Source organism: Ancylobacter sp. VNQ12, from assembly GCF_049445835.1.
In the GTDB taxonomy this organism is placed as follows: domain Bacteria; phylum Pseudomonadota; class Alphaproteobacteria; order Rhizobiales; family Xanthobacteraceae; genus Ancylobacter.
In genome coordinates this window covers 1-57,418 of record NZ_JBMSDU010000014.1, presented here as the reverse complement: position 1 = coordinate 57,418, position 57,418 = coordinate 1, and the positions used below count along the sequence as shown (strand labels likewise).

Genomic DNA, 57,418 nt, shown 5'->3' with positions numbered 1-57,418 from the left:
ATATTTCTGGGTGCTGGAGACGCCCGAGGGTCGGCGCAAGATGACCGTCTCCGGCCGTTTCGATGCCGATGACGGCGACGTGCTGACGGGTTGGGCGCTCGGCGGTGCAGGCATCGCCAACCGCCCGCGCTATGAGGTACGCGAGCATCTTGCCGCCGGAAGCCTGGTCGAGATCCTCCCGGACACGCCACCCATGGGCGCGCAGTTCGGCTGCCTCACCCCCCATCGCGAGTTTCAGGACCCGAAGGTGCGGCTCTTCATCGACTTCGCCGCGCGCGCGCTGAAAGGCGCGTTCTGAACGCGGAAGAGGCCCGGCCGACCGGCCGGACCTCTTTTCGTCTGATGGAGGCACGTGCCGTCAGCCTTCGGGGTAGAGCACGAAGCGGATGACGAACAGCGCGGCGACGACCCAGGTCGCCACATGCACCTCGCGCCCCCGCCCGGTCAGCAGCTTGAGCACGGCATAGCTGACGAAGCCGACGGCGAGGCCGTTGGCGATCGAATAAGTGAACGGCATCATGACGGCGGTGAGCACCGCCGGCACCGTCTCGGTGATGTCGTCCCAGTGCACCTCGGCCAGTTCGCGCACCATGATGGCCGCGACATAGAGCAGGGCGGGCGCGGTCGCCTGTGCCGGCACCGAGCCCGCCAGCGGCGCGAGGAAGGTGGCGAGGAGGAACAGCAGTGCGACGGTTAGGGCGGTCAGGCCGGTGCGTCCGCCCGCCTGCACGCCGGAGGCGCTCTCGATATAGGCGGTGGTCGAGGAGGTGCCGAGCACCGAGCCGGCGACGATGGCGGTCGAATCGGCCATCAGCGCGCGGCTGAGCCCCGGATTGGTGTGGGTCGGCCCCTTGATCAGCAGCCCCGCCCGCTTGGCGACGCCGATCAGCGTGCCGGTGGCGTCGAACACCTCGACCAGCACCATGACCAGCACGACATGCAGCAGCCCGCCATGAAGCGCGCCCATCACGTCGAGCTGCATGAAGGTCGGGGCGATGGAGGGCGGCATCGAGGCGATGCCCTCGAAATGGCTGACACCGAGCAGGATGGAAGCCGCCGTGGTGACGAGGATGCCGATGAGTATGGCCCCCGGCACCTTGCGCACATCGAGCGCGGCGATGACGAAGAAGCCGCCGATGGCCACCAGCGCGCCCGGTGAGGTGAGGTCGCCGATCGTCACCAGAGTGGCCGGACTGGCCACGACGATGCCAGCGCTCTTCAGCGCGATGATGGCGAGGAACAGCCCGATGCCGGCGGCGATGGCGCTGCGCATGGAGGTGGGAATGCCGTCGATCAGCCGGCGGCGCAGTCCCGTGGCCGACAGGAGCAGGAAGACGAGGCCGGAGATCAGCACCGCGCCCAGCGCCTGCTGCCAAGTGTAGCCGAGCTTGGCGACGACGGTGAAGGCGAAGAAGGCGTTCAGTCCCATGCCCGGCGCCATGGCGATCGGCCAGTTCGCCCACAGCGCCATAGTGGCAGAACCAATGGCCGCCGCGAGACATGTCGCCACGAAGACGGCATTCGGATCCATGCCTGTCGTCGCCAGAATCTTCGGATTGACGAAGATGATGTAGGCCATCGTCAGGAATGTCGTACACCCCGCGATGATTTCTATGCGGATACTTGATTTCAGCTCTTTTATGCGGAAAAGTCGGTCGAGCATGGCGTTTCTCCCAGCACATCTTGTTGTTTTTCGATGTGATCTGATGACGCCATGATAGCCGGCGGCCCACCTGCCCGTATCAGCGCAAAATTCTGAGACAGTTTCTGCCGGACGTGGAGAATTGCCGTCCATGCCCGAGCGGCACGCGCAAGAAATACCCCAGACAGGACGGGTGTCGCTGCCCGGGGATCGGAAGGTCCCGGCCTTGGCACGGGACGCTCAGGCCCGCTTCTGGTTGTAGACGTCGAGGCAGACGGCGCCGAGCAGGACGAGGCCCTTGATCACCTGCTGGTAGTCGATGCCGATGCCCAGGATCGACATGCCGTTGTTCATCACGCCCATGATCAGCGCGCCGATCACCGCGCCGCCGACCCGCCCGACCCCGCCATAGGCCGAGGCGCCGCCGATGAAGCAGGCGGCGATCACGTCGAGCTCGAAGCCGAGGCCGGCCTTGGGCGTCGCCGTGTTCAGCCGCGCGGCGAAGATGAGACCCGCCAGCGCCGCCAGCACGCCCATATTGACGAAGGTGAGGAAGGTCAGCCGCTCGGTCTTGATGCCCGACAGCTTGGCCGCCTTCTCATTGCCGCCCACCGCATAGATCTGCCGGCCGATCGTGGTGCGCGTGGTGACGAAGGCATAGAGCGCGATCAGCGCGACCATGATGACGAGCACGTTCGGCAGGCCGCGATGCGAGGCGATGAGATAGGCGAAATAGACGATGACGGCGAACAGCAGCGCATTCTTGGCGAGGAAGAAGCCATAGGGCTCGGTCTCGATGTGATGGGCCTCCTGCCGGGCGCGGCTGCGGAAATTCTGCCAGACCAGCACCATGGCCAGCAGCGCACCGATGGCGAGCGAGGTCGGATAGAGCGCGCCGGCATCCGGCAGCAGTTCGGGAATGAAGCCGGAAGAGAGCTTCTGGAACGCCGGCGGGAAGGGCCCGACCGACTGGCCCGCCAGGATGGCCAGCGCCAGCCCCTTGAACACCAGCATGCCGGCCAGCGTCACGATAAAGGACGGGATCTTGAAATAGGCCACCCAATAGCCCTGCGCCGCACCGATCAGCCCGCCCAGCGCCAGGCAGATGAGCGCCGCCGGAAGATAGGGCACGCCGTAGCGCACCATCAGAACCGCCGCCACGGCGCCGATGAAGCCCGCGACCGATCCGACCGAGAGGTCGATGTGGCCGGTGACGATGACCAGCAGCATGCCCAGCGCCATGATGACGATGTAGCTGTTCTGCAGCACGAGGTTGGTCAGGTTGAGCGGACGCATCAGCGTGCCGTCGGTCACCACCTCGAAGAAGATCATGATGGCGAACAGCGAGATCAGCATCCCGTATTCGCGCAGATTGTTCTTCAGGAAGCCGGCATGCTGCGACTTCTCCTTCAGCGCGGCTTCGCTCATGAAAGTGCCTCCTTGGGGCGCTGTTCTGCCTTGCGCATAATGGCGCGCATGATCTTCTCCTGCGTGGCCTCGGCGGCGGCGAACTCGCCGACGAAGGCGCCCTCGTTCATCACGCAGATGCGGTCGCAGATGCCGATGAGTTCCGGCATCTCGGAGGAGATCACCACCACGCCTTTGCCGGCATCCGCCAGTTCGTTGATGATGCAGTAGATTTCGTACTTCGCGCCGACATCGATGCCGCGCGTCGGCTCGTCGAGGATCAGCACCTTCGGGTCGGTGAACAGCCATTTCGACAGCACCACCTTCTGCTGGTTGCCGCCGGAAAGCTTGCCGGTTTCCTGGAACACGCTGTGGCTGCGAATGCGCATGCGGCCGCGATAGTCCGAGGCGACGCGCAGCTCCTTCAGGTCGTCGATCACCTGCGCCGAGGCGATCGCCGGCAGGTTGGCGAGCGTGACATTCTTGCGGATGTCCTCCGCCAGCAACAGGCCGAGCTGCTTGCGGTCCTCGGTGACATAGGCGAGCCCGGCGTCGATGGCGCGCCGCACGGTGGAGAGGTCGACCTCGTGCCCCTCGATCTCGGCGCGGCCGCCGATCTTCTGCCCCCAGGAGCGGCCGAAGATGCTCATGGCGAATTCGGTGCGCCCGGCGCCCATCAGCCCGGCAATGCCGACGATCTCCCCGCGCCGCACGTTGAAATCGACGTTCTTGATCACCTGCCGGTCGGCGTGCTGGGGATGATAGGCGCTCCAGTCCGTCACCTTGAAGATGGTGTCGCCCGCGGCCACGGATCCGGCCTCGCGCCTGGGGTAGCGGTGCTCGAGATCGCGATCGACCATGCGGCGGATGATGCGGTCTTCCTCCACCGCGCCGTCCTTGCAGTCCAGCGTGTCGACGGTGCGCCCGTCGCGCAGCACGGTGATGCGGTCGGCGACCTTCGAGACCTCGTTCAGCTTGTGCGAGATAAGGATCGAGGCGATGCCCTGCGCCTTGAATTCGAGCAGCAGGTCGAGCAGCGCCGCGCTGTCCTTCTCGGACAGGCTGGCGGTGGGCTCGTCGAGAATGAGCAGGCGCACCTTCTTCGACAGCGCCTTGGCGATTTCCACCAGCTGCTGCTTGCCCACCCCGATATTGGTCACCAGCGTGTCGGGAGCCTCATCGAGCCCCACCTTGGCGAGCAGCTCCTTGGTGCGCCGGTGCACCGCGCCGCGGTCGATGACGCCGAAGCGGCCCGGCGGATTGGCGATGAAGATGTTCTCGGCGATCGACATCAGCGGAATCAGCGCGAGTTCCTGATGGATGATGATGATGCCGAGCTGTTCACTGTCGTTGATGTCGCTGAAGCGGCGCTCCTCGCCGTCGAAGATGATGGCGCCCTCATAGGAACCATGCGGGTAGACCCCGCTCAGCACCTTCATCAGCGTGGATTTGCCCGCGCCATTCTCGCCGACAAGGGCATGGATCTCGCCGGGCTCGACGGTGAAACGCACGTCGCTCAGCGCCTTCACCCCGGTGAAGTGCTTGCTGATGCCCTGCATTTCGAGAAGAGCGTTCATATGTCGCCTTGCCTCTGAACCTGGCCCATCTTTCGCGCAGTTTCGGGACGTCGCCCCGCAACTGCCGAGAGAGCGACCGAACTCCCTCTCCCCGTCGGGGAGAGGGTGGGGTGAGGGGTCTTCGACGCGCCCCAAGCGCTAAAGCCCCTCACCGACCCGCTTCGCGGGCCACCTCTCCCCGACGGGGAGAGGGATTGGGCGCCGATCAGTTGATCTGGCCGGGCTTGTAGTAGCCCGAGCCGATCAGCACCGCTTCCCAGTTGCCCTTGTCGACGACGACCGGCTTCAGCAGGAAGGACGGCACGACCTTCTTGCCGTTGTTGTAGGTCTTGGTGTCGTTGACCGTCGGCTCCTTGCCCGAGAGCGAGGCGTCGACCATGTCGGCGGTCACCTTGGCGAGTTCGCGGGTGTCCTTGAAAATGGTCGAGTACTGCTCGCCGGCGAGGATCGACTTCATCGACGGCACTTCCGCGTCCTGCCCGGTGACAACAGGCATCTTCATGCTGCCCGAGCCGTAGCCGACGCCCTTGAGCGAGGACAGGATGCCGATGGACAGGCCGTCATAGGGCGAGAGCACGCCGTCGAGCTTCTTGTCGGTGTAGTAGGCGCTGAGCAGGTTATCCATGCGCGCCTGGGCGGTGGCGCCGTCCCAGCGCAGGGTCGAGACCTTGTCCATGCCCATCTGGCCGGACGCGATCTTGATCGTGCCGTTGTCGATCAGCGGCTTCAGCACGGAGAGCGCGCCATCATAGAAGAAGTAGGCGTTGTTGTCGTCCGGCGAGCCGCCGAACAGCTCGACATTGAACGGCCCCTTATTGGCGGGATAGCCGAGGCCCTTGAGCAGCGATTCCGCCTGCAGCACGCCGACCTGGAAATTGTCGAAGGTCGCGTAATAGTCGACATTCGGCGTCTCGCGGATCAGCCGGTCATAGGCGATGACCTTGATGCCCTTGTCATGCGCCTGCTTGAGCACGTCGGACAGGGTGGTGCCATCGATGGAGGCGATCACCAGCACCTTGGCGCCCTTGGTCACCATGTTCTCGATCTGCGAGAGCTGGTTGGGAATGTCGTCCTCGGCATATTGCAGGTCGGTGTTGTAGCCGCGCTCCTTCAGCACCTTCACCATGTTGTCGCCGTCGGCGATCCAGCGGGCGGAGGATTTGGTGGGCATGGCGATGCCGACCGTCGCCTTCTGCTGCGCGAGGGCGGGAGGGGCGAAGGCCAGCGCGGCGAGCGCGAGGGCGGAAAGCGTGGTGGCAAGCAGGGTCTTGTTCAGGCGTTTCATGTTGGACTCCCTTAGGGGGTTGAGGGCCGCCTTTGGCGTGCCGGGTTCTTGGCGGACGAGCCGCACCTGGTTTTCCGCGCCCTAGCCTCCGGCGCGCAGTGTCTCCCGCGAGGTTGCGAAGGCCGCGTCATAGGCGGCGATGATCGTGCGCGCCCTGGCCCGCACCTCGCCGGCCGTGGCGCCGGGGCGATACAGGCTGGAGCCGAGCCCGAAGGTGCGGATGCCGGCGCTGGCATAGGCGGCGAACTCGTCCGCGCCGACGCCGCCCACCGCGCCGACCACGGTTCCCGTCGGCAGCACCACCGAAATGGCGCGGATGATCGACGGGCCGAGCAAATTGGCGGGAAAGAACTTCAGCCCCGAGGCCCCGGCCTTCACCGCCGCGAGCGCCTCGGTCGGGGTCAGCACGCCGGGCATGGCGACCATGCCGTGATGGCTCGCGCGGGCGATCACCTCGGGGTCGACATTCGGGCTGACCATGAGCCTTCCGCCGGCGGCGGCGAGCCGGTCGACCTCGGCAACCTCGAGCACGGTACCCGCACCGATGAGCATGCCGGCCGGAGCGAGGCGGGCGGCCGCCTCGATGGAACGGAACGGATCGGGCGAGTTCAGCGGGATCTCGATCGCCTCCAGCCCTTCCTCGATCAGCGTATTGGCGATCGCCTCCACCTCGGGCGGGCAGACCCCGCGCAGGATGGCAATGAGCGGACGCCGCATGGACGGCCATGGGATGCGGTTCGGCGAGGGAGCGTTCATGCGGAAACCCTTTCCAGCCGGAAGGCACTGAGAGCCGCAGCGTGCAGGCCGGCACGCACGCAGTCGTCGGCCTCGCGCGCAACCACGCCCGTGGCACCGGCCAGCGACAGCGCGCGCCGATAGGCCGGTGCGGCCGGGCCCGAGGCGATGAGCGCGACGTTCTCCAGCGTGCCGAGCAGCCGCGCCGCCCCGGCGAGTTCGGCGCCGATCAGCAGGCCGGAAAGCCGCGCCAGCGTGCCCGCCGGATCTTCGCCCACCAGCAGCCAGGAGGCGCGCAGCCGGAACAGCTGGTTGCCCAGCGTCTCCGGCAGGGTGAGGCCGTCGCCGACGCCGCGCGCGAAGGCGGCAGAGTCCGGGTCGACCGCGACCGCGGTGGCGACGGCCGGCGCGATCACCGAGCCGGTCCGCAGCAGCTGGAACAGCTCGCCGGTCATGAAGGTGGCGAAGCGCCTGGCCTCGCCGTTTTCGACCACGACCCATTTGGAATGGGTGCCGGGCAGGCAGGCGAGCCCGTGAAAACCCTCGCGGGCCAGCGGCAGCAGCTGGGTTTCCTCGCCGCGCATCACGTCGTGGCGATCCGCCTCGCGCTGGGCGAGGCCGGGCAGGAGGCGGATGAGCCGGCGCGCGGAAGGCACATGCACCGCCCGCTCGGCAAGGCCGTCCAGCCCGGCGGGGATGTCGACATAGGCGGCCTCGACCCAGCCGCCGCGCGCCCCGACCATGCCGCACATCATCACCGGAATGCCGTCGCCGATGCCCAGCGCGGCGAGATGGCTTTCAAGGACCGCCTCGAAGCCTTCCGTGGCCGCAGCGATCATTCCCTGCGCGCTCCGCCGCTCGCCCCGCACATTGCCGGCGCGGTCGAGCGCCCACAGCCGGAAGCTCGACGTGCCCCAGTCGACGACGACATGCGAAACCCCGCCCATCACAGACCTCCCAGCCTGACGCGCGGCTCGGCGCGGCCGCGTGCGCCGATGTCGAGCAGGAAGGTCTGGCCATGGCCGGGATCGGCCGCGCGCAAGGCGGCGCCCATGCTTTCCCAGGCGGAGGTGACCAGCAGCCGGTCAAAGGCCGGCCCGACGAAGACCGGGCAGCTCGGCTGGCGGGCCGGCACGGCGATGCGGCGCACCAGCGCCCCGGCCGGCGAATAGACGTTGACGCAGCCCCCACCCCAGATGGCGCACCAGATCAGCCCTTCCGCATCCGTCACCGCACCATCGAGCCCGCCGGAGCCTGCATGGCACAGCAGCGCGGTCGGCGGTTCGAGCGGCAGGCCGGTCGCGGGATCGAGCCTGACCCGGTAGAGCCGGTTCTCGACCGTGTCGGCGAAGTAGCCGGTGGCGCCGTCGGGGCTGAAGCAGATGGCGTTCGGGATGGCGAGGCCGGTGAACAGCGGCGTGAGCGTGCCCGCATGGAACGCGTAGATGCGGCCGGCGCCCTTTTCGGCACGGCGACCCATCGTGCTGGTCCAGAAGGTGCCGGATGGATGAACGCGCGCATCGTTGGAGCGGGTGCGGGCGTCCTCGGCCTCGATGGCGACGAGCCGCTCCAGACGGCCGGTGGCGATGTCGCGCAGATGCAGCCCGTCTTCGGCGACGAGCAGCTGGCGCGCATCGTCGACCATGGCAAGCGCGCTCGCCATCACCGGCAGGGCGTGGACGGCGATGCGGCGATCGCCGAGGTGCGCCTCGTGCAGCGTGCCGCCGAGAATGTCGAACCACCAGGCGGTGTCGCTGGCGGCGTCATAGGTCGGGCCCTCGCCGAGATGGCAGCGGGCGGCATCCAGCACCCGCACCGGCACGGTCTCGGGGGCGCGGGTGGCGGGGGTAATGGCCTCAATGGTTGTCACGCGGCATCCCCATGGTCTGGGCAATGCGCTGGTAGCGCACCGCCGGTTCCAGCACCGCGCCGCTCTCCAGCTGGCCGACAAAGGCGCGCTGGATCTCCTGCCAGGGCGTCTGGCTGGGCGGATAGGGGTAGCCGCCGGCGGCGGCGAGGGCCTGCCGCCGCTGTTCGAGCTCTTCCTCGGCAACCAGCATGCTGGCGCTGTTGCGCTTCAGGTCGATGCGCACCCGGTCGCCGGTGCGCAGCAGAGCAAGGCCCCCGCCCACCGCCGCTTCCGGCGAGGCATTGAGGATAGAGGGCGAGCCGGACGTGCCGGACTGGCGCCCGTCGCCGATACAGGGCAGCGCCGCCACGCCCGCCTTGATGAGGTAGTCGGGCGCGCGCATGTTCACCACCTCCGCCGCGCCGGGATAGCCGACCGGGCCGGCACCGCGCATGAACAGGATGGTGGTCTCGTCGATGGCGAGCGCGGGATCGTCGATGCGGGCGTGGTAGTCCTCCGGCCCGTCGAACACCACGGCGCGGCCCTCGAAGGCTTCCGGGTCGTCCGGGTTGGAGAGGTAGCGCGCGCGGAACTCCGCCGAGATGACGCTGGTCTTCATGATGGCGGAGGAGAACAGATTGCCGCGCAGCACGCGGAAGCCGGCCTTCTCCTTCAGCGGCTTGTCATAAGGCCGGATCACCGCTTCGTCGGCGATCGGCGTGCCGCGGCAGTTCTCGCTGATGGTGCGTCCATTGGCGGTCATCGCGCCTTCGGCGATGAGGCCCTGATCGATCAGCTGGCTGACCACGGCCGGCACGCCGCCGGCGTGGTAATAATCCTCCCCGAGATACTCGCCCGCCGGCTGGAGGTTCACCAGCAGCGGCACCTCCTCACCATAGGTCTGCCAGTCGTCGATGGTCAGCTCGACGCCGACATGGCGGGCGAGCGCATTGAGGTGGATGGGGGCGTTGGTCGAGCCGCCAATCGCGGAATTCACCCGAATGGCATTGAGGAAGGCGTCGCGGGTGAGGATGTCGGACGGCTTCAGATCCTCATGCACCATGTCGACGATGCGCAGCCCGGTGCGATAGGCGATCTCCTGCCGGTCGCGATAGGGCGCGGGAATCGCCGCCGAGCCCGGCAGTTGCATGCCGAGCGCCTCGGCCAGCGAGTTCATCGTGGTCGCCGTGCCCATGGTGTTGCAATAGCCGGTGGAGGGCGCGGAGGACGCCACCAGCTTGACGAAGCCGGCCCGGTCGATCTCGCCCTTGGCCAGCAATTCGCGGGCCTTCCACACGATGGTGCCGGAGCCGGTGCGCTCGCCCTTGTACCAGCCGTTCAGCATCGGCCCGACCGAGAGCGCGATGGCGGGAATGTTCACCGTGGCCGCCGCCATGAGACAGGCCGGGGTGGTCTTGTCGCAGCCGATGGTCAGCACCACGCCGTCGAGCGGGTAGCCGTAAAGCGTCTCGACCAGGCCGAGATAGGCAAGGTTGCGGTCGAGCCCGGCAGTGGGGCGCTTGCCGGTCTCCTGGATCGGATGCACCGGGAATTCGATGGCGATGCCGCCGGCCTCGCGAATGCCCTCGCGCACCCGCTTGGCGAGTTCCAGATGATGCCGGTTGCAGGGCGAGAGGTCCGAGCCGGTCTGCGCGATGCCGATGATCGGCCGCCCGCTCTGCAACTCCTCCTGGCTGAGACCGAAATTGAGGTAGCGCTCGATATAGAGCGCGGTCATGTCGATATTGGCCGGGTTGTCGAACCAGGCCCTGGAGCGGAGCGTCCGGTCGGTCTTCGGTGCCTTGCCGTGCATGACGATGCTCTTGGCTTTCAATAGTCGAAGGGAGCAGCGAGCGAGCGCCGGCCGAGCAGGAAGGCATCGGCGACGAGGCTCAGCGGCGCGAGGTCGACATCGCACGCGCCGGCCCCGATCAGTTCGACGAAGTGCCGGTAGATGCCGGCATATTCGGCCTCCTTCGCATCGATCAGCGGCGCGTCGTCATGGAACAGCTTCGCGCCGCCGGCCGACAAGGTGAGGGTGCCCCGGTCGGTCTCGATGGCGATGTCCCAGCTCTGCGGGCCGGTCTGGAGGAAATCCAGCTCGGCGCGGATCGGCAGGCCGCCGGCATCGGCGAGATCCAGCTCGGCGGCGATGGGCGCGTCGCGATTGGCCGGGAAGGCGAGGTGCGCCGAGGTGACGAAGACCGGGCGCGGCAGGATGCGGGTGAGGATCGACAGCGCGTTGATGGCGGGATCGAACACGCCGAGCCCGCCGGGCTCGAAGATCCAGTCCTGTCCGGGATGCCAGACCCGCACATCTTCCTTCCAGATGATCGTCACCGAACGAAGCGCGCACGCGGCGAGGAAGGCGCGGGCGGGCTCGACGGCCGGCGCGAAGCGCGAATGCCAGGTGGCGAACAGCGTCCGCCCGGAAGCCTGCGCCGCTGCGACTAGGGGCCCGATCTCGCTCACCGTGGCGCCGGGCGGCTTTTCCAGCAGCACATGCTTGCCGGCTTCCAGCGCCGCCTGCGCCTGCGCGCGGCGGACCTGCGGCGGGGTGCACAGCGCGACCGCGTCGATCGGTGTGCCGCTCGCCAGCATCTCCTCCAGCGTGGCGAAATGGGCGACGCCGTCCAGCGCCGCATTGCGGCTGGCGATGGCGACGAGTTCGATTCCCGCCGTCTTCGCGATGGCGGGAAGGTGCTGGTCGCGGGCGATCTTGCCGAGGCCGACAATGGCGAGGCGGATGGGGTTCATGAGCGCGGCTCCCGTGGCATGGCCGGTACGCCGTCGACGAGGCGGGGCAGGTTGAGCGGGTTGTCGCCTTGCACGGCGGCCGGCAGCAGCACCTCGGGCAGGTCCTGGTAGCAGACCGGGCGCAGGAAGCGGCGGATGGCGAGCGTGCCGACCGAGGTCGAGCGCGGGTCGGAGGTGGCGGGGAACGGGCCGCCATGCACCATCGCGTGGCACACCTCGACGCCGGTCGGCCAGCCATTGGCGAGGATGCGCCCGGCCTTCTCCTCGAGGATCGGCAGCAGAAGGGCCGCGAGAGCGTGATCGGCGGTGTCCAGATGCAGCGTGGCGGTGAGCTGGCCCTCGACCGCGCGGGCAACGGCGAGCATTTCCTCTTCGCTCGTGCAGGCCACCACCAGCGAGGAGGCACCGAACACTTCATGCGACAGCGCCGGCTCGCTCACGAAAGTGGCGGCGTCGGTGACGAACAGCGCCGGGCGGCAGGCATTGGGCCCGCCCGTCGTGCCGCCGCGTGCCACCTCCTCGGCCGCGCCGCTCGCCTCAATGGCAGCGATGCCCCGCGCATAGGCCTGGGCAATGCCGGGGGTGAGCATGGTGGCGGAGGACGCAGTCTCCAGAGCGGCGCGGGCAGTGGTGAGGAAGCGGTGCAGGTCGTCACCGGCCAACGCGATGACGAGGCCGGGATTGGTGCAGAACTGGCCGGCGCCCATGGTGAGGGAGGCGACGAAGCCGGCGCCGAGCGCTTCCGCCCGCGCCTTGAGCGCGCCGGGCAGCAGGAACACCGGGTTGATGCTGCTCATCTCGGCATAGACCGGGATCGGCACCGGGCGGCTAGTGGCGATGTTCACCAGCGCAAGCCCGCCGGCCCGCGAGCCGGTGAAGCCCACCGCCCTGATGCGCGGGTCCGCCACCAGCGCCGCGCCGAGTTCATGGCTGGTGCCGGTGACGAGCGAGAACACGCCCTCGGGCAGGCCGGCCTGCGCCACCGCCTCGCGGACGGCGCGGCCGACCAGCTCCGACGTGCCGGGATGGGCGGGATGGCCCTTCACCACGACCGGACAGCCGGCGGCGAGCGCGGAGGCGGTGTCGCCGCCCGCGACCGAGAAGGCGAGCGGAAAGTTCGAGGCGCCGAACACCGCCACCGGCCCGATGCCGATATGGCGCAGACGCAGATCCGCGCGCGGCAGCGGCATGCGTTCGGGCAGCGGGGAATCGAGGCGCGGCTCGTCGGCGCCGCCGGAGCGCACCCAGCTGGCGAACAGGCGCAACTGGCCGGTGGTGCGCGCGCGCTCGCCCTGCAGGCGGGCGACGGGCAGGCCGGTTTCCTGCGCGGCACGCTCGACCAACGCGTCGCCGACGGCCTCGATCCGCGCGGCGATGAGGTCGAGGAAGGCGGCGCGGGCCGCGGGCGTGGTGGCGCGATAGACAGGGAAAGCCTCGGCCGCCAGCGCGGCGGCCTGCGCGACCTCCTCGGGCCCGGCCTCGGTGAAGGCGGGCTCGATTGCCGCGCCGCGCGCGGGATCGATGGCACGGAAACTCCGCGCCCCGGTGATATCGCGGGCCCCGATGAGGGCGGCTCCGGTGAGCATGCTCAGCGCCCCCATTTCAGCACGACCGGGTCGAGCCGGCGGGCGATCTCGATGAGGCCGGCGCGGGTGGCCGGGTGCACCGGCGGCAGCGGCGCGCGCAGCGTGTCATGGGCGATCACCCCGCCCTCCTTCATCAGGATCTTGCACGCCGCCAAGCCGGTCTGGCGGTTCTCGTAATTGATCAGCGGCAGCCAGCGCTCATAGGCCGTGATCGCCGCCTCGCGATCACCGGCGACATAGGGGTCGATGATCTGGCGGATGCCGTCGGGATAGCCGCCCCCGGTCATGGCGCCGGTGGCACCGGCGTCGAGATCAGCCATCAGGGTGATCGCCTCCTCGCCATCCCACGGGCCGACGATGTCGTCGCCGCCGGCCTCGATGAGCGCGCGCAGCTTGTTCGCCGCGCCGGGCACCTCGATCTTGAAATAGGCGAGGTGCTCGATCTCCTTCGCCATCTTCGCGAGGAACGGCACGGAGAGCGGCGTGCCGGCGACGGGGGCGTCCTGCACCATGATCGGAATGCCGATGGCGTCCGAGACCGCGCGATAGAAATCGTAGATCGCCGCTTCCGGCACGCGGAAGGTGGCGCCGTGATAGGGCGGCATCACCATCACCATCGCCGCGCCCATCTCCTGCGCCCGGCGGGAGCGCGCGGCGCAGACGAAGGTCGAGAAATGGGTGGTGGTGACGATGACCGGCACCCGGCCGGCGACATGCTCCAGCACCGTCGTCATGACGAGATCGCGCTCGTCATCGGTGAGGACGAACTGCTCGGAGAAATTGGCGAGGATGCACAGGCCGTTGGAGCCGGCGTCGATCATGCAGTCGATGGCGCGCTTCTGGCCCTCGAGGTCGAGCCGGCCCTCGGCGTCAAACACCGTGGGAGCAACCGGGAAGACGCCCTTATAGGGCCGGGCGGCGGAAGTCGTGGTCATCATGCACCCTTAGTGATTGTCGCGGGCGACGGGCGAACCCGAGCGGCCGACCAGGAAGTCGAAATCGGCGCCACGGTCGGCCTGCAACACATGGTCGATGTAAAGCCGCTGGTAGCCGCGCGCGGCGTGCGGTTCCGGCGCCACCCAGGCGGCGCGGCGTGCGGCCAGCTCCTCCTCGCTCACATGCAGGTGCAGCGCGCGGGCGGGCACGTCGAGAGTGATCAGGTCGCCATTCCGCACCAGCGCCAGCGGCCCGCCGGCGGTCGCCTCCGGGGCGACATGCAGCACCACGGTGCCATAGGCGGTGCCGGACATGCGGGCATCGGAAATGCGGATCATGTCGCGCACGCCCTCGCGCAGCAGCTTAGCGGGCAGCGGCATGTTGCCGACCTCGGCCATGCCGGGATAGCCCTTCGGCCCGCAATGCTTCAGCACCATGATGCAGCTGGCGTCGATATCCAGCGCCTCGTCATTCACGCCGTGATGCATCTCCTCGACGCTTTCGAACACCACGGCGCGGCCGGTGTGCTGCAACAGGTGCGGCGAGGCGGCGGAAGGCTTGATGACGGCGCCGTCCGGCGCGAGGTTGCCCCTCAGAATGGCGATGCCGGCATCCGCCTTGAACGGCGCCTCGAAGGAGGTGATGACTTCGGCGTTCCAGTTCGGCGCCTTCTCGACATTCTCCCAGATGCTCCGCCCGTTCACGGTGCGGGCGTCCTTGTGCAGCAGCCCACGCTCGCCGAGCGCGCGCAGCACGGCGGGCAGGCCGCCGGCATAGTAGAAGTCCTCCATCAGGAAGCGGCCGGACGGCATCAGATCGACGAGGCAATGGATGTCGCGGCCGAGCCGGTCGAAATCCGCCAGAGTGAGGTCGACGCCGACGCGGCCGGCAATGGCGAGCAGATGCACCACGGCATTGGTCGAGCCGCCGATCGCCGCCAAGGTACGGACAGCGTTCTCGAACGCTTCGCGGGTGAGGATGTCGGAGGGCTTCAGATCCTCCTGCACCATCTCGACGATGCGCCGCCCGGCCATGCGCGCCAGCAGGTTGCGCCGCGCGTCGACGGCGGGGATGGCGGCATTCTCCGGCAGGCCGAGCCCCAGCGCCTCGACCATCGAGGCCATGGTGGAGGCGGTGCCCATGGTCATGCAGGAACCGGAGGAGCGGTTCATGCCCGCTTCCGCCTCGTGGAATTCCTCCAGCGTCACCTCGCCGGCGCGCAATTGCTCGCTCATCGAGATGATGTTGGTGCCCGAACCGATGATCTGGCCGCGATAGACCCCGCGCAGCTGCGGCCCGCCGGAAACGCCGATCGCCGGCAGGTCGGCCGAGGCCGCCCCCATCAGCAGCGCCGGGGTGGTCTTGTCGCAGCCCATCAAGAGCACCACGCCATCGAGCGGATGGGCGCGGATCGCCTCCTCCACATCCATCGAGGCAAGGTTGCGGAACAACATGGCGGTGGGGCGCATCGTCACCTCGCCGAGCGAGGAGACGGGGAATTCGAGCGGGTAGCCGCCCGCGTCCAGCACGCCGCGCCGGACATGCTCGGCGAGATCGCGGAAATGGATGTTGCAGGGCGTAAGCTCGGACCAGGTGTTGCAGATGCCGATGACTGGGCGCCCGTCGAAACGGTCCTGCGGCTGGCCGGAATTCTTCAGGAACGAGCGATAATAGAAGCCCATCTTGTCCTGACGGCCGAACCAGCTCTGGCTCCGGAGCGCCTTCCTGTCGTCATTGCTCGATCCGTCGTCGCTCATCTGGGCACCCGTTCAGCCTGCCGCGCCATGGCGGCGCAGGCCGTTGAAGATCACATTGGTCATGGCGGCCGCGGCCGCCTCCGCGTCCTTGTCGGCGATGGCCTCGACGATGCGCTCATGCGCGGCCACCGCGATGTCGTGCTCGCGCGCGTCGCCCGGAGCGGAGAGCACGAAGGAGGCACGCAGCGCCGCCTCGATCACCGCGCCAATGGAGCGCATGAAGGGATTGCCGGAGGCGGTGGCGACCGCGACATGCAGCGTAAGGTCGGCCTCCGCGAAGCTGTCCGACGCGCCGGGCTGGTCCTTCATCCGGCCGACGGCCCGGCGCAGGATGGCGAGGTCTTCCTCGGTGCGGCGCTCGGCGGCCAGCGCGGCCGCGCGGGGTTCGACGGCCAGCCTGATCTCGGAGAGGTCGCGCAGGAAGCGCTTGTCGATGCCGGCGTCGAGATGCCAGGCCAGCACGTCCGGGTCGAACATGTTCCAGGCGGCGCGCTCGCGCACCACCGTGCCGACCCGCGCCTTGGTGGAGAGCAGGCCCTTGGCCACCAGCGTCTTCACGCTTTCGCGCAGCACCGGCCGGGAGACGCCGAACAGTAATGTCAGCTCGGCGTCGCCCGGCAGCTTGGCGCCCTCGCCATAGCGCCCGGAAATGATGTCGATGCCGATGGTGCGGGCGATGCCGGCATGGTTCGAATGGGCGCGGCGGGCCGGGATGACGATGATCTGCGAGGCATTCGGCGCGCTCATGGGTGGACTCCGGCCGGGGCGCGCCGCGACCGGCGCGCGAGGTGCAGGGTCAGCTGCTGGAAGGCGATGAACGCGAACAGCAGCAGCCCGGTGGCGATCTTCGCCCACCAGCTCGACAGCGAACCGTCGAAGCTGATGTAGGTCTGGATCAGCCCTTGTATCAGCACGCCGAGGAAGGAGCCGAAGACGAAGCCGTAGCCGCCCGACAGCAGCGTGCCGCCGATCACCACCGCCGCGATGGCGTCGAGCTCGACGCCGACCGCCGAGAGCGAATAGCCCGACGAGGTGTAGAGCGAGAAGACGATGCCGGAGAGCCCGGCGAGCACGCTCGACAGCGTGTAGATCAGCACGGTGGTGCGCGCGACGTTGATGCCCATCAGCGAGGTGGCGGCACGCGAGCCGCCGAGCGCATAGACATTCGCCCCGAAGCGGGTGAGATGCAGCAGCACCATGCCGGCGACCACGACGGCCAGCATGATCATCGCCGGCACGGTGAGCCGGGCGCCGCCATCGAAACGCAAGGCATGGTCGGACAGGTGGGAATAGAGCTCCGCGTTGATCGGGATGGACTCCGTCGACATCAGGAAGCTCAAGCCCCGCGCCAGAAACATGCCGGCCAGCGTGACGATGAAGGAGGGCAGTTCGAAATACTGGATCACCGCCCCCATCGCCGCGCCGAAGCCGGCGCAGAGGACGAGGATGAGCACGAAGGCCGCGAGCGGGGGCACTCCCCAGCGCTCGATGGCCAGCGCCAGGAACACGGTGGTGAAGCCGATCACCGAGCCGACGGAGAGGTCGATGCCGCCGGAGATGATGACGAAGGTCATGCCCACCGCGACGATGCCGAGGAAGGCATTGTCGGTGACGAGGTTCATCACCACCCGCAGCGAGGCGAAATTCGGGTAGACCGCCGAGCACAGGAGGAAGCCGGCAAGGAACACCGCCGTGGTGGCGAGGACCGGCGTCAGGCGGCTGATCGAGCGCATCGCATCCCCCTCACGATTTCCTGCGGCCGAACAGCACGCGCAGGCCCGCAATGTGGCCGCCGAGCCGCGGCGATTGCGCGAGCAGCACGGCGAGCACCACCACGGCCTTCACCACCAGATTGGTCTCGGGCGGAAAGCCCGAGAGCAGAATGCCGGTGTTCATCGCCTGGATGATCAGCGCGCCGACCACGGCGAGGATGATCGAGAAGCGCCCGCCGAACAGCGAGGTGCCGCCGATGACCACGGCGAGGATGGCGTCGAGCTCCAGCCACAGCCCGGCATTGTTGGCATCCGCGCCGAGAATGTCGGCCGCCGCGACGATGCCGGCCAGCGCGGCGCACAGCCCGCTCCACATATAGACGGCGACGGTGATGAGCCTTGTGCCGATGCCGGCGAGCGCGCTGGCACGCGGGTTACCGCCGGTCGCCTCGATCATCAGGCCGAGCGCGGTGCCGCGCACGATGAGAAGCGTCAATCCCAGCATGGCGAGGGTGAGCGCGACCGGGGTGGGCAGGCCGAACACCGAACCGCCGCCGAGAAAGGCCAGGTCCGGCGCGGTGAAGGTGACGATGCGCCCTTCGGTGATGAGCTGGGCGATGCCGCGCCCCGCCACCATGAGGATCAGCGTCGCGACGATGGGCTGGATGCCGAGCACCGCCACCAGGAAGCCGTTCCACAGCCCACAGGCGAGGCCGGCGCCAAGCGCGGCGATGAGCACGACCGGCAGCGGATAGCTATCGGCGAGGCTGGCGGCGATGGCTCCGCAGATCGCCATCACCGCACCGACCGACAGGTCGATGCCGCGCATGGCGATGACCAGCACCATGCCGATGGAGAGCAGGGCAACCGGCGCGCCACGATTGAGGACGTCGATGAGGCTGCCGAACAGCCGCCCGTCCTGCAGCCTTATGTCGAAGAACTGCGGCGACACCATCCAGTTGGTGGCGAGGATGAGTGCCAGCGCCACGACCTGCGAAGTACCGATGCGGGGGAGCTTCATGGTCATGCGCCCCTCCCTCACGCCGCATCCGCCGGCGCGTCGGCGGCGATGGCGGCGAGAATGGCGGGGACGGTGACGTCGTCGCCGGTGAGCCGCGCGACATGGGCGCGGTCGCGCAGCACGATCACCTCGTCGGCATAGGTGACGATCTCGTCGAGTTCCGACGACACCACCAGCAGCGCCATGCCCTCCGCGCACAGATCGCGGATCAGCCGGATGATCTCGGCATGGGCGCCGACATCGATGCCGCGCGTCGGCTCGTCGAGGATCAAGAGGCGCGGCGACGTGGCGAGCCAGCGCGCCAGCAGCGCCTTCTGCTGGTTGCCGCCGGACAAGAGGCCGATGGGCCGCTCCGGATCGGGCGGGCGAATGTCGAGCAGGCGGATGAACCTGGCCGCGATCGCGTCCTGCTCGCGGCGCGACAGCGGGGCCAGCGCGCCGCGCTGCGCCTGCAACGCCAGCACGATGTTCTCGCGCACGGTGAGGTCGGCGATGATGCCTTCGGTCTTGCGCTCCTCCGGGCAATAGCCGAAGCCCAGCCGCATGGCCTCGCGCGGCGAGCCGATGGCGACCGTCCGGCCATTGGCCTGCGCGGTGCCGCAATCGGCCTGTTCCGCGCCGAAGACGAGGCGCACCGTCTCGGTGCGGCCGGAGCCGAGCAGGCCGGCGAGCCCGACGACATGGCCGGCGCGCAGGGTGAGGTCGAAGGGCGCGACATAGCCGGCCTTGCCGAAGCCCTCGAAAACGGCGACCGGCGCACCCTCCTCCGCCGTCGTGCGCGGCGGGCGCGTCGCCGTCGCCTCGCTCAGTTCGCGGCCGAGCATCAGCCGCACCAGTTCGAGGCGCGGCAGTTCACCGATGGGCGCGGTGCCAGCGAGGCGGCCATTGCGCAGCACAGTGATGCGATCGCAGATCGCATAGACCTGGTCGAGGAAATGCGTGACGAAGACGATGCCGATGCCGCGCCCCTTCAGCTGCCGCATCACCTGGAACAGCACCTCGACCTCGTGCGCGTCGAGGCTGGCGGTGGGCTCGTCGAGGATGAGGATGCGCGCGGACTGGTCGACGGCGCGGGCGATGGCGACGATGTGCTGGATGGCGACCGAATAGCTCTCCAGCGGCGCGCTCACGTCTATCGCGAGGCCGAACTCCGCCAGCAGCGCCTCGGCACGCCGGCGCATCTCGCGCTCGCGCACCAGGCCGAACCGCGTCGGCTGGCGGCCGAGAAACAGGTTCTGCGCCACCGAGAGGTTCGGCGCGAGATTCACTTCCTGGTAGACGGTGGCCATGCCGGCCTTCAGCGCCTCTTCCGCCGAGCGCGGCGCGATCTCCTGGCCGTCGAGCCGCATCGTGCCGGCGTCGCGCGTCACCACGCCGGTCATGGCCTTGATGAGGGTGGACTTGCCCGCGCCGTTCTCGCCGAGCAGGGCATGGATCTCGCCGGAATGCAGGGTGAAGTCCACCCGATCCAGCGCCACGAAGCCGGCAAAGGACTTGCAGAAGCCGTCGAGCTTCAGGATCGGATGCCGGTCGGCAGCAGGCGGGGGAAGCGGGTCGATGGAGAGCATTGCGGCCTCGGAAGCGGCGGGGCGGCCGTAGCGAGCCGGCAGAGGAGCGCCGGCTCGCACGGACGGAGCGGATACCGCGGAGCAAACTCCGCGGCAGGCCGGCTCAGTAGCCGAGGTCCTTCTTCGCGTCGTAGATCGCCTTCGGGTTGTCGGCCTGGGTGTAGAGCCTGGATTCCGTCTGGATCCACTTCGGCGGCACCGTGCCCTTGGTCTTGTAGGCAATGATGGCATCGAAGGCGGGGCCGGCCATGTTGGGCGTCAGCTCGACGGTGGCATTGGCCTCGCCGGCCGCCATCGCCTTGAAGATGTCCGGCACGGCATCGATGGAGACGGTCAGCACCTCGGTGCCCGGCTTGAGTCCGGCTTCCTTCATCGCCTGGATCGCGCCGACCATCATGTCGTCATTATGGGCGTAGACCGCGCAGATATTCTTGCCGCCGCCCTCCGCCTTGATGAAGCTCTCCATCACTTCCTTGCCCTTGGCGCGGGTGAAGTCGCCGGTCTGGCTGCGGACGATCTTGACGTTGGCGTGGCCGGCGATGCCGTCCTCGAAGCCCTTCTTGCGATTGGTGGCGACGCTGGCGCCGACCGTGCCCTGCAATTCGACCACGTTGCACGGCTTGGCGCCGACGGTCTTCACCAGCCACTCGCCGGCGACCTTGCCCTCATGCACGCTGTCGGAGGTGACGGCGGTCAGATAGAGGTTCTTGCCGGCGGGATCGATGTCGCGATCGAGCAGCACGACCGGGATCTTGGCTTCCCCGGCCTCCTTCAGCACCGAATCCCAGCCGGTGGATACAACCGGCGCGAGGAAGATCGCGTCCACGCCCTGGGCGATGAAGGAGCGGATCGCCTTGATCTGGTTCTCCTGCTTCTGCTGGGCGTCGGCGATCTTGAAATTGATGTTCCGCTTCTTGGCCTCGGCCTTGGAAACGGTGGTTTCCGCCGCGCGCCAGCCCGATTCCGAGCCGATCTGCGAGAAGCCGATGGTGAGTTCCGCAGCATAGGCGCCTGCGGAGAACAGCGTGCCGGAGACGGCGGTCGCGAGCAGCAAAGCCCTGAAATTCATTGGCGTTTCTCCCGTTGGCATGGCCGTCGCGCCACTTCGGGTCGCTTGCCGGCCGGGAATCTATGCCACAGTCCACGGGTTCTGAATAGTCATACTGTTTGACTTTTCAGGCACCCCTCGAACGCTGGCACCGAGCGCCACCTTTGCGTGCACGACCTGAGCGCCTCGATGACCTGGCCATGAATGGTTGGGGAATGCGCCTTCGCTGGCGCGCGCCGCGACGAGCGATTTCCCGCTTGCCCGGGCGGGCTTTTCGCCCTTCGATAATGCGGGCCGGCCAGGATCTGAGGCGCATCGCCGGGCAGTCCGCCAATGCGTGCGCTTGCGAAAAGCCTCCGTGCAAAATCGAAAGAGAGGACTTTCGCTCATTCCCGCGCCGTGCACTAGGATTGGGCAGCCGCGAGGACCAACTCGCGAAAGGAGCGTTGAAATGAGCCGTTTCCGCCTGAAACCCGTTCTGTTCGCCGCGCTGATTCTAGGTGCCGCCAGCCTGCCCGCCGCGGCGGACATGGTCTATAACCGCGGCAATTCCGCCGATCCGGAATCGCTCGATCCTCACAAGACCTCGACGATCTACGAGGCGCATATCCTGCGCGATCTGTTCGAGGGGCTGGTGATGCCGGACGCCACGTCGAACCTCATTCCCGGCGCAGCGGAGAGCTGGAGCGTGTCGCCCGACGGCAAGGTCTACACCTTCAAGTTGCGTGCAGACGGCAAATGGTCGAATGGCGAGCCAGTGACGGCGGAGGACTTCGTCTATTCCTTCCGACGCCTCGAGGACCCGGCGACCGGCGCCGAATATGCCTCCATGCTCTACGTCATCAAGAATGGCGAGGAGGTGAATACCGGCAAGGCGAAGCCCGAGGAACTCGGCGTGCGTGCGCTCGATCCGAAGACGCTCGAAATCACCCTGAAGGCGCCGACCCCCTACTTCCTGGAGATGCTGACCCACCAGTCGACCTATCCGGTGAACAAGGCGTCCATGGAGGCACTCGGCGCCGACTGGATCAAACCCGGCAAGCTGGTCTCCAATGGAGCCTTCACGCTGGCCGAATTCATTCCCAACGATCACATCAAGCTGGCTAAGAACCCGCAATTCCATGCCGCCGGCGAGGTGAAGCTCGACGCGGTGAACTACGTTCCGACCGAGGATCGCTCCACCGCCATCAAGCGCTACGAGGCCGGCGAACTCGATTCCAATGACGACTTGCCGACCGAGCAGCTGGCCGACCTCAAGAAGAAGTTCGGCGACCAGGTGAAGGTCGGGCCGTATCTCGGCACCTATTACTACGCCGTCAAGACCGACAAGGCGCCGTGGAACAACCCGAAGCTGCGCCGCGCCGTCTCCATGCTGATCGACCGCGACTTCCTCGCCGACAAGGTGTGGCAGAACTCCATGCTGCCGGCCTATTCCATGGTGCCGCCCGGCATTGACGGCTACACGCCGGCCGAGGCCGACTACGCCAGGATGTCTCAGTTCGACCGCGAGGACGAGGCGAAGAAGATCCTGGCCGACCTCGGCTACGGCCCGGGCAAGCCGCTGAAGCTGGAGATCCGCTACAACACCTCGGAGAACCACAAGAACACCGCGGTGGCGATCCAGGAGCAGCTCAAGCCCTTCGGCATCGAGGTGTCGCTTATCAACACCGACACCAAGACCCATTACGGCCTGCTGGAGCAGAAGGGCGACTATGACTATGCCCGCGCCGGCTGGATCGCCGACTACAAGGACCCGGAATCCTTCCTCGGCATCTCGCGCAAGTCGAGCGGCAACAACTACTCGAACTTCGACAATCTCTCCTTCGAGAAGCTGATGGACGAGGCGGCGGCGGCCGGTGGCGATCCCGCGGCGCGGATGAAGAAGCTGGCCGAGGCGGAAGCCGTGCTGGTCGGCGAACTCGGCAACATGCCGCTGCTCTATTACAGCTATCACAGCATCGTCTCGCCCAAGCTCAAGGGCTGGCAGGCGAATGTCATGGACATCCACCCCTCGCGCTTCATCAGCAAGTAGGCGATGCCGGCGGCGCCGTGGCGCGTCGCCGGTCCCGCCTCCCGGCACGAGGACGAATCCAGTGTTACGCTATGTCCTGCGGCGGCTCCTGACCGCCATTCCGACGTTGTTTCTCATCGTCACCCTCTCCTTCTTCCTGCTGCGCGTCGCCCCCGGCGGGCCGTTCAGCCAGGAGCGCGGGCTGAGCCCGGAGGTGCGGGCCAATCTCGAGCGCGTCTACCAGCTCGATGCCCCGCTGTGGCGGCAATATCTGAGCTATCTCGCCGATCTCCTGCACGGCAATTTCGGCCCCAGCTACAACCTGCCGGACTTCACGGTGGCGGACCTGTTCCGGGTCGGCCTGCCGGTGTCGGTCCAGCTCGGCGCCTCGGCGCTGATCCTGGCGCTGCTGCTCGGCTCGGTGCTCGGCATCGTCGCCGCGCTGCGGCAGAACAAGGGCGCCGACTACGCCGTGGTGGCGCTGGCCACCGCCGGCTCGACCATCCCGACCTTCGTCATCGCCCCGCTCTACCAGCTGGTGTTCGCCCTCACGCTCGCCTGGGTGCCGGTCGCCGGCTGGGGCGGCGGCGCGCTGATCAACAAGATCGGCCCGGTGCTCACCCTCGCTTTGCCGCAGATCGCCATCGTCGCCCGGCTGATGCGCGGGGCGATGATCGAGGCGCTGCGCGCCAACCACATCCGCACGGCCCGCGCGCTCGGGCTCGGCAGCTGGTCGGTGGTGGTGAAGCACGCTTTGCGCGGGGCGCTGCTGCCGATCATCTCCTATGCCGGCCCCGCCGCCGCGGCGCTGCTGACCGGCTCGGTGGTGGTGGAGACCGTCTTCGCCATACCCGGCGTCGGCCGCTACTTCGTCGATGCGGCGCTGAACCGCGACTACACGCTGGTGATGGGCACCGTGGTGGTGATCGCGGTCTTCGTCATCGTGTTCAATCTGATCGTCGATCTCGCCTATGCGCTGGTCGATCCGCGGGTGCGCTATGACTGACATCTCCCTCTCCCAGTCGGCCGCCGCCCCGGCCAAGGGCCGCTCGCTGTGGACCGATGCCTGGCGGCGCCTCACCGCCAACCGCGCCGCCGTGGTGAGCGCCGTCTGTCTGCTGGTGATGGCGCTCGCCTGCCTCATCGGCCCGCACTTCACCGGGCACGACTACACCACCATCTATACCGACTATGTCCGGGTGCCGCCGCGTTTCGCCCCCTATCCCGGTCCCAATGAGATCGCCGCCGCGCTGGACGATGTGACCAAGCGCATGCGCGTCGACCTCGCCTCCTGGCAGGAGGAGGACGGCCGCGTGACCGCCACTCTCCGCTCCACCCGCCCGATCGACCCGCGCGTGACCCGCTATTTCGACCGCTCGTCGAGCTTCGAGGACACGCGGGTCGAGAACACGGCGGCGGACGGGCTCGGCATGACGGTGAGCACGATGGTGGCGAAGCGCTACTTCCTGTTCGGCACCGACAATACCGGGCGCGACCTGCTCACCCGCACGCTCATCGCCGGCCGGGTGTCGCTCGCCATCGGCCTGCTCGCCGGGCTCACCGCCGTGCTGATCGGGGTGATCTACGGCGCCACCGCCGGTTATCTCGGCGGGCGGGTCGACGACGTGATGATGCGCATCGTCGACGTGCTCTATTCACTGCCCTTCATCTTCCTCGTCATCATGCTGGTGGTGTTCTTCGGCCGCAACTTCGTGCTGATGTTCGTCGCGGTGGGCGCGGTGCAATGGCTGGACATGGCGCGCATCGTGCGTGGCCAGGCGCTGTCCATCCGCCGGCAGGAATATGTGCAGGCGGCGCTGGCGCTCGGCGTTTCCCCGGCCGGCATATTGTGGCGGCACGTGGTGCCCAACACGCTGGGCCCGGTGGCGGTGTATATGACGCTGCTGGTGCCGCAGGTCATCCTGCTGGAGAGTTTCCTGTCCTATCTCGGCCTCGGCGTGCAGGAGCCGCTGACCAGCTGGGGCGTGCTGATCGCGCAAGGGGCGAAGAACATTCCCTCCGCCAACTGGCTGCTGATCTTCCCCTCGCTCTTCCTCACCTCGACCCTGTTCGCGCTGAACTTCCTCGGCGATGGCCTGCGCGATGCGCTCGACCCGAAGGACCGCTGAGATGGCCTCCGAGACCACCCTCCTCCTCGACGTCGCCGACCTCGATGTCCGCTTCGACACGCCGGACGGCGAGGTGCACGCGGTGCGCGGCCTCCGCCTCGCCCTGAAGGCCGGCGAGACGCTCGCCGTGGTCGGCGAATCCGGCTCCGGCAAGAGCCAGACCATGATGGCGGCCATGGGCCTGCTGGCCAAGAACGGCCGGGCCACCGGCAGCGTGCGCTATCGCGGCCGGGAGATCCTCGGCCTCACCTCCCGCGCGCTCGACGAGGTGCGCGGCGCCAAGATCGGCATGATCTTCCAGGAGCCGATGACCTCGCTCGACCCGCTCTACACCATCGGCAACCAGCTGGCCGAACCGCTGGCCCGCCATAGGCGCATGAATGCGCGGCAGGCGCGGGCGCGGGCGGTGGAACTGCTCACCATGGTCGGCATTCCCGACCCGGAGCGCCGGCTTGCCGCCTATCCGCACGAGCTCTCCGGCGGCCAGCGCCAGCGGGTGATGATCGCCATGGCGCTCGCCGCCGAGCCGGACGTGCTGATCGCCGACGAGCCCACCACCGCGCTCGACGTCACCGTTCAGGCGCAGATCATCGATCTGCTGCGTGCGCTTCAGCAGCGCTTCGGCATGGGCATCGTGTTCATCACCCATGATCTCGGCCTCGCCCGCCATTTCGCCGACCGCGTCATGGTGATGCGCTACGGACAGGTGGTGGAGGAAGGCCCGGTCGCCGAGGTGCTGACGGCGCCGCGGCACGATTACACCCGCCTGCTGCTCGCGGCCGAACCCACTGGCAGCAAGGCGGCGCCGCCCGACGACGCGCCGGTCGTGCTCGACGCCAGGGGCGTCGACGTCACCTTCCGCATCGGCGGCGGGCTGCTCGCCGGCCCCCCGCTGGAAATCCACGCCGTCGACAAGGTCAGCCTCACGCTGAAGCAGGGCCAGACCATTGGCATCGTCGGGGAATCGGGCTCGGGCAAGTCGACGCTCGGCCGGGCGCTGATCCGCCTCATCGACGCCGGCGGCGACATCCGCCTGCTCGGCCAGCCGACCGCCGGTCTCGATGCAGCCGGCCTGCGGACGCTGCGCCGCCGGGTGCAGATCGTGTTCCAGGACCCCTATGGCTCGCTCTCCCCGCGCATGACGGTGGGCGAGATCGTCAGCGAGGGATTGCGCGTCCACGAGCCCGGCCTCGACGGGCGCGCCCGCGAGCGGGCGGTCGTCAAGGCGCTGGAGGATGTCAGCCTCGATCCCAGCTTGCGCAACCGCTACCCGCACGAATTCTCCGGCGGCCAGCGCCAGCGCATCGCCATCGCCCGCGCCATCATCCTCAAGCCGAAGGTGCTGGTGCTGGACGAGCCGACCTCGGCGCTCGACCGTTCGGTGCAGAAGGACATTGTCGAGTTGCTGCGCCGGCTTCAGGCCGAGCACGGCCTGTCCTATCTGTTCATCAGCCACGACCTCTCGGTGGTGCGGGCGCTGTCGGACTGGATCATGGTGATGCGGCGCGGCGGGCTCGTGGAGGCCGGCCCGACCGAGCGGGTCTTCCGCGCGCCGGAGGCGACCTATACGCGCGAATTGATCGCCGCCGCCTTCGGCCTGCCGGACCCCGCCATCGACCCGCGCCGCCGCGCCTGACCTCGTCCTGGGCTAGATCTTCCCTTCGAGCCCCATCTGGTAATAGCGGTGGGTGATCTTGTCCTGGTTCTCCAGCAGCCAGTCGATCGAGGGCTCGCAGGTCATCGCCTTGCGGATCGCCTCGGTCGTCGCCCGGCGGTGCAGCTCGAACAGGATCTTGTGGTCGAGCTTGTCGTCGGTCGCCACCGAAGGGTTGAGCCAGACCGAGCAGATGATGCCCAGCTCGTTGGCCTGTTCCTTCGGGATGTAGCCGGCCCGCACCGCGTCGAGCACGCCATTGGCGATGGCGAACTGCACCGTGCCCATCAGGATGCTGGTGTAGCGGTTGTCATCCACCGTCACCTTGGAAACGCACAGCGTGACAGGGCGCACCATGATGTCGGTGTTGAGCAGCGCGAACACCTTGGTGTGGCCGGCGACCTGCGCGCCGGTGAGCGTCGCCAGTGCGGTGCCGACCGGCCCGTCAAGCGCGCCGATCACCACTTCGGGCTCGGCCGCCGTGCCGGGCGGGCCACCGGCGACAAGCGCTTCACCCGTGCGCAGAATGATGCGGTCCGTCATTGTGATCTTCCTCTTTCTCGAAAAGGCGCGGGGTCAAGGCGCGACGCGGCGCTGGAACAGCTGGAGATAATTACCCGCGGGATCGACGACCGTCACGGTGCAGCCGTGGTCGCCCATGTCGCGGGAGGCGACGATGCGGACGCCGGCGCCGGCGAGTTCCTGCTGACGGGCATCGAGATCGGGCACCTCGAACACCGCGACCGCGCCGGCCGCGCCCTCGGGAAATTCCGCCGGCGAGCCGACAGCGAAATTCACCCCGCCGGCATCGTACTGCACCCAGCGCTCGCCATCGGCGAATTTGGGGGCGAGGCCCAGCACCTGCTCGTAGAAATGACGGCTTGCCGCCATGTCGCCGGCGCGGACATAGACATTCTGCAGTCTCTTCACAGTCATGACCGTGTTTCCTCCCCCCGGCACCGACGGCGTCTGCCCGCTCGATCCTTCAGACGTGTCGTGATTGTTGTCAGCCGGTCGCGGCGAACGCACCGGCGCGGTAGAGCAGCGCCGCGCGCTGCGGCGAGACGGTCGTGGCGGTGACGGCGCCGAGAAACACCGTGTGCGTGCCGGCATCGATCGCCTGGAGCAGCTGGCAATCGAAGGCCGCAATGGCATCGGCCAGCACGGGCGCGCCGGTCGCCAGCGCGCCCCATTCGCCTTGCGCGAAACGCTCCGCGCCGCGCGCCCCGTCCCGGCCGGCGAATCGTTCGGCCAGAGGCAGATGCTCGGCGGCGATCACGTTGACGCAGAAGCTGCCGCTTTCCGTTATCGCCGCGTGCCCCTCCGCGCTGCGGTTGACGCAGACCAGAAGCGTCGGCGGTTCGGCCGACACCGAACACACCGCCGTGGCGGTCAGGCCACGACGCCCGTGCTCCCGCCCGGCGGTGATGATGGTGACACCGGCGGCAAGCTCGCGCATCGCGGCGCGGAAATCGGCCGCACCGGACGCGCCTTGCGCCACGGCCGGGGCATCATTGGGCGAAGGACCGGCATGTGAGGGCATCATGCGTCATATCCGAGATAGGCACTGCGCACCCGCGGGTGGGTAATGAGGTCGGGGCCGTTGCCGGTGAGGGTGATCTCGCCGGATTCCAGCACGAAGGCGCGGTCGGCGATCTCCAGCGCGCTATAGGCATTCTGCTCCACCAGCAGCACCGTGACGCCCTCCTCATTGACCCGGCGCACCGCGTCGATGACCAGATCGACGATCTGCGGCGCCAGCCCCATGGTCGGCTCGTCGAGCAGCAGCACCTTGGGCGCGGCCATCAGGGCGCGGCCCATCGCCACCATCTGCTGCTCGCCACCCGACAGCGTGCCGGCAAGCTGCCGGTAGCGCTCGCGCAGGCGCGGAAACAGCTCCAGCACATGATCGAGATCATGCTTGCGCGCGGCATGGTCGCTGCGGGCATACCCGCCGATCTCGAGATTTTCCGCCACGCTCATGCGGCCGAACAGCCGCCGCCCTTCGGGCACCTGCGACAGCCCGTGGCGGACCCGCTCATGCGGCGGCAGGGCGGTGATGTCCTCGCCGCCGAGCACGATGGAGCCCGCGCGCACGTCGCGCAGGCCGCACAGCGCGTTGAGGATCGTCGTCTTGCCGGCGCCGTTGGCGCCGATGATGGTGGCGATCTCGCCCGCTTCCACGGTGAAGCTCACCGCGCGCACGGCGGCGATCTCGCCATAGGCGACGGTGAGGTCGGAGACGTCCAGCGCCTTGCTCATGCGATCCCGGCCTCCATCTGGCGTTGCGGCTCGCTCTCGGCGACGGGGGCCGCCACCCGCCCGCTGCGGCGGCCGAGATAGGCCTCGATCACCCGCTCGTCGGCCTGGATCTCGGCCGGCGTGCCCTCGGTGAGGACGGCGCCGCGATTGAACACGGTGATGCGCTCGGCCACCGCCATGACGACGCGCATGTGGTGCTCGATCAGCACCACGGTGACGCCAAGCTCGGCGCGGATGCGCTCGATCAACTCGACAAGCGCGCGGCCCTCGGCGGGGTTCATGCCGGCCGCCGGCTCGTCGAGCATCAGGATACGCGGCCCTCCGACCAGCGCGCGGGCGATCTCCAGCCGGCGCTGGTCGCCATAGGGCATGTGACGGGCGAGGTCGCCGGCACGCTGCGGGATGCCGACAAAGGCGAGATACTCCCGCGCCCGTTCGCGCGCCTCCGCCTCCTCGCGGCGGAAACGCCCGCTGCCGGCGATCGCCTCCCAGAAGGTGGCGTGCAGCCGGCGATGCTGGCCGACCAGCACATTCTCCAGCGCCGTCATGTTCGGGAACAGCCGGACGTTCTGGTAGGTGCGCGCCACGCCGTGCCGCGCCACCACATGCGCCGGCAGCCCGTCTATGCGTTCGCCAGCGAGGAAGATCGTGCCGGCGGTGGGCTGCACAAAGGCGGTGATGCAGTTGAAGGCAGTGGTCTTGCCGGCGCCGTTCGGCCCGATGATGGCGTGCACGCTGCCTTCCGCGACGCGGAGATCGACGTTCTGGATGGCGATCATGCCGCCGAACGCCTTCTTCAGCCCGCGTACCTCCAGCAGAGCCGCCCGCACGGGGTTTTTCGGGAGGACCTCACGCATGGGCGCTCTCCTTCGTCCGGGTCGTTGCCGGCCACAGGCCCTCGGCCCGCACATGCATCATCGCCACCAGCGCGATGCCGTAGAACAGATAGCGGAACTCGCCGAACTCGCGCAGCAACTCCGGCAGGCCGATCAGCACGATGGCGCCGACCAGCACGCCGGGCAGCGAGCCGAGGCCGCCGATAACCAGGATCGCCAGCACGTTGATCGAGACCAGCAGCTGGAACGAATGCGGGTAGACCGAACCGACCAGCGCCGCGAACACCGCGCCCGCCGCGCCGGCGAACGCTGCACCGATCGTGTAGGCGAGCAGTTTCGACGCGACGGGGTCGATGCCCAGCGCCTGCGCCACGTCCTCGTCCTCGCGCATGGCGAGCCAGGCCCGGCCGATGCGGGCGTGTTGCAGCCGCCAGGAAATGAAGGCGACCACGCCGGCCAGCGCCAGAGCGAGGTAATAGAGCGCGGCCGGCGATTGCAGCGAGATGCCGAGGATGCGGGGATGATCGATCTCGATGATGCCCTGCGAGCCCCCGAGATAGGGCGCCAGCGCATCCGACAGCACCAGCACGCGGATGATCTCGCCGAGGCCCAGCGTCGCCATGGCGAGATAGTCGCCGCGCACCCGCAGCACCGGCAGGCCGAACAGCATGCCGGCACAAGCGGCGAGCACCACCGCGACCGGCAGCGCCACCCAGAACGACACGTCGACAATGGCCAGCGGACCGGACGAGCACATCAGCGCCACGGTGTAGGCGCCGACCGCGAAGAAGGCGACGAAGCCGAGATCGACCAGCCCGGCCAGACCCAGCTCGATGTTCAGCCCCATGCCCATCAACATGTAGAGCGCGACCAGCATGGCGACCTGGGCGACGAAATCGTTGGTGACCAGCGGCAGCACGAGCACGCCGATCAGCAGCAGGGCAAGCCCGGCCTTCGAGGAGCGCGCGCGGCGCGCCGGATTGTGCCCGGCATTCCAGCGGTCGCGCAGCAGGGCAAAGATCCCACCCGCCACCAGCAGCAGCAGAGCCGGCACGCGGTTGAGCCCGCCCGAGCCGAACACGTCGGCCTCCGGTCCGTTGAGGTCCGGCACATTGTCCAGCACGCTGACGAAGACGTCGCGGAACAGCCCGGCGATGAGGACGGCGGCAAAACCATAGGTCAACGCCCGGCGGTAGCGGGTTGGCATGGCCGCGAACACGCCGCCGATCACGCCGAGAAGGGCGCCGAGGGCGGGCAGCTGCGCCAGCGCCTGTAGCGAGCCGAGCGGCGCGCCGAGGCTCAGCGCCTTGACCAGCATCGGGCTCGCCGCCACCAGCGTGGCGCGCAGGCTGACCGACGCCATGAGCAGCATGAGCGCCGACACGCACAATCCGGCCGTGAGCCCGGCCAGCGCGCCATGCAGAACGACGCGGGTGCCCGACGGGCTGCCCTGCGTATCCCGGCCGGCGACATAGCCGGCGGCGATGGCCATCAGCGCATAGGCGATCTGCGACAGCGTCAGCGTATCCTCGACCACATGGCGCTTGTCCATCGCCACATAGGCGCCGATCAGCGCGAAGCCGATCGCTGCGACGCCGGCGAGGGCGCCGATCTGAACGGTCTCGGCCAGCGGGGATTTCCGCCGCCGCGCGACCTTGAAGGAGCTGGTCACCGTGTTGAAGGACATGTGTCAGGCCCGCTTCGAGGCGAGTCGCTCGCCGAGCAACCCCTGTGGACGGAAGATCAGGATCATCACCAGCATGCCGTAGCCGATCACGTCCTTGAGCTGGTAGGGCGCGGGCAGGCCGAAGCCTTCCAGCACCAGCGCCGGACCGAGCGCCTCGGCCAGCCCCAGCACCAGTCCGCCGAGCAGCGCGCCGCCGAGATTGCCGATGCCGCCGAGAATGGCCGCCGCGAAGCCTTTGATGCCGAGGGCGAAGCCCATGAACACGGTGATCTGCTTGAACACCAGCGCGTAGAGCACGCCGGCGACCCCGGCCATGGCGCCGCCGATGGCGAAAGTGGCGACGATGACGGCGCCGACATTGATGCCGACCAGCGCCGCCGCGTCACGGTCTTCCGCCACCGCCCGCATCGCCTTGCCCAGCGGGCTCAGCTTCACCAGTGCCAAGAGGCCGGCCAGCACGATAAGCGCGGCCACAAAAGCGACGATCTGCGGGATCGGCACGATCAGTCCGAACAGGCTGACGGTGCCCTCCATCCAGCCAAAGCCCGGATAGGCGCGGTTACGCGTGCCGAACAGGCCGCGCGCGGCATATTGCAGGACGAAGGACATGCCGATGGCGCAGATCAGCGGCGCCAGCGAGCGCACATGCAGGAAGGGCCGGTAGGCGATGCGCTCGATGATGAGCGACATCGCCGCGCCGCCCGCCATGCCGGCGGCGAGCACCAGCGGCAGCGCCAGCAGCGGCAGGGCGTTCAGCAGCCCCACATCGTTCAGCGCCCCCGCCGCGAACAGCCCGGCGAAAGACCCGATCATCATCACGTCGCCATGGGCGAAGTTGATCATGCGCAGGATGCCGTAGACCATGGTGTAGCCGAGCGCGATCAGCGCGTAGATGCTGCCGATGGTGAGGCCGAACATCGTGAAGGACACGAAGTCGGCGGCGGAGTAGGTGCCGGCGGTGAGACCGCCGGCCAGACCCACCAGGACGAGAGCCGCGACACCGATCCGTATGGCGAGAAGCACATGATCGACCCAGGTCGACCGGCGCAGCCATTCGGAGAATGCCCCCGGCTCCGTCGCGGAGCGCGGGATATCGCTCACGGAAAGATCCGCTTCGGGTTGGTGCCGGGCGCGAAGGAGGACTGGTCGTCGCTGGTGAACTCCCAGATCGCGTAGGTCGCCGCGCCGCAATCGCCATGGACGTCGCAGCTCAGCGCGCCGGTGAGGCCGGGCAGCGCCTTGGTCGCCATCATCGCGTCGTGCAGCGCCTTGCGGCCGATATAGAGGTTGCCTTCCGCGTCGGTCTTGCCGACCTCCTTGATGGCCGCCATGGTCAGCAGCGCCGCGTCATAGCCATAAGCGCTGAAGCCGCCGATCGGCGCCTCGCCATATTCCGCGGTGAAGTTCTTCACGAACACCGGGAAACGCTCGGAGAACAGGTCGGTCGAAGGGCCGACGATGTGGAAGCCGATGATCTTGGGGCCGACCGCCTCGATCACATTGGCGCTGAACACGCCTTCGCCGCCGATCACCTTGGTGCCCGCGAGCCCGGCCACTTCGTCCTTCTGGCGCATCAGGAAGCCGACGGTGGAGGTGAAGACCGGGGTGAAGATGAGTTCCGGCTTCTTGGTGGCGATGCGGGTGAGCACCGGGCGCAGGTCGGTGTCGGTCGGGGAGACGGCCTCGCTGGCGACGATGGTGCCGCCCTTGGCGGTGAAGTCCTTCTCGAAGGCCCGCACCAGCTGCTCGGTATAGGGGCTGCCGTCATGGATGGTGGCGGCGGTCTTCACGCCGAGCTTGTCATAGGCGTAACTGGCGGTGAACGCGGCGCTCTTGAGGTCGTTCGGCACGACGCGCAGGAAGCCCTTGAAGCCGTCCGGGCGGTCGGCGGCGGTCAGCGCCGGCGCGGTGGCGCCGATCGCCACGCTGGGAATGCCGAGCTTCCACAGGATGGGCGCGCCCGCACGGGCACCCGAGGAGCAGCTCGGGCCGAGCACGGCAACGATCTGCTTGTTGCCCGCCAGCTTGGTGGCGGCGGTCTGGCCGCCTTCGGCGGTGCACTGGGCGTCCTCGCCGAGCAGCTTCACCGGGAAGCCGAGCACCTTGCCGCCGGCGTCCTTGATGGCGATCTCGGCGCCGCGCAGCTCGTCGATGCCCTGGTTGGTGTCGCCGCCGGACTGCGAGGAATAGCCGCCGATCAGGATCGGCTGGCCCTTGGCGACCTTCACCACCCCAAGCGGGTCGGTGACGGGGCCGAGCGTTTCCGCCCGGCTGCCGGATGCGCCAAGCAGCACCGCGGCTAGCGTCGCCGCGGAGAAAAGTACCCTATTCATCTTCGTCCATCCTCTGGTTAGGCGCGCGACCTTTTGCCGGCCGCGTCGTTCGAAAGATCGGTTGGGGCGGGACCTTTCCGGGGCGGCGCCCCGGAATACTGGACTGTCACTCGGCCGCGACCGGGACAGGTTTTCCGATGGCCGACAGGGCCCCGACCTCGCGCTCGACCAGCGGCAGCACTTCGGCGCCGAAGCGCTCCAGCGCGCGCCGCGCGCGGGCGACCGGCATGTCGCCGAACTGGAAGAAGCAGTTGTAGTGCTGCGGGTTGAGCCGACGGATCTCCTGCACCAGCCGCTCCGCCACATGGTGGGGGTCGCCGATCAGCAGATTGTCGCGGAAGGTCTCCAGTGGCGGCTCGTCGGGAATGGGGGCCGCCTCGACGAAGGAACCGTCGAGCGTCAGCACATTGCTGCGCAGGCCATGCACCATGCGCCCGACATAACGGGCGCGCTCGGCCGCCTCCAGCGCTTCGCTCGCGCTGTCGGTGACGTGAATGTACTGCTGCAGCGCCACCGGCATGGTGGGGCCGTCGAGCCCGCCCTGCACCCAGGAGGCGCGCACCTGCTCGGCGATGCCGAACAGCGCGTCGGAACCGCGCCAGCCGGCGGTGATGAACGGCACGCCGCCCCATTTCGACAGCGCCTTCAGGATCGGCGGGTGCGGCGAGGTGCAATAGACCGGCGGCATGGGCTGCTGCACCGGGCGCACGGTGATGGCGGTTTCCGGCACGGTGATGTGCTTGCCCTCGAAGGCGACGCGGCCTTCCGCGAGCACCTGCTCGACCACCGACCAGTATTCGAGGAAGATTTCGGTCTTCTTCGCGACGTCGGCGCCGTAGCGCTCGAACTCATAGGCCTGATAACCGGTGCCCACGCCAAGCACCGCACGCCCGCCGCTGAGCTGGTCGAGCAGGCCGATTTCCTGCGCCACCCGCAGCGGGTGATAGAGCGGCAGCACCACCACGCCGGCACCGAGCCGAATGCGGCTGGTATGAGCCGCCATATGCGCCGCCACCATCAGCGGCGACACGCTGACCGAGTAATTGGTGAAGTGATGCTCGGCAAACCAGGCGATGTCGAAGCCGATATCTTCGGCCAGCTTCACCATGCTGCGCGTATCGTCGATGACGCCCGCGACACCGCCGGGGTTGTCGCGCAGGCCCATCAGGTTGAATATGCCGAAATGCATTTTGATACTCTGATTTTCAGGTAGAAGACGAAAGATCAGGCGATGAAGTAGCCGCCGCTGATCGCGACAGTCTCGCCGACCATGTATCTGTTCTTTTCCGAGACCAGGAAGATCACCACATCGGCGACATCTTCCGGCTCCGCCGCACGCCCGAGCGCGGTCTGCGCCGCGAGTTCCGGCAGGAAGCCGGCAGCGCGCGCCTTCTCGGTGGCGATGCCGGCCGGGGCGACGCCGTTGATGAGGATGTTGTCGGGTGCCACCGCGAGACCCATGCTCTTGGTGAGGCTGACCACCGCGGCCTTCATCGCCGCGTAATGCGCGTTCTTCGGATGCGCCTTCAGCGCGTCGATCGAGGCGATGTTGACGATGCGCCCGCCGCCTTGCGCCTGCATGTGGGCGATGGCCGCCACCGAGACGTTGTAGAGCCCGCGCACATTGACTGAGAAGCTGAAGTCCCAGTCGGCGTCGGTGATCTCCAGGATCGGGCGGCGCGGATAGACGCCGGCGCAGTTGATCAGGCCATGGATGCGCCCGGCCTTCTCGATCGCCGCGTCGACTAGCGCCCTGGCGCTGTCGCGGGTGGTGATGTCGCCGATCACCGAGAAGGCCTTGCCGCCCTTCGCCGTGATCTCGTCGATCACCGTCTGCGCGCTCTCCTGATTGATCTCGATAATGGCCACCTGCGCGCCGGCATCGGCGAGACCGAGACAGATGGCGCGGCCGAGGCCGCTGCCGCCACCGGTGACGATAATGGTTTGACCCTGCATGGAGGCTCCGATCTCTGGAAAGGTGGTGCCACCGCTTGAGGCACGACGGCGTTGTTGAGGCCGAGTGTTCCCGACCGGCGGTACCGATCACAAACGATCAATTCTCATGCAACGATAAGGAAAGCCGCTGCTGGCGCGGGCCCGAAAGCCGCGCTTGGCCAAGCATAAGAAGAGCTAATTTGCGGCGGTCCGGCGCTGTTCATATGCTTCGAAATGAAGAGCGCCATGTCGGCGATGACAGGCATGCGTACAGTGACAGGCCTGCGACGGACCATGGGGCATGCGCCGGGATGCGCGTTCCGGGACGAGTTCCGTCGCAACGGGAGGACCGCAATGACAAAACTCGGCCTCTTCAACCTCATGGGCCTGTACGACCGGAACACCTCGCCCGCCTCGGTGCTGCGCACCACGGTCGACACGGTGAAGATGGCGGAGGATTTTGGCTTCGACGTCGCCTGGTTCGCCGAGCATCATTTCACCAACCATTCGATCTGCCCGTCCTCCCTGGTGATGGTGGCCCATTGCGCGGCGGAAACCACCCATATCCGCCTCGGCCCGGCCGTGCTGGCGCTGCCGTTCTACGAGCCGCTGCGGCTGGTGCAGGAGGCCGCCTTCGCCGATCTGCTGACGCGCGGCCGGCTGATACTGGGGCTCGGCTGCGGCTATCAGCCCTATGAATTCGACCGCTTCCGCGTCGATCCGAACTATCGCTACCAGAAGATGCTGGAGACCTGGGACATACTGGAACAGGGCCTGACCAGCGGCGTGGTGGAGTATTCCGGCCAGTTCCACCGTATCCCGCGCACCGAGCTGTCGATGCGCCCGTTCGGGCTGGCGATGCCGGAAGTCTTCGTGGCCAGCAGCCACCCGGAAATCCTCGCGCGCATGGCGACGCGCGGCCACACCCCGTTCATGAGCTTCGGCCATCGCGGGCTGAAGGCGGCGCAGGCGTTTCGCGACGTGATCGCCGAACGCTGGGAGGCCGGCGGCGGCGACACCTCCCACATGCCGCTGGCGGTGCAGCGCTATGTCTATGTCACCGACGATCCCGACGAGGCCCGCCACGCCGCGCAATGCGTGCGCGATCTCGCCCGCGCCGCCGTGCCGCTCTCCACCGCCCAGCCCAGCAAGGACGGCCCGTTCCTGCGGCTGATGCCGCTCAATGACGAGCCGCCGCTGGACGACTTCCTCGACAATGCGGTGATCGGCTCGGCGAGCTATTGCGCCGACAAGCTGGCTGAGGAACTGGACAGCCTGAAACCGACGCATCTGTCCTGCTTCATGGGCTTTGCCGGCATCGGCCGCCGCGAGACCCTGGCCTCGTTGGAGCGCTTCGGCTGCGATGTGATCCCGCGGCTCGACGGCCTGATCGAGCTCCGGGACATCGGCCTGCAGGATGCCGCATGAGATGAGTAAGCCCACGGACGAGCCTCTCGTGAACGAAGCCGCGGTCATGGTGTCCGAGGCTGTCGCCCCGCGCGTTCCCCCGTCCGATCCGCGCCCGCTCCGCCGGGCGGCCCGGCTGCCGCCGCTCAACCTGTTCCGCGTGTTCGACGCTGCCGCGCGCAACGGCAACTTCACCACCGCCGCCGAGGAGCTCTGCGTCACCCAGTCGGCAGTCAGCCAGCAGATCCGCCAGCTCGAGGAATTGCTGGAAGTGCGGCTGTTCCGGCGCATGCCACGCCGCGTGGAGCTGACGCGCGAAGGCACCGCGCTCGCCAGCGCGGTCGGCGAATCCATGGCGCTGCTGGTGCGCGCCTGCGAGCGCATCGCCGATCCCAAGGCGCCCGTGGTGCTATGCGTCAACGCGCCTCCCGCCATCGCCTCGCGCTGGCTGGTGTCGCGGTTGAAGCGCTTCATGCAGCTGTATCCGCAGTTCAAGGTCACCCTGCTCGCCTCCAACGATCCCGTCGATTTCGATCGCCAGGACATCGATGTCGCCATACGCTGGGGCCATGGCGACTGGCCCAATGCGCGCATCGAGCTATTGGCGCCCGACCGGCTGTTCCCGGTGTGCAGCCCGGCGCTGCTGCGCGAGGGGCCGCCGCTCTTGGTGCCGAGCGACATCATCCGCCACACGCTGCTTCAGGTGGTGAATGGCAGCTTCTGGGGCAGCTGGTTCGGCGCCGCCGGAGCCGGAGGCATGGCGTTCGACGAGACGCTCTATTTCAACGATGCGGGGCTGATGCTCGACGCCGCCGTGCAGGGCCAGGGCGTCGCGCTCGCCAGCCGGTTGCTGGCGGAAAGCGACCTCAAGGCCGGGCGGCTGGTGCGCCCGTTCGATCTGGAGATCGAGACCGGCGCCGGCTTCCATGTGCTGACCAGCCCGGATTTCTCGGAAAAGCCGGCCGTGGCCGAGTTCCGCCGCTGGATCGGCCTCGAAGGACGCGAAAGCGCCTGACGCGCGCCCGCCCCTTCTTTCTCCCCCCTTGTTCAGACTTCATCAGGAGTACAGCCATGTTGCGTCTCGGTTTCGTCGGTACGGGCACGCTTGTCAGCGCGGTGATCGACGGCCTTCACGCGACCCATGGCGACCGCTGCACCATTCTGCTGTCGCCGCGCTCCAAGGAGACGTCGGAAGCGCTTGCCGCGCGCTATGCCAATGTCGAGCGGGCGGAGAGCAGCGCGGCGGTGGTCGAGGGCAGCGATGTGGTGTTTCTCGGCATGCGGCCCAACCAGCTCGACGAGGCCACTGCGGGCCTGCCCTTCCGCCCCGACCAGACCGTGGTCAGCTTCCTCGCCGGCGTGCCGCATGCGCTGGTCAGCGAGAAGGTGCGGCCGGCGGGACATGTGGTGCGGGTCAATCCGCTGCCGCCGATCCGCCTGCGCAAGGGCCCGGTGGTGATCTACCCCGCCAACGCAATCGTGGAGGATCTGTTCGGCGGGCTCGGCGACCTCATCGTCGCCGGCAAGGAAAGCGATCTGGCGGCGATCGCCAATGGCAGCGCGATGATGTCCTCGCACTACGCCCTGCAGAACAGCATCATCGACTGGCTGGTCTCGCGCGACATGGCGCCCGAGACCGCCACCCACTATGTGCGCTCCATGTTCGCCGGCCTCGCCGCCGTCGGCCTCGACGCCTTTGCGAAGGGCGAGGCGGTCGACCCCGCCCATCACGAGACCAGGGGCGGGCTGAACGAGCGCGGGCGACGCTATCTCACGGAAATCGGCTGGTTCGACGAGGTCGGCCGTGCCCTCGACGTGATCGAGGGTCACGTCCTGCTGGCAAGCTCCAGGCGCTGACGCCGGCCGTCTTCCCGTCTCCGACCGCCATAACGGCCCCGCTAATCGACCGGACGCGGCCGGCGCTCGTCGTCGATGGCGACGAAGGTGAACGTCGCCTCCGTCACCTTGATCATCTCCTCGCTCTCGCGCTTGCGGCGCCAGGCCTCGATGCGGATGCGCAGCGAGGTGCGTCCGGTGGCGATCACCGTGCCATAGAAGCTGACCTCGTCGCCGACCAGCACCGGGCTGAGAAAGCTCATCGCCTCGACCGCCACCGTCGCCGCGCGCCCCTTGGCCCGGCGGGTCGCGACGTTGCCGGCCGCCAGATCCATATGCGCCATCAGCCAGCCACCGAAGATGTCGCCGGCCGGATTGGTGTCCGCCGGCATGGCGATGGTCCGGATGACCGGACTGTCCGAGGGCGGGTTTCTGTTCTCGTCGTCGGCGCGCTTCGTCATCGGTCGTCCTTGTTCCAGCGGAGCGAACTTCGCCGATCCTCGCGCCGAGCACCACCCCGCAGGACGTCGGGGCACCTCCCGGATCAGCGCATATCAGCGCAATGAAGCGCGCAGCACGCGGAACACCTCGGGCGGCATCTGCGCCACGTTGAACCGCATCAGATCGCCGGCCGACTGGGCGACGCTGAACGCGTTGCCCGGCGCCAGCACCACCTTCTCGCGCAAGGCCGCCTTCGCCACCTCGGCCGCCGCGCGCCCATCCGGCAGGCGGCACCAGAGATAGAAGCCGCCGCGCGGCAGCGTCCACGCCTGCGCACCGAGCCCTTCGAGCTGGCCGAGAACCTCCCGCCGCCGCTTCGCCAGCCGGCCGCGCAGGCTCGCCAGATGCTTGCGGTAGCTGCCGTCGCCGAGCGTGCGCAGGACGAGTTCGGCCGCGACCGGGCTCGGCCCGCCGAAATTGGTCGCGACCTGCAGGTCGGCAAGGCCCTCGATCAACTCCGGCGCGGCGAGGACGTAGCCGCAGCGAATGGAGGCCGACAGCGTCTTGGAGAAGCTGCCAATGCGGATCACCCGGACAAGCCCATCCAGCGCGGCGAGGCGCGGCGATGGCTCGGGCTCGAAGTCGGCGAAGATCTCGTCTTCCACGATAGTGAGGTCATGCGCCGCCGCCGCGGTGAGGATCCGGTGCGCGGTCTGCGGCGACAGCGTCGCGCCGGTCGGATTATGCAGCGCCGCATTGGTGAGGTAGAGCCGCGGACGATGGGCCGCGAGCGCATCAACGAACAGCGCGACGTCCGGCCCGGTCGGTGTGTAGGGCACGCTGACGATGCGCGCGCGATTGGCCCGCAGCACCGCCTGGAAATTGAAGTAGCAGGGGTCGTCGACCAGCACGGTGTCGCCGGGATTGAGCAGCAGCCGGCACAAAAGGTCGATCGCCTGCGTGCCCGAGCCGGTCAGCAGGAGCTGGTCGGGTCCGATATCGAGCCCTTCGCCGGCGAACTGCCGTGCGAGCAGCCGTCGCAGCGCGAGCGAGCCGCGCGTCGCGCCATATTCCGCCAGCAGCGCGTCGTCGGCCCGTGCCAGCGCGCGGGTCGCCCGCCGGATCGCCGCGCCCGGCATCCAATCCGGCGGCAGCCAGCCGCAGCCAGGACGCAGCATCTCCGGCCCGGCATCGAGCGATTGCCGCGACACCCAGAACGGATCGATCGCGCGGTCGAGCTTCGGCCCGGCATCCGTCAGCGCCGCAGCTGGCGGCGTGCCGGCGACATAGAAGCCGGAGCCGGGACGCGAGCGGATCAGCCCCTCGGCGGCCAGCCGGTCATAGGCTTCCACCACGGTCGAGGGCGACACTTGCATGTCGCGGGCGAATTGCCGGATCGAGGGGAGTTTTTCCCCGGCCGTCAGCGCGCGGCTCGCCAGTCTTTGGCGGATCGCCGCCATCACGGCTTCCGTCCGCGTCGCGCCTGCTGTCGTCGGAATGGTCAAGTGTATGGCTCCCCTGATCCATACTGTTTGGTCCAACCGTATTGAACTGTCGCTATCCGCGCCACCTTCGCCCGCGCTATCGCCCGTCACTGCGCGACGCTGCGCGGCAAGGGAGGCCAACATGCCACGCACGAGCCAGCCAGCTGCCCGCCGGGGATGGGGCAGCGGCCTTCTCGGTGTCATCATCTTCAGCGCCTCGCTGCCTGCGACCCGCGTCGCCGTCGGCGGCTTCACCCCGCTGTTCCTCACCTCGGCCCGCGCCGTCATCGCCGCCCTGCTCGGCGCGGGGCTGCTGCTCGCACTGCGCCAGCAGCGCCCCGCGCGGCAGGACCTCGTGCCGCTCGCCATCGTGGCGCTGGGGGTGGTGATCGGCTTCCCGCTGCTGACCGCGCTGGCGTTGCAGCACATCACCGCCGCCCGCTCCATCGTGTTCATCGGCCTCTTGCCGCTGGCCACCGCGCTGTTCGGCGTCCTGCGTGGCGGCGAACGGCCCCGGCCCGCCTTCTGGCTGTTCTCTCTCGTCGGCGCCGCCTCGGTCGCCGGCTTCGCGCTGTCCAACAGCGCTGCGACTTCGCTGGCCGGGGACGTGCTGATGATCGCCGCCATCGCGCTCTGTGGCCTCGGCTATGCCGAGGGCGCGCGGCTGTCGCGCCGGCTGGGCGGATGGCAGGTGATCTCCTGGGCACTGCTGGTGGCGCTGCCGGCCATGGCGGTGATCGCGCTCGCCACCTTGCCGGAAGCATGGAGCGGAATCGGCGTGCCGGCGTGGCTCGGCCTCGCCTATGTCTCGGTGTTCAGCATGCTCGTGGGCTTCGTGTTCTGGTATCGCGGCCTCGCGCTCGGCGGCATCGCCGGGGTCGGCCAGCTGCAACTGCTCCAGCCCTTTTTCGGGCTCGCGCTGGCCGGGCTGCTGCTGGGCGAGCCGATCGCCTGGACGATGATCGCGGCAACCGGGCTGGTGGTGCTGTGCGTCGCCGGCGCCCGGCGCTTCGCCTGAGCGTCAGCGCCCGTCCGGCAGGGCGAAGACGGTCAGCTGGCCGCCCAAAGCGGTATAGCTGCCGAGCGCCGCATAGGCATCCTTGGCGCCCGAGCCGGCATTGGGGTCGGTCAGGCCGGCGGCGAGGCCGATGCCGGCCCAGCCGCCGACACCCGACAGCACCGCGACATATTGCCGGCCGCGATGCTGGTAGGTCATGACGTTGCCGACGATGCCAGAGGGCGTCTTGAAGCGGTAAAGCTCCTTGCCGGTCCTCGCATCCACCGCTTTGAGGTAGCCCTCCAGCGTGCCGTAGAACACCACGCCGCCGGCGGTGGCGAGCGCGCCCGACCACACCGAGAAGGTCTCCGGCAGCGACCAGGCGATGCGCCCCTTCACCCCGTCCCAGGCGACGAAGGCGCCGGTGCGCCCCTCGCCGCCGGGGGCGGGATACATGTTGAGCGTCGCCCCGACATAGGGCTGGCCGGCGACGTAGTCGACGTGGAACGGCTCGTAATCCATGCACAGCGCGCTGGTCGGCACGTAGAACAGTCCCGTGACTGGGGAGAACGCCGCCGGTTGCTGGTTCTTGGCGCCGATGGCGGCGGGGCAGATGCCCTCATAGGTGACGTCCTCGCCCTCGGCCTCGGTGCCGTATTTCGGATCGAGCAGGGGCCGGCCATAGGTCGGGCTCGCCTTGTCGAGGTCGATGCCGGTGGCCCAGTTCACCGCCTTGTCGAACTTCTCCGCGACCAGCAATTCGCCGGTCGCGCGGTCGAGCGTGTAGGCGAAGCCGTTGCGGTCGAAATGGGTGAGCAGCGGGCGGACGCGGCCCTCGACCGTCTGATCGGTAAGGATCATCTCGTTGACGCCGTCATAGTCCCACTGGTCGTGCGGCGTCATCTGGTAGACCCAGCGGGCGACGCCGGTATCGACATCGCGGGCGAAGATGGCGTTGGTCCATTTATTGTCGCCGGGACGCTGCGAGGGATTCCAGGTGCCGGGATTGGCACTGCCGTAATAGACGAGGTTGAGCTTGGGGTCGTAGGCGAACCAGCCCCAGGGCGCGCCACCGCCGACCTTCCACTGCTCGCCCTCCCAGCTGGCAAGCGAGGAATCCTTGCCGACCGGCTTGCCGAGCACGGTGGTCTTTTCCGGGTCGAGTCGCATCTCGGCGTCGGGGCCGGTGGACCAGGCCCGCCAGGCCAGCGTGCCGTCCTTGATGTTGTATGCGCTTAAGTGCCCGCGCGCGCCGAACTCGGCACCGGCAATGCCGACGATCAGCTTGTCCTTCACCGGCATCACGGTCGCGGTGTTGGACTCGCCATTTTTCGGATCGCCATTCCTGACCTTCCAACGCACCGCGCCGGTCTTCGCGTCGAGCGCGACGAGGGTGGTGTCGGCCTGGGCGAGGAAGACCATGCCCTGCGCGTAAGCGAGGCCGCGATTGACCAGGTCGCAGCACATGATGGCGGCGACGTCGCGCTCCTGGCTCGGCTCGTATTTCCACAGGATGCGCCCGTCCTGGTCGAGGTCGAGCGCGTAGACCGCATTGGGGAAGGGCGTGTGCACATACATCACCCCGTCGACCACCAGCGGGCTACCCTCATGGCCGCGCAGCACGCCGGTCGAGAACGTCCACGCCACCTGCAGCGCGCCGACATTGCCGGCGTTGATCTCGTCGAGCCGGGAATAGCGCGTATTGGCGTAGTCCAGCGTCTGGATCGCCTGCCCCGCCGGATCGGCGATGCCCGCCGACACATCGTCGTCGGCGCGGGCACCCCCGGCCAGCAGCAGCGCGGCGACACCTACGAGAATTGTCCCGATCCTCTGCAAGCGGCTTCTCCCTCGGCTCGCCCCGGCCGCGTGGATAGCACGACGGAAGCGGATTCGGCGCGCCGCCGACGGGGGATGGCCTTCACGCCCGCGTCAAAGCGCGGTAGCAGCGGGGAAGCGAGGTGACGGATCCCATGATGTTCGAGACAGCAGCGAGCCCGGCGCAGGCCATCGACCGGCTGGAGATGCTCTACCGCACAGCGCGAGAGGCGTTGCGCGGCGACCTGCAGCGTTTCTTCGAGACCGGGCAGGCGCCGACGCTGGAAGAACGCGCCCGCTACCGCTATCCCTTGCTGCGCGTGACCTATGAGCCGGCGCGCCTGCCGGTGGTGAGGAGCCAGCGGGGCTACGCGAAGTTCGCCGTCGCCGGCGTGCACCAGACCACCGTGACCCAGCCCGCCGAGTTTCGCGCCTATCTGCTCGACCAGCTCACGCCGCTGGTCGAGGAATATGGCGCGACCGTCGAGACAGGCGTCAGCCACCAGGAAATCCCCTACCCCTATGCACTGGAGGGGGGCGACGAGCTGGGGCGCGGCAGCATAACCGCCTCCGATCTCGCCCGGCATTTCCCGACGCCGCTCTTGTCGCTGGTCGGCGATGAGATCGCCGACGGCACCTTCGAGCTGATCGAGGGTGAGCCGCGCCCGCTCTCGCTGTTCGACGCCGTGCGCACCGACTATTCGCTACGGCGCCTCGTGCACTATACCGGCACCGACTGGCGCGCCTTCCAGCCCTGGATCCTGCTGACCAACTACCATCGCTATGTCGACCAGTTCGTGCGCTGGAGCCTCGCGCAGATCGAGGCCGGCACGGCGGAGGCGCTGGTGACGCCGGGCGGCATCCGCATCGAGCGCGACGGGCTGGATGCCAGCGCGGCCGACCGGGTGATGGCCGCGCCGTGGCACCGCTACCAGATGCCGGCCTATCACCTCATCCGCGCGGACGGCACCGGCGTGACGCTGGTCAATATCGGCGTCGGCCCCTCCAACGCCAAGACTGTGACCGACCATCTCGCCGTGCTGCGCCCGCATTGCTGGCTGATGGTCGGCCATTGCGGCGGGCTTCGCCAGACGCAGATCATCGGCGACTATGTACTGGCCCACGCCTATCTCAGGCAGGACGGCATTCTCGACGAGCTGGTGCCGCCGGACATCCCCATCCCGGCGCTGGCCGAGGTGCAGGTCGCCTTGCAGCAGGCGGCGGCGGAGGTCACCGGCGAGAGCGGCGACCAGCTGAAGCGGCGCCTGCGCACCGGCACGGTCGTCACCCAGGACGACCGCAACTGGGAACTGCGCTGGACGCAGGAACGCCGGCGCATCAACCTCTCGCGCGCCATCGCGGTGGACATGGAATCGGGCACCATCGCCGCGCAGGGCTACCGGCTTCGCGTGCCCTATGGCACGCTGCTCTGTGTGTCGGACAAGCCGCTGCACGGCGAGATCAAGCTACCCGGCGCCGCCAATGCGTTCTATGAGCGCGCCGTGAGCGAGCACCTGAAGATCGGCCTTGCCGCGCTGGACCGGCTGCGCGAGGCCGGCGCCAGCATCCACTCACGCAAGCTGCGCTCCTTCGACGAGCCGCCGTTCCGATAGGCAATAAGGATAGGGGCGCGGCGGGCTTGACCGCGGACCGCGCAGGGTCGATCACCCGAGCGCGGATCGGGCAGTCGCGGGCGAAGGAATCTCCGATGTCATTGATGGATGAGAGCGCCACCGCGCTGTCGCGGTTGATCGCTTCCCGGCAGGTCAGCCCCTCCGAGGTCATGGCTGCCTATCTCAGGCGCCTGCCCGTCCTCAATGACGAGATCAACGCCATCGTCTCGCCCCGCGATCCGGACGAGCTGATGGCCGAGGCGCGGGCGCTGGACGACCAGCCGCCGATGGGCTGGCTGCACGGCCTGCCGCTGGCGGTGAAGGACCTCGTCGCGGTGCGGGGCCTGCGCACCACCTATGGCTCGCCGCTGTATCGGGACCATGTGCCGGATACGGACGACCTGGTGGCGGCGCGCCTGCGTGTGGCTGGCGCCATCTTCACGGGCAAGACCAACACGCCCGAATGGGGCCATGGCAGCCACAGCTTCAACCCGGTCTTCGGGGTGACGCGCAATCCCTATGATCTCGCGCGCACCGCTGGCGGCTCCTCGGGCGGGGCGGCGGCGGCGCTGGCGGCCCGGCTGGTGCCGGTGGCCGATGGCTCTGACATGATGGGCAGCCTGCGCAACCCCGCCGCCTTCTGCAACGTCTATGGCTTCCGCCCGAGCTGGGGCCTCGTGCCGGCCGACGCCGAGGGCGACACCTTCATGGCGACGCTGGCGACCGACGGGCCGATGGGCCGCAGCGTCGAGGATGTGGCGCGGCTGCTGGAGACGCTCGCTGGCGAAAATCCGGCCGTGCCGTTCGGCCAGCCGCGCGCGACTTATGCCGACCGCCTCGACATCAATCTACGCGGCCTCAAGGTGGGCTGGCTCGCCGATTGGGGCGGTGCCTACCCGTGCAAGCCCGGGATTCTCGACCAGTGCGCCCTGGGGCTGAAAGTGCTGGAGGAACTGGGCGCGCATGTCGAGCCGCTAGCCCCGCCGTTCCCGGCCGAGGAACTGTGGCAGGCCTGGATCCATCTGCGCGGCTTCCTCAATGCCGGCTCGAAGGGCGCGCTCTGGGCGGACGCGGAGAAGCGCGCCTTGCTCAAGCCGGAAACGGTGTGGGAGATCGAGTTCGGCCGGACGGTGAGCGCGGCGCAGGTCTATGCGGCGAGCGTCACCCGCTCGCGTTGGTACGCGAAAGCCGCCGAGCTATTTGCACGCTACGACCTGCTGGCGATGCCTTCCGCGCAGGTCTGGCCGTTCCCGGCCGAGTGGCGCTGGCCGCAGGTGATCAACGGCCGGGCCATGGACACCTATCATCGCTGGATGGAGATCGTCGTGCCGGTCAGCCTCATCGGCCTGCCCTCGCTGGCGGTGCCCTGCGGCTTCGGGGCGGCAGGCCTTCCCACCGGGATGCAGCTCATCGGCACCTTCGGGTCCGACGCGAAGGTGCTGACCATTGGCGAGCAGTATCACCGCGCGACGCGCTGGCCCGAGCGGCGGCCACCGGCGATCGAGAGCCGGGAGGCTGAACACCTCCCGGCCTGAGTTCTCACGCCGCGTTGTAGAGCCGGCGCTCGAAGATCGCGCTGCCCTTGAGGCCATGAAGCGCCTTGGCGGCGGCCAGCACTGCGAGGTCGACCAGCGGCTCGACGATGATCACCAGCATGTAGGCCGCGCCAAAGGTGAAGATCGAGGCGGCGTTGGCCGCCGTGAGGCCATCGCCATAGAACGCCCAGAAGGCGACCCACGCCACGATGCCGGCCTGATAGGTGGTGGAGAGCGCCAGCGCCTGGCGGTACTTCAGCTCCACATAAGGCGTATCCGGCGCGACGATGCGGCGGGCCAGCGCGGTGAGCGCAAACAGCGGCACCAGCAGCGTGGTGACGTTCATGCCGTATTGCGGCAGGTCGAAGGGCGCGAAGAAAAGGCCCTGGATCGCAAGACCAAGCGCGAGGCCGATGGCCGCTGGGGCGACGCCGAAGATCAGAAACAGCGTCGAGCCGAGGATGAGGTGCACCTCCGACACACCGACCGGATGATGCGGCAGCACCTCGAAGAAGGCGAAGACCAGCGCGGTCGTGGCCACGCTGCGGGCGACCAGCGAGATGAGGCCGCGTTCGCGCACCGCATCCGCCGCGAGCTTGAGCGCATAGCCGCCCGCTCCGACGGCGGTGAAATAGCTGAGCCAGATCTTTCCTTCGGCGACGAGGCCGGGTTCGATATGCATATGTTTCTCCGTTGCCGTCTCACCCGACGGCGTGTGGTTGGACCAATGCACATGGCCGGTCTCCTGACTCGCGGGTCACGGCAAGCCTTCCGCCTTCCCAGCCGACCCTCAAGGGTCGTTCCAGTGGCGTGATGGAAGGCCGCTCGCCGCTCACAGTCGCGGGGGCGGTCGGGGCTTCGGGCGCACGCACCCTTCCCCATTCCCGTTTCATCCGGACGAGTCGCCCCATCCGGACACCATGCACGCGGATATCAGCGCGCCGCCCGTTGCATAAAGTCAAGCCGCGGCCCGTTCCGGCGGCTCAGACATCAGCGCCCGTTCCGCAGCGGGGCGCCGATGCCTACGCGATGCGCCGAGGCTGCGGCGAGTGGTCGCAAAACGGTAACATCGTTGCGTGTTTCTCTTGCAAATCGTATCGAAATTAAAAATAGTTTAACCGAAATCATAATAATCAATCACCTAACGGGAGGTCGCCATGCAGGACGGTTCAAGCGAGGGCAGTGTCGCCTATGCGCCGCACGCCTTCATCATGTTGGCAGTGCTGATCGGCGCCTGCCTCATGACAATCTTCGCCTGACGCTCGGTTCCCGCGGCCCACGGTTGGGTGGGCTGCCAGGGCGCCGACGGCGCTGATTCGGGCATGGAGATTGCTTGGTCGAATTGAGGTGCGCTCAGCACGGATGGGCGCCCATCTTCCTCATTTCGGCAGGTGGCAAACCATGCAGGAAGCAGGTGGCATCTTCTTCAAGGCCGGTCTTCTGGTTTTCACCGGTGTCCTCATCGCCTTCACTCTGAGAATGTTCTGAGTGCCGAAACGGCGCCGGCGGACGAGCGAATCGGGCAGGATCAGGCGCGCGGCCAGCGAACGCCGTCCTCATGGACGAGCGCGGCCTCGAACGGCATCGGCCGGCCGGTCAGATAGCCCTGCACGTAATCGCAGCCCAGCACCTCGACCGCTTCGAGGATTTCCGGGTCCTCAATCCCCTCCGCTACCACCGACATGCCCAGTGCATGGGCAAGATCCACCATCACCGCCACGATCTTGCGGGCGCGCGATTGCGGTGTGAGGTCGAGAAGAAAGGAGCGGTCGATCTTCAGCACGTCGGCGGGCAGATGCTGGAGATAGCTGAAGCTGGAATAGCCGGTGCCGAAATCGTCGATCGCCACCGAACAGCCCAGCGCTTTCAGCTGCTGGATCACGCTGACCGCTGTCTCCGGCTGCGACAGCAGCGCGCTTTCGGTCAATTCCAGCCGCAGCGAGTCGCCGGAAACGCCATGCCGGTACAGCACCGCCGCGATGCGCGGCACCAGATCGGGCGCGGAGAGCTGGGACGCGGCGAGGTTCACCGAGACGTAGCGCGGCGCCAGGCCCTTCACCCGCCGGATGGCATTCCACCGCGCGCAGCTCTCCACCGCGCGCTCCAGCATCAGATCGCCAAGCCGGTCGACCAGACCCGCCGCCTCGGCAAGCGGGATGAAGTCGGCCGGCGACACCGTGCCGAGACGTGGGTGGTTCCAGCGTGCGAGCGCCTCGAAACCCATCACCTGCCCGGTCCGGCTGTTGACGATGGGCTGGAACACCGGGTGCAGGTCATCGGCGTTCTGGGTCACCGCGTCGCGTAGCGCCTCCTCCAGATCGAGGCGACGCTGATGGTCGGCGCGCAGGGATTCGTCAAACAGCCGCCAGCGCCCGCATCGGTCGGCCCTGGAGGCCATCTCCGCGTCGCGCAGAATCTGTTCGATTGGCGCGGAACCGCTGGCGATGCCGATATTGGTGCGCAGATGGAAGCGCCGCCCCTCCACCTCCACCGGCGCGTGCATCAGTCCCTCCACCTGTGCGCCGAGCACGTCGATCCCGCTGGGTTCCGTGAGGATCACGGCGAACTCGCTCTCGCCGGTACGCGCGAGGCGCGCCATCTGCGGCAGGAAACCCTTGAGACGGCCCGCGACGGAGGTCACCAGCGGATGGATGAACTCCTCGCCCAGGCTGGCCGCGAGGATGGCGAGGTCCGGCAGGCGCATCACCAGGGCCGCGACCGGTGGACGGCCTTCGGCTTGGATGAGGCGCACGATGCCGGCCCGGTTGGGCAGGTTGGTGACCGGATCGCTATAAGCGAGCCGTTCCAGCGCCTCCTTGGCGCGCACCCGGTCGGAGATATCGCGCAGATAGGCGGTGAACAGCCGGCGGCGATCGGTGCGAATCTCGGTAACGGTCAGTTCGATCGGAAAGATGCGGCCATCGGCGGTGATGGCCTCGATCTCGATGCGGCGGCCAAGGATATGCGGCTCGGCACCGGCCATGTAGCGCGCCATGCCCGACTGATGGGCGTGGCGGTGCTGCGGCGGCACGATCGTATCGCTGAGGGGGCGGCCGATGACGGCCCGTCTCGTATAGCCGAACATGGCTTCGGCGACGGGATTGAAGTCGACGATCTGCCCGGCTTCGTCGATGGTGACGATGCTGTCGAGCGCGGCCGCGAGCATGGCGAGGCGGCTCGCCTCGCTGAGCGCGCGCCCGGCGCGGGAGCGCTCGACCGCTAGGGCGATGAGCGCCGCCAGCGCCTGGAAGGTGGTGCGTTCGTCCTCGCTCCAGATCCGTTCCGGGTCGTCCGAACTGACGCAGAAATGCCCCCACCAGTGCCCATCCACCATCACCGGCACGGTGTAGAAGCTGACAATGCCGGCCGCGCGGAAATAGGCGCCGAGATAGCCGTCGAGGTCCCGCGTTCGCCCCTCGATGACCTCGCCGCGCGTGCGCCGCTCCGCCCAGTCGCGCTGGCGGGCATCCACCATGGCCGGCCTTACCGGCGGATGGGAATTGTCGGCGAGGGAATGCAGACCGGGCCGCGCCCAGTCGACCTCGCACGTCACCGTCAGCCCCGGTCCGCGGGAGGCGTGAACCTCGAACAGAGCGGCGCGGCTGAGGGAGAGATCCGCGCAGAGGCGGGGCCACAGCTCGGCGAGTTCCAGCCGCCAGCCGCGGTTCGTGTTCAGCCCGGCGATGAAACCGCTCATCGCCGAGAGAAGCCGGCTGGACATCCCGATGTCCTCGGCCACGACTCGCACCTTTCTGGACGTTCGCCTTTGCCGCCCACGCAACGACGAAGAGGATACGTCGTTGCGCCACCCAGATTCCGTCAGACTGGCCCGTACGCGACGAACTGGACTCATTGTACGTAGCCGGATTTCGATAGGACGGAAAGCGGTAGCGTCGAACCTCCTACACCGCAGCGTGGCATTTCCATCACAGGTGGGCGCTTTCGTGCCGCGGCCATCCCGGACATCGACCGGACGGCGAGCCGAACGTGGCGGCGCCAAACGCAGGGCCGTTGTCGCGAGGGTACCTCACCTCCACCCTCTCGCCGCGCAAAACAGGGTCCCTGCAAGACCTTAGGGCTCAGATTCAAATCGATATAATTTGCATGTGAGCCCCTAACTTACATTACATCGAATAAAAACTGATACTCTTGATCGAACTATTCCAGAATCAGCAAGATTTTACGGCGTCTATAAACTGATATCCGCTTAATTGACTCCACTTTTGCCCCCACATAAGCAATCTATGCATGAGCGTCGATCGGGGGATTCTTCGCTCTTCTCAACATGAAGCCGGGGTTTTGCAGACCTCGTGATGGCTGGCCGCACAGGCCTGGGGATGAATGATGACACGCACGACCCGCCGCCTGCCCACCCGTCGCATCCGTTCCATCGGGCAGGGCGTCTCGCTTCTCGCCTTGCTCGCCGCGGCCCCCGCAATGGCGCAGCAGGCGGAGACCGGGTCGAGCGCGGCGGTGGTCGCCACGGATGAGTTCGTCGAACTCGATCCGATCACCGTCGTCGCCACCCGCACGCAGGAAAGCTGGATCGACACCCTGGCGGCGGTCAGCGTGGTGCGCCCCGACACGATCGAGATGATGATGCCGACACGCACGCAGGACCTGTTCCGCGGCATGCCCGGCGTCACCGCGATCCAGAACGGCAATTCGACCCAGACCGCCATCAATATTCGCGGCCTGCAGGACTTCGGCCGCGTCGCGGTCATCATCGACGGCGCGCGGCAGAATTTCACCCAGCTCGGCCACGGCAACGGCGCCGGCAGCTTCTTCGTCGAGCCCGGCCTGATCGCCAATGTCGACGTCGTGCGCGGCCCGGTGTCGAACATCTACGGTTCGGGCGCCATCGGCGGCGTGGTGACGATGCGCACCAAGGATGCCAACGACATCATCGCCAGCGGCGATACCTGGGGCGTCGAGGCAGATGGCGAGATCGGCAGCAACGGCCCGATGGGTTACGGCTCGCTGCTCGCCGCGGCGCGCGTGAACGAGAACGTCGACATCTTCGTCGGCGGCACCTACCGCAACCAGGACAATTACAAGGACGGCGACGGCAACGAGGTCGAGGATACCGCCTACGACACCTGGACCGGCCTCGCCAAGATCACGGTGCGCCCGGCGGACTTCCACGAGGTCAAGCTCAGCGCCCTCAACTATGAGAGCCAGTACACCACCAGCAGCAGTGCATCGTCGACGGCGACCAACTACGCGACCGACGTCGCCAACCGCACCGTCACCTTGAGCTGGAACTACGAGAATCCCGACGACAACCTGTTCGACTGGAATTCGCAGATCTACTGGAACCAGGTCGACCAGGACCAGGTGAAGGTGTCGGGCAGTTCCAGCGCGATCACCGGCGCCGTCGGCGATCCCCGCAGCTTCGTCATCAACACGGTCGGTTTCGACGTCAACAATACCAGCCGCTTCGACTGGGGCGCGGTGGAGAACGCCATCACCTATGGCGGCGACTATTTCCACGACGACGTGAACAACACCGACAATTACGGCTTCGGCGAGGGCTACAACCCCTCGGGCACGCGCGGCGTCGGCGGCGCTTTCGTGCAGTGGAAGGCGAACTACTCCACCTGGCTGGAGGCGATCGCCGCCCTGCGCTACGATGCCTATTCGCTCTCCTCCGACGATGGCGGCACCGATGGCGACCGGCTCTCGCCGAAGTTCACGCTCGGCGTGACACCTTGGGAATGGCTCACCGTCTACGGCACTTATGCGGAAGGCTATCGCGCGCCTTCCGTCACCGAGGCGCTGGTCTCCGGCGCCCATCCCGCGTTCTTCACCGGCGGGCTCGCGCCGTTCACCTTCATCGCCAATCCGAACCTCAAGGCGGAAATCGGCAAGAACAAGGAAATCGGCGTCAACATCAAGAAGGACGGCCTGTTTAGGGACGGCGACCGGCTGCGCATCAAGGCGAACTACTACCAGAACGACGTCGAGGACTATATCGAGCTGGTCACCTTCGGCAGTCCGGCCTGCATCATGATGGTGCGCGGGCGCTGCGTGGCTTACAATGGCTACTCGCTGGCGCAGTACCAGAACGTGCAGGAAGCGCGGCTGCGCGGCTTTGAATTCGAGGGCACCTATGACGCCGGCCCGTGGTTCCTGCGCCTTGCCGGCCAGACCACGACCGGCGAGGTGACGGCGGGCGAGGATGCCGGCCAGCCGCTCTCCACTATTCCGCCGGACCAGATCACCACCACGATCGGCTTCCGCTTCCTCGACAACAAGCTGACCGTCGCGGCGAGCTGGACGGCGGTCGCGGCCGTCACCGAGGCGGACTTGCCGACCAATGCGGTCTACGAGCCGACGGACAGCTTCAACCTGGTGAGTCTCTATGCCGGCTACCAGCCGAACCCGAACACGCTGTGGCGCCTGTCGGTCGAGAACCTTCTCGACGAGCAGTACACCCAGTATGAGAACTTCCTGCCGAGCGCCGGGCTGACGGTGAAAGCCGGCCTGACCGTGCGCTTCGGCGGCGGGGAGGTGGCGCAGGCCTCTCCCGCGCTCATCACCAAGTGACCTGCCCCCAAGGCGCGTGCGGCAGAATTTCAGGCAGGGACTGATGACGATCGTGACGGATGCCAACCCTTCGGCCCGGGCCAAGCGCCTCAAGGCGGCGACCAGCGCCGCCCATGAGCAGGTGGACAATGCGGTGATGGCCGCGGCGCCCTTCGCCAGCCCGGAGAGTTATGCCCGCTTCCTACGCTTCCAGTACAGGCTGCACCGGCATGTCGAGCCGCTCTACGCGGATGCGGCGCTGCAATCGCTGCTGCCCGAGCTTTCCGCCCGCTCACGGCTGAAGGCGCTGGAGCAGGACTTCGTCGACCTCGGCCTCGAGCCGCCGGCGGCGGAGTTCGGGCCTCGCCGGCCGAAAGGCGAGGCGTTGGGCTGGCTCTATGTGGTCGAGGGCTCCAATATGGGCGCCGCCTTCCTCGCCAAGGACGCCGCCAAGATCGGCTTTTCCGACGCGCATGGGGCGCGCCACCTCGCCGCCCACTCGGAAGGGCGCGGCCTGCACTGGCGCCGCTTCACCGCCGCGCTCGACGCCGCCGAGATGAACGAGGCGGAGGATCTGGCGGCGCAGGGCGCTGCCGCCGCCGCCTTCGCCCATGTGCTCGACCTGGTGAAGCAGGAACTCTCCTGACCGCCCCTCGGCCGGGGGCTCAGCTCTCGGCCGATTGCGGCAGCAGGAACGGTGTCTGCGGTGCCCAGCCGACCCGGGTACTGACGCCGTAAAGCGCGGTGATCGCGACATCCGTGATCACCTCGGCCGGCGTCCCCCGCGCGACCACGCGGCCCTGTTTCAGCGCGACGATCTCATCAGCCGCCATCGCGGCGAGGTTGAGGTCGTGCAGCACCGCCAGTACGCCGGTGCCCCTCTCCCTCGCCAGCTTGCGCATCAGCCGCACCACCAGCACCTGCTGGGCAAGGTCGAGGCTCGCCGTCGGCTCGTCGAGCAGCAGATAGCCCGCGCCGTGCCCCTGCTCCAGCTGGACCAGCGCACGGGCGATCTGCACGCGCTGGCGCTCGCCGCCCGACAGGAGCTCATAGGCGCGCCCTTCGAAGCCGGCAAGTTCGACCGCCGCCAGCACCCGGCGAACGACATCCGCCGCGCCCCGGCCATCGGCCGCGCCGATCGCCACCACTTCGGCGACGGTGAAGGGGAAGGCGACCTGCGCCCTCTGCGGCACCACGGCCCGCAACCGCGCCAGCACCACCGGCGCAAGCCCGGCAATATCCCGGTCCTCCAGCCTGACGCAACCGCGCTGCGGCTTCAGCTCGCCCGCCATCACCTTGAGCAGCGTCGACTTGCCGGCCCCGTTCGGACCGATCAGCACGGTCACCCGGCCCGGAGCGACACTGGCCTGCGCGTTGTCGAGCAGCAGACGCCCGCCCGCGGCCAAGGTGATGTCGTCGGCGCGATACATGGCTTATCCGAACAGAGCGGCGCGGCGCTTCAGCAGCAGGCCGATGAAGAAGGGCGCGCCCACCGCCGCAGTGACGACGCCAAGCGGCAGTTCGGCGGGGCTAGCGAGCGTGCGTGCCACCACATCGGCCGCCAGCAGCAACGCGCCGCCGAGCAGCGCGCTCGCCGGCAACAGCAGGCGATGACCCGGCCCCAGCGCGAGGCGGATCAGATGAGGCACCACCAGGCCGACGAAGCCGATGACGCCGGCGACCGCAACCGCCGCGCCGGTGCCGGCGGCGATGGCGGCGATGGCGACGCGCTTGGTGCGCTGCACGTCGACGCCGACATGGAAGGCCTCCGCCTCCCCGAGCGCCAGCGCATCGAGCGCGCGGCCGAGGCGCGAGGCGGCAAGGCCCAGCAGCAGCATGAAGGGTAGCGCCGCGCCGACCTTGCGCCAGGTCGCCCCGCCGAGACTGCCGAACGACCAGAAGGTGAAATCGCGCAATTGCTGGTCGGACGCCATGAAGATCATCACTCCCGTACCGGCATTGGCCAGCGCGCCGATGGCGATGCCGGCGAACAGCATGGTCGGCACCGAGGTACGCCCCTCCCGCGTCGAAATGAGATAGAGCGCCACGGTCGCCGCCAGCGCGCCGAGGAAGGCGGCGAGCGGCAGGCCCACATCCGCGAGAACCGTGGGCAGGAGGGTCGCGAGCTGCCCGCCGAGCACGATCCAGATCACCGCCGCGAGCGCCGCGCCGCTGGAGACGCCGATCAAGCCCGGGTCGGCCAGCGGATTGCGGAAAATGCCCTGCATGAGCGCGCCGCCCACGGCGATTCCGGCGCCGACCATCAGGCCGAGCAAGGTGCGCGGCAGCCTTATGTCGAGCACGATCACCACCTCGCGCAAACCGGCCCCGGTCGCCGGCCGCCTGCCCGCGAGCGCATCCGTGAGGATGGCGAGCACCCGCTCCGGTGCGACCGTGACCGGACCGATGGCGAGCGAGGCCAGGAAGCCGGCGATCAACAGCGCGCCGCATAGCGCGAGGCCGACGCGCGCCCCCGGCCGGCGCGGCGCGCCGTCGGCGGGCAAGGCGAGGCCCGCCCCGCTCACTGCCCCGTACCGCCGGTCCAGGAATGGGCCGGCAGCGGCGGCAGTTCGAGCTCGGGATAGACCAGCGCAGCAAGATCGCGCGCCGCCTGTGGCGTGCGCGGGCCGAAACTCAGGAGATAGCCCCCGTCGATGCGCAGCAGACGCCCCGCGCGCGCCGCCCGCGTGCCCGCAAAGGCCGGCATCGCCCGCAACGCCTCGTCGGAGAGCTCATGGTTGCGGTCCTTCATCAGGATGATCGCATAAGGGTCGACACCAAGGATGGCCTCATCGACGGCCGGCTTGTAGCCGGTGACGGCCGCCATGGCGTTGCCGACGCCGGCCAGCCTGAACATGGCATCCGCGCTGGTTCCCGCCCCGCCGACAACGGGAGCCGAACCGGAGGCGGAGAGCACGAAAGCGGCGCTTCGCGGCTGGGCGATCCTCTCGCGCATCGCCGCCACAGCGGCGAAATCGCGCTCCACGGCACCCGCCAGTTCCTCGCCCCGCGCGGCCACACCCATCACTTCGGCGATGCGGCGTATATTGGCGCTCACCGCCGCCGGATCGCGCGCTTCGGGAATCATCACCACGGGGACGGATGCCGCCTTCAGCACGCCGACCGCATCCGGCGGGCCGGCGCCCTCCTGCGCGATGATGACGCTCGGGCCCACCGAGAGCACGCCCTCGGGCGACAGGGCGCGGATGTAGCCGACATTCGGCCGGCTCGCGAGTGCCTCGGGCGGATAGGTGCTCGACGTGTCGACGGCGACGACGCGATTGCCGAGGCCGAGCGCGAAAAGAGTCTCCGTCACCGCTCCGCCGATGGCGACCACGCGGCCTGTGTCGAGGCTTACTTGCGGGGCAGCCGAACGAGGCGCGACAACGAGGCCAAGCACTGCCACGACCATTGTCAGCAGGCGAAGGCGGGATCGCGACATGACACCTTCCTTTCCGATACCGACGGGTGCCGCCGGCGCGGAGCTGGATTGATTGTGTGCGCATTCTGATAACGCCAAGTCATCCGAAGTAGAACGAATAAATCATCGGCGGCCGTTTATTGTATTTATTGCAATGAAAGACAGTAACGCCTGATGCGTCTGATGCCGGGTCCGCACCGCCCGGCGAGCACTGCCACGGCTGAAGTTCCGCCCGCGACGCGTTCGCAGTCGGGGCTGAGACGGGTGACGAGATATCTGCGGGAAGCCACCATTCCTGCCGCCCGGACACTCCGCCCGTTCGCCGACCCTAATCATCGTGCGATGGCGGATTCGGGCGAATTCCCGTATCGGCCCGGTCTGAGGCGGCGAGTTGGCAAGCTGGTCTCGGCGGCCAAATGCGCCCGGTGTTTCGCGGAGGCGACCTCGGTCCCGCTGCCAGTCCATCTCAGCGTCGTTCTTTTCCCCCGAACGCAAAACGCCGCCCTGCGGTTTATCGCGGGGCGGCGTTTTGGTTGGTTTCGCATGGAAGCGTGCTGTGTTTTGCAGGCCTGGCAGCGACCTACTCTCCCAGGTCTTGAGACATAGTACCATCG

The 57,418-nt window shown here is 68.1% G+C and carries 48 protein-coding genes and 1 riboswitch (1 of these 49 cut by a window edge); of the genes, 13 read left to right on the top strand and 35 right to left on the bottom strand.

Translation table 11 applies throughout. From position 1 onward, the window contains the following. On the top strand, positions 1-298 hold the final stretch of the coding sequence (locus ACO2RV_RS17485) for a LysR family transcriptional regulator (protein WP_423295287.1). 596 nt of this gene lie to the left of the window's left edge; only the last 298 of its 894 coding nucleotides appear in the window; its start codon lies beyond the left edge, outside the window; the stop codon is at positions 296-298. 60 nt (positions 299-358) lie between these two features. On the opposite strand, the gene ACO2RV_RS17480 is transcribed toward ACO2RV_RS17485, so the two are convergent. The 17 genes from ACO2RV_RS17480 to ytfQ all read right to left on the bottom strand — a co-directional run bounded on the left by ACO2RV_RS17480 (position 359) and on the right by ytfQ (position 20,901). Continuing rightward, complete coding sequence (locus tag ACO2RV_RS17480; RefSeq protein ID WP_423295285.1) at positions 359-1,663, bottom strand: NCS2 family permease; 1,305 nt, start codon at positions 1,661-1,663, stop codon at positions 359-361. Positions 1,664-1,882: 219 nt separating this feature from the next. Continuing rightward, positions 1,883-3,070: a multiple monosaccharide ABC transporter permease gene (gene mmsB / locus ACO2RV_RS17475; RefSeq protein ID WP_423295283.1), complete on the bottom strand. Its 1,188-nt coding sequence runs from the start codon at positions 3,068-3,070 to the stop codon at positions 1,883-1,885. Next, the gene (gene mmsA, locus ACO2RV_RS17470; RefSeq protein ID WP_423295280.1) at positions 3,067-4,761 is read right to left on the bottom strand and encodes a multiple monosaccharide ABC transporter ATP-binding protein; all 1,695 of its coding nucleotides are present in this window, start codon (positions 4,759-4,761) and stop codon (positions 3,067-3,069) included. The genes mmsB and mmsA overlap by 4 nt, the downstream gene beginning before the upstream one ends. 70 nt (positions 4,762-4,831) lie before the next feature. After that, complete coding sequence (chvE, locus tag ACO2RV_RS17465; protein WP_423295278.1) at positions 4,832-5,911, bottom strand: multiple monosaccharide ABC transporter substrate-binding protein; 1,080 nt, start codon at positions 5,909-5,911, stop codon at positions 4,832-4,834. An 81-nt stretch (positions 5,912-5,992) separates the two neighbouring features. Continuing rightward, positions 5,993-6,667: a 2-dehydro-3-deoxy-6-phosphogalactonate aldolase gene (locus ACO2RV_RS17460; RefSeq protein ID WP_423295276.1), complete on the bottom strand. Its 675-nt coding sequence runs from the start codon at positions 6,665-6,667 to the stop codon at positions 5,993-5,995. Continuing rightward, positions 6,664-7,593, bottom strand: coding sequence for a 2-dehydro-3-deoxygalactonokinase (locus ACO2RV_RS17455; RefSeq protein ID WP_423295274.1), 930 nt, complete (start codon positions 7,591-7,593; stop codon positions 6,664-6,666). Before ACO2RV_RS17455 ends, ACO2RV_RS17460 begins: the two co-directional genes overlap by 4 nt. After that, complete coding sequence (locus ACO2RV_RS17450) at positions 7,593-8,516, bottom strand: SMP-30/gluconolactonase/LRE family protein (RefSeq protein ID WP_423295272.1); 924 nt, start codon at positions 8,514-8,516, stop codon at positions 7,593-7,595. The genes ACO2RV_RS17455 and ACO2RV_RS17450 overlap by 1 nt, the downstream gene beginning before the upstream one ends. Continuing rightward, positions 8,503-10,308 (bottom strand): IlvD/Edd family dehydratase, encoded by a 1,806-nt coding sequence (locus ACO2RV_RS17445; protein WP_423295270.1) that lies wholly within the window; start codon positions 10,306-10,308, stop codon positions 8,503-8,505. The genes ACO2RV_RS17450 and ACO2RV_RS17445 overlap by 14 nt, the downstream gene beginning before the upstream one ends. A gap of 17 nt (positions 10,309-10,325) precedes the next feature. Then, positions 10,326-11,252: a Gfo/Idh/MocA family protein gene (locus ACO2RV_RS17440; RefSeq protein ID WP_423295268.1), complete on the bottom strand. Its 927-nt coding sequence runs from the start codon at positions 11,250-11,252 to the stop codon at positions 10,326-10,328. Continuing rightward, a complete protein-coding gene (locus ACO2RV_RS17435) occupies positions 11,249-12,853 on the bottom strand; it encodes an aldehyde dehydrogenase (NADP(+)) (protein ID WP_423295266.1) in 1,605 nt (534 codons plus the stop codon). Before ACO2RV_RS17435 ends, ACO2RV_RS17440 begins: the two co-directional genes overlap by 4 nt. Next, a complete protein-coding gene (locus tag ACO2RV_RS17430) occupies positions 12,841-13,776 on the bottom strand; it encodes a dihydrodipicolinate synthase family protein (RefSeq protein WP_423295264.1) in 936 nt (311 codons plus the stop codon). The genes ACO2RV_RS17435 and ACO2RV_RS17430 overlap by 13 nt, the downstream gene beginning before the upstream one ends. Before the next feature lie 6 nt (positions 13,777-13,782). Continuing rightward, entirely contained in the window at positions 13,783-15,531 is a 1,749-nt protein-coding gene (locus ACO2RV_RS17425) for an IlvD/Edd family dehydratase (RefSeq protein WP_423295262.1), read from the bottom strand. A gap of 12 nt (positions 15,532-15,543) precedes the next feature. Then, positions 15,544-16,278 carry a FadR/GntR family transcriptional regulator gene (locus tag ACO2RV_RS17420; protein WP_423295260.1) on the bottom strand — a complete coding sequence of 245 codons (735 nt, stop codon included), beginning with the start codon at positions 16,276-16,278 and terminating at the stop codon, positions 15,544-15,546. Further along, positions 16,275-17,264 (bottom strand): galactofuranose ABC transporter, permease protein YjfF, encoded by a 990-nt coding sequence (yjfF, locus tag ACO2RV_RS17415; protein ID WP_423295258.1) that lies wholly within the window; start codon positions 17,262-17,264, stop codon positions 16,275-16,277. The genes ACO2RV_RS17420 and yjfF overlap by 4 nt, the downstream gene beginning before the upstream one ends. 10 nt (positions 17,265-17,274) lie before the next feature. Continuing rightward, positions 17,275-18,270 (bottom strand): ABC transporter permease, encoded by a 996-nt coding sequence (locus ACO2RV_RS17410; RefSeq protein WP_423295256.1) that lies wholly within the window; start codon positions 18,268-18,270, stop codon positions 17,275-17,277. An 11-nt stretch (positions 18,271-18,281) separates the two neighbouring features. After that, entirely contained in the window at positions 18,282-19,832 is a 1,551-nt protein-coding gene (locus ACO2RV_RS17405; protein WP_423295254.1) for a sugar ABC transporter ATP-binding protein, read from the bottom strand. A gap of 103 nt (positions 19,833-19,935) precedes the next feature. Continuing rightward, positions 19,936-20,901 (bottom strand): galactofuranose ABC transporter, galactofuranose-binding protein YtfQ, encoded by a 966-nt coding sequence (ytfQ, locus tag ACO2RV_RS17400; protein ID WP_423295251.1) that lies wholly within the window; start codon positions 20,899-20,901, stop codon positions 19,936-19,938. A gap of 430 nt (positions 20,902-21,331) precedes the next feature. Between ytfQ and ACO2RV_RS17395 the strand changes: the two genes are divergently transcribed. The 4 genes from ACO2RV_RS17395 to ACO2RV_RS17380 all read left to right on the top strand — a co-directional run bounded on the left by ACO2RV_RS17395 (position 21,332) and on the right by ACO2RV_RS17380 (position 26,656). Beyond that, on the top strand, positions 21,332-22,912 hold the full coding sequence (locus tag ACO2RV_RS17395; RefSeq protein WP_423295249.1) for a peptide ABC transporter substrate-binding protein: 1,581 nt from the start codon (positions 21,332-21,334) through the stop codon (positions 22,910-22,912). Between the two features lie 61 nt (positions 22,913-22,973). Then, positions 22,974-23,897, top strand: a complete 924-nt coding sequence (locus ACO2RV_RS17390; protein ID WP_423295247.1) for an ABC transporter permease subunit — start codon at positions 22,974-22,976, stop codon at positions 23,895-23,897. Next, positions 23,890-25,020 (top strand): ABC transporter permease, encoded by a 1,131-nt coding sequence (locus ACO2RV_RS17385; RefSeq protein ID WP_423295245.1) that lies wholly within the window; start codon positions 23,890-23,892, stop codon positions 25,018-25,020. Before ACO2RV_RS17390 ends, ACO2RV_RS17385 begins: the two co-directional genes overlap by 8 nt. A 1-nt stretch (position 25,021) precedes the next feature. After that, positions 25,022-26,656: an ABC transporter ATP-binding protein gene (locus ACO2RV_RS17380; protein ID WP_423295242.1), complete on the top strand. Its 1,635-nt coding sequence runs from the start codon at positions 25,022-25,024 to the stop codon at positions 26,654-26,656. Between the two features lie 12 nt (positions 26,657-26,668). Here the strand turns inward: ACO2RV_RS17380 and ACO2RV_RS17375 are convergent, their stop codons facing one another. The 10 genes from ACO2RV_RS17375 to ACO2RV_RS17330 all read right to left on the bottom strand — a co-directional run bounded on the left by ACO2RV_RS17375 (position 26,669) and on the right by ACO2RV_RS17330 (position 35,748). Beyond that, a complete protein-coding gene (locus ACO2RV_RS17375; RefSeq protein WP_423295239.1) occupies positions 26,669-27,217 on the bottom strand; it encodes a formaldehyde-activating enzyme in 549 nt (182 codons plus the stop codon). Between the two features lie 33 nt (positions 27,218-27,250). Beyond that, entirely contained in the window at positions 27,251-27,610 is a 360-nt protein-coding gene (locus tag ACO2RV_RS17370; protein WP_423295237.1) for a VOC family protein, read from the bottom strand. Positions 27,611-27,680: 70 nt separating this feature from the next. Further along, the gene (locus ACO2RV_RS17365) at positions 27,681-28,220 is read right to left on the bottom strand and encodes a flavin reductase family protein (RefSeq protein WP_423295235.1); all 540 of its coding nucleotides are present in this window, start codon (positions 28,218-28,220) and stop codon (positions 27,681-27,683) included. Beyond that, positions 28,217-28,936, bottom strand: coding sequence for an ABC transporter ATP-binding protein (locus ACO2RV_RS17360; protein WP_423295233.1), 720 nt, complete (start codon positions 28,934-28,936; stop codon positions 28,217-28,219). The genes ACO2RV_RS17365 and ACO2RV_RS17360 overlap by 4 nt, the downstream gene beginning before the upstream one ends. Continuing rightward, on the bottom strand, positions 28,933-29,766 hold the full coding sequence (locus tag ACO2RV_RS17355) for an ABC transporter ATP-binding protein (protein WP_423295437.1): 834 nt from the start codon (positions 29,764-29,766) through the stop codon (positions 28,933-28,935). Before ACO2RV_RS17355 ends, ACO2RV_RS17360 begins: the two co-directional genes overlap by 4 nt. Before the next feature lie 19 nt (positions 29,767-29,785). Beyond that, entirely contained in the window at positions 29,786-31,459 is a 1,674-nt protein-coding gene (locus ACO2RV_RS17350) for a branched-chain amino acid ABC transporter permease (protein WP_423295231.1), read from the bottom strand. A gap of 3 nt (positions 31,460-31,462) precedes the next feature. Continuing rightward, the gene (locus ACO2RV_RS17345; protein WP_423295229.1) at positions 31,463-32,560 is read right to left on the bottom strand and encodes a branched-chain amino acid ABC transporter permease; all 1,098 of its coding nucleotides are present in this window, start codon (positions 32,558-32,560) and stop codon (positions 31,463-31,465) included. Further along, on the bottom strand, positions 32,557-33,792 hold the full coding sequence (locus ACO2RV_RS17340; protein WP_423295227.1) for a branched-chain amino acid ABC transporter substrate-binding protein: 1,236 nt from the start codon (positions 33,790-33,792) through the stop codon (positions 32,557-32,559). The genes ACO2RV_RS17345 and ACO2RV_RS17340 overlap by 4 nt, the downstream gene beginning before the upstream one ends. 106 nt (positions 33,793-33,898) lie before the next feature. Further along, a complete protein-coding gene (locus tag ACO2RV_RS17335) occupies positions 33,899-34,981 on the bottom strand; it encodes an LLM class flavin-dependent oxidoreductase (protein WP_423295225.1) in 1,083 nt (360 codons plus the stop codon). 35 nt (positions 34,982-35,016) lie between these two features. Continuing rightward, a complete protein-coding gene (locus ACO2RV_RS17330; RefSeq protein WP_423295223.1) occupies positions 35,017-35,748 on the bottom strand; it encodes an SDR family NAD(P)-dependent oxidoreductase in 732 nt (243 codons plus the stop codon). 333 nt (positions 35,749-36,081) lie between these two features. Between ACO2RV_RS17330 and ACO2RV_RS17325 the strand changes: the two genes are divergently transcribed. Genes ACO2RV_RS17325 through ACO2RV_RS17315 form a run of 3 tightly spaced genes read left to right on the top strand, consistent with a single transcriptional unit; the run spans position 36,082 to position 38,991 of the window. Beyond that, complete coding sequence (locus tag ACO2RV_RS17325) at positions 36,082-37,155, top strand: LLM class flavin-dependent oxidoreductase (protein WP_423295221.1); 1,074 nt, start codon at positions 36,082-36,084, stop codon at positions 37,153-37,155. 1 nt (position 37,156) lies between these two features. Continuing rightward, positions 37,157-38,149: a transcriptional regulator GcvA gene (gene gcvA / locus ACO2RV_RS17320; RefSeq protein ID WP_423295219.1), complete on the top strand. Its 993-nt coding sequence runs from the start codon at positions 37,157-37,159 to the stop codon at positions 38,147-38,149. Between the two features lie 56 nt (positions 38,150-38,205). Beyond that, positions 38,206-38,991, top strand: a complete 786-nt coding sequence (locus tag ACO2RV_RS17315) for an NAD(P)-binding domain-containing protein (protein WP_423295217.1) — start codon at positions 38,206-38,208, stop codon at positions 38,989-38,991. A 41-nt stretch (positions 38,992-39,032) separates the two neighbouring features. Here ACO2RV_RS17315 and ACO2RV_RS17310 read toward each other — a convergent pair whose 3' ends face one another. Then, positions 39,033-39,431, bottom strand: a complete 399-nt coding sequence (locus tag ACO2RV_RS17310; RefSeq protein ID WP_423295215.1) for an acyl-CoA thioesterase — start codon at positions 39,429-39,431, stop codon at positions 39,033-39,035. 93 nt (positions 39,432-39,524) lie between these two features. Next, a complete protein-coding gene (locus tag ACO2RV_RS17305; RefSeq protein ID WP_423295435.1) occupies positions 39,525-40,871 on the bottom strand; it encodes a PLP-dependent aminotransferase family protein in 1,347 nt (448 codons plus the stop codon). Positions 40,872-41,037: 166 nt separating this feature from the next. On the opposite strand from ACO2RV_RS17305, the gene ACO2RV_RS17300 reads away from it, so the two are divergent. Beyond that, positions 41,038-41,913, top strand: a complete 876-nt coding sequence (locus ACO2RV_RS17300; RefSeq protein ID WP_423295213.1) for a DMT family transporter — start codon at positions 41,038-41,040, stop codon at positions 41,911-41,913. 3 nt (positions 41,914-41,916) lie between these two features. Here ACO2RV_RS17300 and ACO2RV_RS17295 read toward each other — a convergent pair whose 3' ends face one another. Continuing rightward, complete coding sequence (locus ACO2RV_RS17295; protein WP_423295433.1) at positions 41,917-43,710, bottom strand: methanol/ethanol family PQQ-dependent dehydrogenase; 1,794 nt, start codon at positions 43,708-43,710, stop codon at positions 41,917-41,919. A gap of 152 nt (positions 43,711-43,862) precedes the next feature. Between ACO2RV_RS17295 and ACO2RV_RS17290 the strand changes: the two genes are divergently transcribed. Then, positions 43,863-45,320: an AMP nucleosidase gene (locus tag ACO2RV_RS17290; RefSeq protein WP_423295210.1), complete on the top strand. Its 1,458-nt coding sequence runs from the start codon at positions 43,863-43,865 to the stop codon at positions 45,318-45,320. A gap of 95 nt (positions 45,321-45,415) precedes the next feature. Beyond that, positions 45,416-46,855: an amidase gene (locus tag ACO2RV_RS17285; protein ID WP_423295208.1), complete on the top strand. Its 1,440-nt coding sequence runs from the start codon at positions 45,416-45,418 to the stop codon at positions 46,853-46,855. A gap of 4 nt (positions 46,856-46,859) precedes the next feature. Here ACO2RV_RS17285 and ACO2RV_RS17280 read toward each other — a convergent pair whose 3' ends face one another. Beyond that, complete coding sequence (locus tag ACO2RV_RS17280) at positions 46,860-47,537, bottom strand: energy-coupling factor ABC transporter permease (RefSeq protein ID WP_423295206.1); 678 nt, start codon at positions 47,535-47,537, stop codon at positions 46,860-46,862. Positions 47,538-47,573: 36 nt separating this feature from the next. Beyond that, positions 47,574-47,793, bottom strand: a riboswitch (cobalamin riboswitch). Between the two features lie 590 nt (positions 47,794-48,383). Then, positions 48,384-50,576, bottom strand: a complete 2,193-nt coding sequence (locus ACO2RV_RS17275) for a putative bifunctional diguanylate cyclase/phosphodiesterase (RefSeq protein WP_423295204.1) — start codon at positions 50,574-50,576, stop codon at positions 48,384-48,386. 623 nt (positions 50,577-51,199) lie between these two features. Here ACO2RV_RS17275 and ACO2RV_RS17270 point away from each other — a divergent pair. Together ACO2RV_RS17270 and ACO2RV_RS17265 are read left to right on the top strand one after the other, a co-directional pair. Next, positions 51,200-53,404 carry a TonB-dependent hemoglobin/transferrin/lactoferrin family receptor gene (locus ACO2RV_RS17270; RefSeq protein ID WP_423295201.1) on the top strand — a complete coding sequence of 735 codons (2,205 nt, stop codon included), beginning with the start codon at positions 51,200-51,202 and terminating at the stop codon, positions 53,402-53,404. A gap of 43 nt (positions 53,405-53,447) precedes the next feature. Continuing rightward, positions 53,448-54,029 carry a biliverdin-producing heme oxygenase gene (locus ACO2RV_RS17265; RefSeq protein ID WP_423295198.1) on the top strand — a complete coding sequence of 194 codons (582 nt, stop codon included), beginning with the start codon at positions 53,448-53,450 and terminating at the stop codon, positions 54,027-54,029. A 19-nt stretch (positions 54,030-54,048) separates the two neighbouring features. Here the strand turns inward: ACO2RV_RS17265 and ACO2RV_RS17260 are convergent, their stop codons facing one another. Genes ACO2RV_RS17260 through ACO2RV_RS17250 form a run of 3 tightly spaced genes read right to left on the bottom strand, consistent with a single transcriptional unit; the run spans position 54,049 to position 56,825 of the window. Next, positions 54,049-54,813 carry a heme ABC transporter ATP-binding protein gene (locus tag ACO2RV_RS17260; RefSeq protein WP_423295196.1) on the bottom strand — a complete coding sequence of 255 codons (765 nt, stop codon included), beginning with the start codon at positions 54,811-54,813 and terminating at the stop codon, positions 54,049-54,051. A gap of 3 nt (positions 54,814-54,816) precedes the next feature. Then, on the bottom strand, positions 54,817-55,908 hold the full coding sequence (locus tag ACO2RV_RS17255; protein ID WP_423295194.1) for a FecCD family ABC transporter permease: 1,092 nt from the start codon (positions 55,906-55,908) through the stop codon (positions 54,817-54,819). Next, positions 55,905-56,825, bottom strand: a complete 921-nt coding sequence (locus ACO2RV_RS17250) for a heme/hemin ABC transporter substrate-binding protein (protein WP_423295192.1) — start codon at positions 56,823-56,825, stop codon at positions 55,905-55,907. The genes ACO2RV_RS17255 and ACO2RV_RS17250 overlap by 4 nt, the downstream gene beginning before the upstream one ends. Between the last annotated feature and the right edge of the window lie 593 nt (positions 56,826-57,418).

Bases quoted from the DNA above. Each gene is read 5' to 3' on its own strand.
- gcvA (WP_423295219.1), top strand. From the start codon at position 37,157: ATGAGTAAGCCCACGGACGAGCCTCTCGTGAACGAAGCCGCGGTCATG.
- ACO2RV_RS17350 (WP_423295231.1), bottom strand. From the start codon at position 31,459: ATGTCCTTCAACACGGTGACCAGCTCCTTCAAGGTCGCGCGGCGGCGG.
- ACO2RV_RS17285 (WP_423295208.1), top strand. From the start codon at position 45,416: ATGTCATTGATGGATGAGAGCGCCACCGCGCTGTCGCGGTTGATCGCT.
- ACO2RV_RS17410 (WP_423295256.1), bottom strand. From the start codon at position 18,270: ATGACCATGAAGCTCCCCCGCATCGGTACTTCGCAGGTCGTGGCGCTG.
- ACO2RV_RS17360 (WP_423295233.1), bottom strand. From the start codon at position 28,936: ATGAGCAAGGCGCTGGACGTCTCCGACCTCACCGTCGCCTATGGCGAG.
- ACO2RV_RS17425 (WP_423295262.1), bottom strand. From the start codon at position 15,531: ATGAGCGACGACGGATCGAGCAATGACGACAGGAAGGCGCTCCGGAGC.
- ACO2RV_RS17315 (WP_423295217.1), top strand. From the start codon at position 38,206: ATGTTGCGTCTCGGTTTCGTCGGTACGGGCACGCTTGTCAGCGCGGTG.
- ACO2RV_RS17430 (WP_423295264.1), bottom strand. From the start codon at position 13,776: ATGATGACCACGACTTCCGCCGCCCGGCCCTATAAGGGCGTCTTCCCG.
- ACO2RV_RS17300 (WP_423295213.1), top strand. From the start codon at position 41,038: ATGCCACGCACGAGCCAGCCAGCTGCCCGCCGGGGATGGGGCAGCGGC.
- mmsB (WP_423295283.1), bottom strand. From the start codon at position 3,070: ATGAGCGAAGCCGCGCTGAAGGAGAAGTCGCAGCATGCCGGCTTCCTG.
- ACO2RV_RS17395 (WP_423295249.1), top strand. From the start codon at position 21,332: ATGAGCCGTTTCCGCCTGAAACCCGTTCTGTTCGCCGCGCTGATTCTA.
- ACO2RV_RS17445 (WP_423295270.1), bottom strand. From the start codon at position 10,308: ATGCACGGCAAGGCACCGAAGACCGACCGGACGCTCCGCTCCAGGGCC.
- ACO2RV_RS17270 (WP_423295201.1), top strand. From the start codon at position 51,200: ATGACACGCACGACCCGCCGCCTGCCCACCCGTCGCATCCGTTCCATC.
- ACO2RV_RS17310 (WP_423295215.1), bottom strand. From the start codon at position 39,431: ATGACGAAGCGCGCCGACGACGAGAACAGAAACCCGCCCTCGGACAGT.
- ACO2RV_RS17440 (WP_423295268.1), bottom strand. From the start codon at position 11,252: ATGAACCCCATCCGCCTCGCCATTGTCGGCCTCGGCAAGATCGCCCGC.
- ACO2RV_RS17460 (WP_423295276.1), bottom strand. From the start codon at position 6,667: ATGAACGCTCCCTCGCCGAACCGCATCCCATGGCCGTCCATGCGGCGT.
- ACO2RV_RS17420 (WP_423295260.1), bottom strand. From the start codon at position 16,278: ATGAGCGCGCCGAATGCCTCGCAGATCATCGTCATCCCGGCCCGCCGC.
- ACO2RV_RS17250 (WP_423295192.1), bottom strand. From the start codon at position 56,825: ATGTCGCGATCCCGCCTTCGCCTGCTGACAATGGTCGTGGCAGTGCTT.
- ACO2RV_RS17370 (WP_423295237.1), bottom strand. From the start codon at position 27,610: ATGACTGTGAAGAGACTGCAGAATGTCTATGTCCGCGCCGGCGACATG.
- ACO2RV_RS17265 (WP_423295198.1), top strand. From the start codon at position 53,448: ATGACGATCGTGACGGATGCCAACCCTTCGGCCCGGGCCAAGCGCCTC.
- ACO2RV_RS17455 (WP_423295274.1), bottom strand. From the start codon at position 7,593: ATGGGCGGGGTTTCGCATGTCGTCGTCGACTGGGGCACGTCGAGCTTC.
- ACO2RV_RS17290 (WP_423295210.1), top strand. From the start codon at position 43,863: ATGATGTTCGAGACAGCAGCGAGCCCGGCGCAGGCCATCGACCGGCTG.
- ACO2RV_RS17260 (WP_423295196.1), bottom strand. From the start codon at position 54,813: ATGTATCGCGCCGACGACATCACCTTGGCCGCGGGCGGGCGTCTGCTG.
- ACO2RV_RS17275 (WP_423295204.1), bottom strand. From the start codon at position 50,576: ATGTCCAGCCGGCTTCTCTCGGCGATGAGCGGTTTCATCGCCGGGCTG.
- ACO2RV_RS17365 (WP_423295235.1), bottom strand. From the start codon at position 28,220: ATGATGCCCTCACATGCCGGTCCTTCGCCCAATGATGCCCCGGCCGTG.
- ACO2RV_RS17335 (WP_423295225.1), bottom strand. From the start codon at position 34,981: ATGCATTTCGGCATATTCAACCTGATGGGCCTGCGCGACAACCCCGGC.
- ACO2RV_RS17375 (WP_423295239.1), bottom strand. From the start codon at position 27,217: ATGACGGACCGCATCATTCTGCGCACGGGTGAAGCGCTTGTCGCCGGT.
- ytfQ (WP_423295251.1), bottom strand. From the start codon at position 20,901: ATGAATTTCAGGGCTTTGCTGCTCGCGACCGCCGTCTCCGGCACGCTG.
- ACO2RV_RS17305 (WP_423295435.1), bottom strand. From the start codon at position 40,871: ATGGCGGCGATCCGCCAAAGACTGGCGAGCCGCGCGCTGACGGCCGGG.
- ACO2RV_RS17325 (WP_423295221.1), top strand. From the start codon at position 36,082: ATGACAAAACTCGGCCTCTTCAACCTCATGGGCCTGTACGACCGGAAC.
- ACO2RV_RS17480 (WP_423295285.1), bottom strand. From the start codon at position 1,663: ATGCTCGACCGACTTTTCCGCATAAAAGAGCTGAAATCAAGTATCCGC.
- ACO2RV_RS17280 (WP_423295206.1), bottom strand. From the start codon at position 47,537: ATGCATATCGAACCCGGCCTCGTCGCCGAAGGAAAGATCTGGCTCAGC.
- ACO2RV_RS17330 (WP_423295223.1), bottom strand. From the start codon at position 35,748: ATGCAGGGTCAAACCATTATCGTCACCGGTGGCGGCAGCGGCCTCGGC.
- ACO2RV_RS17435 (WP_423295266.1), bottom strand. From the start codon at position 12,853: ATGGGGGCGCTGAGCATGCTCACCGGAGCCGCCCTCATCGGGGCCCGC.
- ACO2RV_RS17405 (WP_423295254.1), bottom strand. From the start codon at position 19,832: ATGCTCTCCATCGACCCGCTTCCCCCGCCTGCTGCCGACCGGCATCCG.
- yjfF (WP_423295258.1), bottom strand. From the start codon at position 17,264: ATGCGCTCGATCAGCCGCCTGACGCCGGTCCTCGCCACCACGGCGGTG.
- ACO2RV_RS17385 (WP_423295245.1), top strand. From the start codon at position 23,890: ATGACTGACATCTCCCTCTCCCAGTCGGCCGCCGCCCCGGCCAAGGGC.
- ACO2RV_RS17340 (WP_423295227.1), bottom strand. From the start codon at position 33,792: ATGAATAGGGTACTTTTCTCCGCGGCGACGCTAGCCGCGGTGCTGCTT.
- chvE (WP_423295278.1), bottom strand. From the start codon at position 5,911: ATGAAACGCCTGAACAAGACCCTGCTTGCCACCACGCTTTCCGCCCTC.
- ACO2RV_RS17380 (WP_423295242.1), top strand. From the start codon at position 25,022: ATGGCCTCCGAGACCACCCTCCTCCTCGACGTCGCCGACCTCGATGTC.